The following is a 56606-nucleotide window of genomic DNA, read 5'->3' on the forward strand; positions in this document are numbered from 1 at the left end:
GGCGCGCGCGAGGCGGCGCTGTTCCAGATCCCCACGCCGCTGCATTTCGGGCTCGGCTTCTCGTGGTCGCTGTTCGTGCCGATGCTGGTGATCTACCTCGTCACCTCGCTCGAGGCGATCGGCGACGTCACCGCCACCAGCAAGGTATCGCGCGAGCCGGTGGAAGGGCCGCTGTGGATGCGCCGCATCAAGGGCGGGGTGCTCGTCAACGGTGCCAACTCGCTGCTGGCCGGCGTGTTCAATACGTTTCCGAGTTCGGTGTTCGCGCAGAACAACGGCGTGATCCAGCTCACCGGCATCGCGAGCCGGCACGTCGGGCTCTGGATCGCCGGCATGCTGGTGGTGCTCGGGCTGTTTCCGGTCGTGGCCGGCGTGCTGCAGGCGGTGCCCGAGCCCGTGCTCGGCGGCGCCGCGATGGTGATGTTCGGCGCGGTGGCCGCCTCGGGCATCAACATCCTGGCCGGCGTGAAGCTCGACCGCCGCGCGCTGCTGATCGTGGCCGTGTCGCTGGCGCTCGGGCTCGGCGTCTCGCAGGTGCCGGAGATCCTCACCCACCTGCCGAGCGCGCTGAAGAACGTGCTGGCCTCGGGCGTCGCCACCGGCGGGGTCTGCGCGCTCGTGATGAACTGGTTCCTGCCCGAGCAGGACTAGGCAGCGCCCGCCCGCCTGTCAGGTCAGGCAAGGCGGCGCGCCGGCCCTGCTTCGCCCGCAGGCCGGCCAGGGCCGGGCCCGTCGAGGGCAGCAACGCGTTCGAGACCGGCGCGAAAGGGACATGGGCCAAGTCGCGCTTCCGCGTCTCGCGCCCCCACCCGGCCGGGCGTACCGGCGCCGCGCGCCTGATCCGGCTCGGCCCGCATGAGCCGCACGTCGACGCGACGGTCGTCACCGGCTTATCCCACCCCAAATTTCCTCCTTGACCATATATCTTTCGATATATATCTTTCGATACATCTTAAGACATATCCCAAGGAGAGCACGATGCGTCGTTCCCATCATCAAGGCATCTTCGGCGCCGGCGGCACGCCCGGCCGCGAAGGCCGCCGCGAGCAGCACGGCGATGCCGGCCATCGCCAGCACCACGATCACCACGGCCGCGGTCCAGGCCATCATCCGGACCATCACGGCCTGTTCCGCCTCTGGGGCATGGCCGGCGGCCGGCGCGGCGGCGGCCGCCACGGCCACGGCTTCGGCGGCTTTCCCGAGGGCTTCGGCGGCCCCGGCGGCATGGGCGGCCCCGGCGGCTTCGACGATCCGCGCATGCCGCGCGGCCGCCAGTTCACCTCCGACGATCTGCAGCTGATGCTGCTCTCGCTGCTCGCCGAGCAGCCGAGCCACGGCTACGAGCTGATCAAGGCGCTCGACACGCGCTCGCAGGGCTTCTACGTGCCGAGTCCGGGCATGGTGTATCCGGCGCTCACCTACCTGGAGGAACTCGCCTACGTGACGGTGGAGGCGGAGGGCAACCGCAAGCGCTACGCGCTCGCCGAGGCCGGCCGCGCGCATCTGGACGCGCAGCGCGAACGCGTCGAGCTGCTGTTCGCGAAGCTGGCGCATCTCGGCCGCAAGATGGAGTTCATGCGCCGCGCGATCGCCAGCCAGACGGGGCAGGCGGACCAGGGCGGCGGTGACGCCGCCGAGACCCCGGAAGGCGGCTGGCTGCCCGAGTTCGTCGAGGCGCGCATGACGCTGCGGCAGGCGCTGTTCCGCAAGAGCGCGGCCGCGCCGGACGAACAGCGCCGCATCGCCGCCATCCTGCGCCGCGCGGCGGCCGAGATCGACGGCACCCCGCCGCAAGCCTGAGCCGGCCCATCGCGCCGTCCCGCCTCCCCTCGGAGATCCGATCGATGCAGACCCCCACCGAACGCGCGGTCACGCGCGTGCGTCACCCCCTCAAGCGCCGCGTGCTGACAGTCCGGCGCATCACCCCTGTCACGCCTCATCTGCTGCGCGTCACGCTCGGCGGCGGCGACCTCGACGATTTCGTCAGCGCCTCGTTCGACGACCACGTCAAGGTATTCTTCCCGGCGCCCGGCGAAGCCGCGCCGGCACTGCCGGAACTCGGCCCGAACGGCCTGCTGCTGCCCGACGGCGCGCCGAAGCCGATCATGCGTGATTTCACGCCGCGCCGGTACGACCGCGCCGCGCGCGAGCTGGACCTCGAGTTCGTGCTGCACCACCCGGGGCCGGCCTCGCAGTGGGCCGCACGGGCCGAGGTCGGCCAGACGCTCGCGATCGGCGGCCCGCGCGGATCGTTCGTGGTCCCGACCGATTTCGACTGGCATCTGCTGATCGGCGACGACAGCGCGCTGCCGGCAATCGCACGGCGCCTCGCGGAACTGCCGGCCGGCACGCGCGCGGCGGTCGTGATCGAGGTCGCGGACGAAACGGCCAAGCTCGACTTCGACACGGCGGCCGACCTCGATGCGATCTGGCGCTATCGCAGCGACCCGGCCGCGGCCGCCGGCGACGGCGCGCAACTGGTCGCCGCGCTGCGCGACCTGCCGCTGCCGGCCGGCGACGGCTACGTCTGGGCCGCCGGCGAAGCCGCCGCGATGCGCGCGGTGCGCCGGCATCTGTGCGAAGCGCGCGGCGTCCACAAGTCACGCATCCGCGCGTCGGCATACTGGAAGCGCGGCGCGACCGGCGTCCACGAGTCGCTCGACGACTGACACCGGGCCGCAGGCCGCGCAGCGTCGCCACCTGCTCGGTAAGCTTGTGAACGGGCGGCGCACGGCATTTGCATCGCCGCCGCGTGTGGTATATATCTCACTGAACGGCCCGCCGGAGCGCGACCAAATCGCGGCCGGCGGGCCGTCGGCATCGGCCGCCTCGCCTCGCGCAGCACCACGAAGCCAGCCGGCCGCGAACGACAGTGCAGCAGCCACGCGGTGTCCGCCGACGCGGACCCATGCTCATCGCCACGGCGCACGACCATGACCTCCGATAACAACACGCACGCAGCACTGGCCCGATCGCTCAGGATCGTCGGCTACGGCGCGCTCGCGGCGCTGGCGATCGCGCTGTTCGTGGCGATGTGCGCGATCCTGCGCGACAGCGCGCTCGACCGCGAAGCGACACATCAAGCGCCGACCGACACCCTCGAACTGCACGGCAGCACCGGCGCCTCGCCGGACGCGGCGCCCGAGGCCCCCACCGCGCGCGCGCCGGGCTGACGGGCAGCACGCCGCGCCCCGCACGCCTGGCACTGAAGGCCGTTCCGCCGGCGGGCCGGGCAGGCGCACGCGTCACGCGCATGGCGCCGGCGGCCGGCATGCTCAGCGGCCGCGCGGGCTGCCCGTCGCGAAGGTGCGCAGCGCCTCGCCGGCCCGCTCGATGCGCGCCACCAGCGCGCCGCCGTAGCGCTGCGCGAGCAGCGCGGCGGCGCTGCCCGTCAGCGCGCCGCCCAGCATGTCGAGCGGCCAGTGAATCCCCGCATACACGCGCGCCCAGGCCACCAGCAGCGCATCGATCGCGGTGGCCGCACCGAGCGCGCGCGTGGTGCGCGCAAGCCAGAGCCGCGCCGCGACACTCCAGACGAAGGCCATGTGATGGCTCGGAAACGCGCTGTCGGGCGCATGCGCGATCAGCTGCGTGCCGATGCCGAGCGCAAACGGGCGCGGCGCATACCAGCAGAGCGACATGAGCTGCGCGAGCAGCAGCGCGATGCCGGCGCTCACGGCGGCCGCGATCGCCGCGCGCCGCATCGCGCGCGTGCCGGTGAGCCAGAGCGCGGCCAGCAGTAAAGGCACCACGCCCACCAGCCAGTCGGCGGCGAACACGGCCAGATGCGCGACCACCGGCTGCGGATCGCGGCCGGCGTTGAGCGCGGAGAACATCGCGAGATCGAGGTTTGGCATGGGACAGGAACCGGCCCGCGCGGCATCGCGGGGAAACCGCGTCACGCGCGATCACAAGGAAAACGTAATACTGCGCCGCGCTTGAAAGCCGGTCGAAACCGCATGCTGCGGCGCGGCACTTCGACGAAGGCGCAGCGTCAAAGTTCACTATGCCGCGCAATAATAAATTCATACGGCACGCAAATCCGATCCCGTATCCTCTCACCTTGGCTGCCGAACCCGCTCATCCTGGCCCGCGCAGCAGCGCGGCGGCGGCGCGGGACGTGCCGGCACCGGCTCGGCGATCGAGCCGATTGCCGGCGGCGATGCACGAACATCGGGGCGTCGCCGCTACAAATTAAGCAATAAACTTTTCCGCGTGCGGCGCCGCACAATCGATCTGCAAGCGAATACGATTACGACACCCGCCATCCGCAGCGATCCACTAGGAGTCCGCATGAACCCGAGTCAAGTCCGGTCCCAAGCGTTCGCAATGCCGCTCACGAATCCCGCCTTCCCGATGGGCCCGTACCGCTTCATCGATCGTGAGTTCCTGATCATCACCTATCGCACCGATCTGGATCGGCTGCGGGAAGTCGTCCCCGAGCCGCTGAAGGTCACGCAGCCGCTCGTCCACTACGAGTTCATCCGCATGCCCGATTCCACGGGCTTCGGCGATTACACCGAGAGCGGCCAGGTGATTCCGGTGGAGTTCGACGGCAAGCCGGGCGGCTACACGCTCGCGATGTACCTGAACGATCACCCGCCGATCGCGGGCGGCCGCGAATTGTGGGGATTCCCGAAGAAGCTCGCGCAGCCGACGCTGGAAACCCACATCGACACGCTGCTCGGCACGCTCGACTACGGTCCGGTGCGCGTCGCGACGGGCACCATGGGCTACAAGCACAAGGAACTCGATCTCGTCGAGCAGCAGCAGCGCCTGGCCGGCGCGAACTATCTGCTGAAGATCATTCCGCACGTGGACGGCAGCCCGCGCATCTGCGAGCTGGTGCGCTACTACCTGCAGGACATCCGCATGAAGGGCGCCTGGACCGGCCCGGCCTCGCTGCATCTGGCGCCGCACGCGCTCGCGCCGGTGGCCGACCTGCCGGTGCTGGAGATCGTCGAGGCGCGCCACATCGTCGCCGACCTCACGCTCGGGCTCGGCGAAGTGGTCTACGATTACCTCGCGCAGTAAGCCCCTGCGGCTCCGCTTCTTTCAACCCTCATCCAATCATCAGACGGGAACAACGATCATGAGCAATCTGAATGGCAAGACCGCGGTCGTGACGGGCGCCGCGAGCGGCATCGGCAAGGAAATCGCACTGCAACTGGCCAGGGCGGGCGCGGCCGTGGTGATCGCCGACCTGAACCAGGACGGCGCGAACGCGGTGGCCGGGCAGATCACGCAGGCGGGCGGCAAGGCGCTCGGCGTGGCGATGGACGTCACCAACGAGGACGCGGTGAACGCGGGCATCGACAAGGCCGCGCAGACCTTCGGCACGATCGACATCCTGGTGTCGAACGCCGGCATCCAGATCGTCAATCCGATCGAGAACTACTCGTTCGCCGATTGGAAGAAGATGCAGGCGATCCACGTGGACGGCGCGTTCCTGACCACCAAGGCCGCGCTCAAGCACATGTACAAGGACGACCGCGGCGGCGTGGTGATCTACATGGGCTCGGTGCATTCGCACGAGGCATCGCCGCTGAAGTCGGCCTACGTGACGGCCAAGCACGGCCTGCTCGGGCTCGCGCGCGTGCTGGCCAAGGAAGGCGCGAAGCACAACGTGCGCTCGCACGTGGTCTGCCCGGGCTTCGTGCGCACGCCGCTCGTCGACAAGCAGATCCCCGAGCAGGCCAAGGAGCTCGGCATCAGCGAGGAGGACGTCATCAAGAAGGTGATGCTCGGCAATACCGTGGACGGCGTGTTCACGACGGTGGAGGACGTGGCGCAGACGGTGCTGTTCCTGTCGGCGTTCCCGAGCGCGGCGTTCACGGGCCAGTCGTTCGTCGTCAGCCACGGCTGGTTCATGCAATGAAGCCGGGCGCCCGCACCGAGGGGCCGGCCGGCGAGCCCGACCCGCAGCCGCAGGCCGGCGCGCCGCTGGCGCACACGCTGCCCTACGAGACGGTCGCGCTCGTGCTGCAGGGCGGCGGCGCGCTCGGCGCCTATCAGGCCGGCGTGTTCGAAGGGCTGCACGAGGCCGGCATCCCGCTGAACTGGATCGCCGGCATCTCGATCGGCGCGCTCAACACCGCGCTGATCGCCGGCAATCCGCCCGAGCGGCAGCTCGAGCGGCTGCGCGAGTTCTGGAACCGGATCTGCCAGCCGGCGTTCTTCCCGGCCTTGCCGGCCGCGCTCGAGTTCGCGCTGTTCAACAGCGTCGATTCGGTGCGCCAGGCGTTCACGGCCTCGCAGGCGGCCAGCGCGATCCTGCAGGGGCAGCGCGGCTTCTTCGTGCCGCGCTTCCCGCCGCCGCTGCCCGGCGTGCGCGACGATCCCAGGCGCGTCAGCTACTACGACACCTCGGCGCTGCGCGCCACGCTGCTCGAGCTCTGCGATTTCGACCGCATCAACTCGGACGAGATCCGCGTGTCGGTGGGCGCGGTCAACGTCGCCACCGGCAACTTCATCTACTTCGACAACACCCGCATGACGCTGCGCCCCGAGCACTTCATGGCCTCGGGCGCGCTGCCGCCGGCGTTCCCGCCGGTGGAGATCGACGGCGAGTTCTACTGGGACGGCGGGGTGGTGTCGAACACGCCGTTGATGGAAGTGCTGCGCGCCTCGCCGCGACGCGACACGCTGGCGTTCCAGGTGGACCTCTGGAACGCGCGCGGGCCGCTGCCGGGCACGCTCGCCGACGTCACCGAGCGTATGAAGGACGTGCAGTATTCGAGCCGCACGCGTTTCGTCACCGACACGCTGCAGCGCGAACAGCGCTTTCGCAACGTGCTGCGCCGCGTGCTCGAACTGGTGCCGGAGGAGCTGCGCAACAGCGATCCGTGGGCACAGCAGGCGGCCGTGCTGTCGACCGGCAAGCGCTACAACGTGCAGCATCTGATCTACCATCAGAAGACGTACGAGCACGACTACAAGGACTACCAGTTCGGGTTGTCGACGATGCGCGACCACTGGTCCGCGGGGCTCACCGACATTCGCAGGACGCTGGCCGTGCCGGATGCGCTGGCGTTGCCCGAGAACGACGCCGGGTTCGTCACGCACGACATCTACCGTCCCCGCTGAGGCTCGCGCTCACGCGGCCGGCGCGGCCCGCGCCGGCCGCGTTGTCGTTTTCTTCCGCGCTTTCGTCATGCCGATCCTGCTCGCTCTTTTCATGTTGGCCGCGCTCGCATGGGGCGCGATCGTGGCGTTTCGCGACGCCGCCGCGCAGTTCGGCGTCGGCATCGCGACCGCCCTCGCCGCCGCGGCCGCGGCGCTGCTGGCCGCCGCGCTGGCCGCCTGGGCCCGGCGCCGCCGCGAGATCGCGCCGAACACCCGGGAAGGCGGCTGGACGCATGGCATGCGCCACGGCTCGGCCGCACTGAAACTGTCCTCGACGCAGGGGCTGCTCTGGCTGTCGCGCGACGGCCGCGACGTGCATCTCACGCTCAGCGAAGTCGGTGCCTGCGAGGCGCGATGCGTGGATCGGCACTGGTGCCTGGTGGTCGGCTTTCGCGACGCGTCGCGCGCGGCATGGACGCTGCCGATGCCGGACCGGCGCGCCGCCCGGCGCTGGGCGCGCGTGGTGACGCTGGGGCGGGCGGGCAGGCTGTGAGACGACGGGCGCCCGCTCGCGCATCCGCCAGAAGAAAACCCCTCGCTGCGGGCAGACGAGGGGCTCAAGGAGTAGTCGCGAGCGACGAGCGCCGAAGGCGCTCGTCCGCCTGCCGCGAGCCGGCCGCTCGCAGCGCCGCGCTTACTGCGCGCCGAGCTGCTTGATCAGCGCGTCGAGCTGGGCCAGTTCGGCTTCGTCCAGGTCGGTGAGCGGGGCGCGCACCGGGCCGGCGTCGTGGCCGACCAGCTTCGCGCCGGCCTTCACGATGCTGACCGCGTAGCCGGCGCGGCGGTTGCGGATCTTCAGGTACGGCAGGAAGAAGTCGTCGATCAGCTTGCCGACCGTGGCGTGGTCGTCGGCCGCGATCGCGCGGTAGAAGTCCATCGCCGTCTTCGGGATGAAGTTGAACACCGCCGAGGAGTACACCGGCACGCCCAGCGCCTTGTAGGCCGCGGCATAGACTTCCGCGGTGGGCAGGCCGCCGAGGTAGGCGAAGCGCTCGCCCAGGCGGCGGCGGATGGTGACCATCGCCTCGATCTCGCCCACGCCGTCCTTGAAGCCGATCAGGTTCGGGCAGCGCTCGGCCAGCCGCTCGAGCATGTCGGCGTTGAGCTTGGAGTTGGCGCGGTTGTAGATGATCACGCCGATGTCGGGCACGGCCTTGCAGACTTCCTCGGCGTGCGCGGCGATGCCTTCCTGCGAGGCTTCGGTCAGGTAGTGCGGCATCAGCAGGATGCCGTTGGCGCCCAGGCGCTGGGCTTCCTTGGCGTACTCGATGGCCACGCGCGTGGGGCCGCCGGCACCGGCCAGGATCGGCACCTTGCCCTTGCAGGTTGCGGTGGCGGTGCGCACCACGTTCGAGTAGTCCTCACGCGTGAGCGAGAAGAATTCGCCGGTGCCGCCGGCCACGAACAGGGCCGAGGCGCCGTAGGGGGCGAGCCATTCGAGGCGTTCGACGTAGGTGCCCGGGCGGAAGTTGCCCTCGGCGTCGAAGTCGGTGACGGGGAAGGACAGCAGCCCTTCCGAAATGATCTGCTTGAGTTCCTGAGGCGTGGTCATGGCGTTGCCGGATGCGGAGTCGGTTGGATGAGGGGCGGTTTCGACCGCTTGCGGAGTTCGAGGCGGCGGCGGCCGGCGCGCTGATCAGCGCACGAGGCACGGACGCTTGTTGTCGAACTTCCAGTTCGGGATCAGGTACTGCATGGCGATGCCGTCGTCGCGCGCGCCCAGGCCGTGCTGCTCGTACAGCGCATGGGCGCGCTCCAGCGCATCCATGTCGGGCTCGATGCCGAGGCCCGGCTTGGCGGGCACCTTCACCTTGCCGCCGACGATCTGCAGCGGGTTCTGCGTCAGGAACTGGCCGTCCTGCCAGATCCAGTGGGTGTCGATCGCGGTGATCCTGCCCGGCGCGGCCGCGGCCACGTGGGTGAACATCGCCAGCGAGACGTCGAAGTGATTGTTCGAGTGCGAGCCCCAGGTCAGGCCCCAGTCGTTGCACATCTGCGCGACGCGCACCGAGCCCTGCATGGTCCAGAAGTGCGGATCGGCAAGCGGAATGTCCACCGATTGCAGCTGGATCGCGTGGCCCATCTGGCGCCAGTCGGTGGCGATCATGTTGGTGGCCGTCGGCAGGCCGGTGGCGCGGCGGAACTCGGCCATCACCTCGCGGCCCGAATAGCCGTTCTCGGCACCGCACGGGTCTTCCGCGTAGGCGAGCACGCCATGCATGTCGCGGCACAGGCGCACCGCCTCGGCCAGCGACCAGGCACCGTTCGGGTCGAGCGTCACGCGCGCGTTCGGGAACCGCTCGGCCAGCGCACGGGCCGCCTCGATCTCCGCGTCGCCGGCCAGCACGCCGCCCTTGAGCTTGAAGTCGTTGAAGCCGTAGCGCGCCTGCGCGGCCTCGGCCAGCCGCACCACCGCCTCCGGCGTCATCGCCTCCTCGGTGCGCAGCCGCTCCCAGTCGTCGCGGCCATCGGCACCGCTCGCGTAGGGCAGGTCGGTCCGGTTGCGGTCGCCGATGTAGAACAGGTAGCCGAGCATCTCCACCTCGTCGCGTTGCTGGCCTTCGCCGAGCAGCGCCGCGACCGGCACGTTCAGGTGCTGGCCGAGCAGGTCCAGCAGCGCCGCCTCGAGCGCGGTGACGGCATGGATCGTGGTGCGCAGGTCGAAGGTCTGCAGGCCGCGGCCGCCGGCGTCGCGATCGGCGAACTGCGAGCGCACGCGGTTCAGCACCGCCTGCAGGTTGCCGATCGACTGGCCCACCACGATCTCGCGCGCGTCGTCGATGGTCTTGCGAATCGCCTCGCCGCCCGGCACTTCGCCGATGCCGGTGTGGCCGCTGCTGTCGCGCAGGATCACGATGTTGCGCGTGAAGAACGGGCCATGCGCGCCGCTCAGGTTCATCAGCATGCTGTCGCGGCCGGCCACCGGCACGACGCGCAGCTCGTTCACGACGGGGGTGGCGTTCGCCTGGACGGAGTTCGAGGTCATGTGCATTACCTGGAAAAGGCGCTGCGATCAGCGCCGGGGTGAAGGAAAACGGCAGCGCCACGCGGGCGCCGCCCGGCCGGGGCGGGCGTTCCACGCGGCCGGCCCGACGGCGCGCCGGCTTTCCGGCGCCGTGCGCGGCCGGATCAAGCTCGCGCACCCGCTGACGGATTCGGGCTGCCCTCGTTGTGATACGTTGTCTGATGACATTGTAGTCTGATGACCGGAGCCTCGGTTAGCCGCGTTAACCCTGTAACAGTGTCACCCTTTCCCATCGGTCATCCCAAGCCGTGATCGCGGCGCGCGGGCGGCGCGTCATGTCAAATACTAGGACGTCTGACAACAAGGACGCATCGGCGAATCCGCCCAGCTTGGCATTCCCGCGCGCCGTCTGTCGTCAGATAAGCCGGTGCAAAGGCTCGCCGCCGCGCGACAGACCGGCAACGCCCGGTATTTCTCCGTGATTTCCCGATATTTCGCCCGCAAACGCGCGCGAATGTCGTCATTCGAAACGTTTGCGGCTATGATGCCGCGTGCCGGGACATCGGATGACATCGCCGAGCCTCCCGCCGCCCAGCCCTCCGATTCCGCCCACCACCACCATCCATGAGCAGCCTGTCCGAGAAGGTCGTCGCGTCCCTGTCCGAAGAAATCCGCCGCGGCACGCTGCGCCCCGGCGACCGGCTGCCCACCGAGGTCGCGATGATGAAGCAGCTGTCGGTCAGCCGCTCGGTGATCCGCGAGGCGATCTCGCGCCTGCAGGCCGCGCGCATCGTCGAGACGCGGCATGGCGTGGGCACCTTCGTGCTCGCGCCGCGCAACGATGCGACGATGCAGTTGCCCACCGCCGACCTGTCGAACATGCTCGACGCGATGGCGGTGCTCGAATTCCGCATGGACGTGGAGGCCGCGTCGGCGGCGCTGGCCGCGAAACGGCGCACCGAGTCGAACCTGCGGCAGATGCAGGCCGCGCTCGAGCGCTTCGAGGCCGAACTCGGGCGTGGCAGCACCGATACGCTCGCGCACGACATCGAATTCCATCAGCAGATCGCCCAGGCGAGCGGCAACCGCTATTTCGTCGACGTGCTGAGCCAGCTCGGCCATTCGGCCAGCCCGCGCACCCGGCTCGGCAGCGCCGAGCTGGCCGAACTCGACCAGATCGACCGGCTGCGCCACGTGCTCGACGAGCACCGCTGGATCTATCGCGCGATCGAACGCCAGGACTCGGACGACGCGCGCGCGGCCATGCGCGTGCATCTCTCGAAGAGCCGCGAACGCCTGCAGCAGGCGCACGACACGAGCCATCCGCCCGCCTGAGCAAGCGCGGCCGCGAACCGGGGCAGCCGGGCAGCCGCCCCTCGCCGCCGCGCCCAGCCGTGCGTTTCACGCGCGGGCGGGTCTCCCGAAAACACTCACCTATCGCGCATCGATGCCCATTTGGGTGCATGCGCAACGGTGAGCCGACTCACCGGATGCACGGCACGCATGCTTGGCGCACGCTCCGGCCAGGACCCGCAATCGCCCACCGGACGGGCTTCCCCGGGATTTCGCGTAATGCGTCGCGGGCCAGCCGCGCACCCAGGGGTGAGTTCGCCGTCATGGCGCGGCGCACGTCACGCGGGCGTGTCGCGCAAGCTCCCGAAAACCTTCACCTTTGCGGACCGCGCCCGCCCAAGGCCGCCGCTCACTTGGTGGCGCCGGGCCACTGCGCGAACGCCTGCGCGAGGAAATCGACGCAGACGCGCACCTTCGCCGAGGCGGCGAGCCGCGCCGGATAGACGGCCCAGACGTTGGCGGGCTGCATGACGTCAGGCAGCACCCGCTTGAGCGCGCCGCTCGCGAGCAGCGGCCCCGCCTCCCAGATCGAGCGCAGCACGATCCCGCGCCCGGCCAGCGCCCATTGCACGGCCACCTCGCCGTGGTTCGTCGAGAGCGCGCCGCCCACCTTCACCGAAGTCGTCTCACCGCGCTGCGTGAGCCGCCAGACGCCGAACGGGTGATCGCGCTCCTTGATCGCGAGGCACTGGTGCGCGGCGAGGTCCGCGATCTGGCGCGGCGTGCCATGCGCCGCGAGATAGTCGGGCGAGGCACACAGCACGCGATGGTTCGCCGCGAGCCGCCGGGCAATCAGGTGCTCGGCGATCTCGTCGCCGATCCGCACGTCGAGATCGAAGCCCTCGCCGGCCACGTCGACCAGCCGGTCGAACAGATCGAGCCGCACGTCGATCTGCGCATAGCGCGCATTGAAGTCGAGCAGCGCCGGCGCGAGCACGTGGCGCCCGAAGCCGAAGCTGCTCGAGATCCGCAGCGTGCCGCGCGGCACCGTGCGCGTGGTCGAGACGTCCTCGACCAGATGATCGACGTCGTCGAGGATCTTCTCGGCCCACGCCACCACGCGCTCGCCGGAATCGGTCACGGCCACGCGGCGCGTCGAGCGATGCAGCAGCCGCGCGCCGAGCTGGGCCTCCAGCAGCGCCACGCGCTTGCTGACGTAGGCGGGCGAGACGCCGAGCCGCTCGGCCGCCGCGCTGAAGCTCGTCAGGCGCACCACCACGCTGAACACGCGCAGATCGTCCAGATTCGGGGCTTTATTCACGATTCGTGGAAAGTCGTTTAACCGGATGCCAATTCTAATCCTGTACGGAATCAATACACTAGGCGAATGCGGTGCGTGCCGGGGTCTGTCGGCGCGCACCTTGGATCACGACGACGAGGAGGCTCGGGCGATGAGCGAGAAGATCTACAGGATTGCGGTGATTCCCGGCGACGGCATCGGCCGCGAGGTGATGCCGGAAGGCATGCGGGTGCTCGATGCGGTCACGCGGCGCTTCGGCATCCGCTTCGAGGCGACGCCGATCGACTGGGCCAGCTGCGATTACTACGCGCAGCACGGCCAGATGATGCCGGAGGATTGGAAAACGCAGCTTTCGGGAATGGACGCATTGCTGTTCGGGGCGGTCGGCTGGCCCGACACGGTGCCCGATCACATCTCGCTGTGGGGCTCGCTGCTGAAGTTCCGCCGCGAGTTCGACCAGTATGTGAACCTGCGGCCGGCGCGGCTGTTCGAGGGCGTGCCGAGCCCGCTCGCGAACCGCAAGGCCGGCGACATCGATTTCATGATCGTGCGCGAGAACACCGAGGGCGAATATTCATCGGTGGGCGGCGCAATGTTCGAGGGCACCGAGCGCGAGTTCGTGGTGCAGCAGGCGGTGTTCACGCGCACCGGCACCGAGCGCGTGATGAAGTTCGCGTTCGAGCTCGCGCAGCGCCGCGCGAAGCAGCTGACCGTCGCGACCAAGAGCAACGGCATCGCGATCAGCATGCCGTGGTGGGACGCGCGCGCGGCGGAAATGGCGGCCCGCTATCCCGAGGTGAAGTGGGACAAGCAGCACATCGACATCCTGTGCGCGCGCTTCGTGCTGAACCCGGACCGCTTCGACGTGGTGGTGGCCTCGAACCTGTTCGGCGACATCCTCTCCGATCTCGGGCCGGCCTGCACCGGCACCATCGGCATCGCGCCGTCGGCGAACCTGAACCCGGACCGGCGGTTCCCGTCGCTGTTCGAGCCCGTGCATGGCTCGGCGCCCGACATCGCGGGGCGCCACATCGCGAACCCGATCGCGATGATCTGGTCGGCCGCGATGATGGTCGACTTCCTCGGCCACGGCGGCGGCGTCGAACGCGAGGCGCACGACGCGATCCTCGCCGCGATCGAACATGTGTTGAAGCACGGCCCGCGCACGGGCGACCTGGGCGGCCAGGCCGGCACGCAGGAAGTGGGCGAGGCAGTGGTCGCGCAGCTGCTCGGCTGAGCGGACGCGTAGGGCGCGCTGCCGAAACACGAACGGTGCGGCCGCGGCGGGCGCCGGCCGCACCGTTTGCCGGCTCCCGAAAAGACTCACCTCAGCGCGCGTTCGGCTCCCGTATCGGCTCACCCTCGGGCCGCGCGGCCGAGCCGCGAGCGGCATGCCGCGCCGCGGGCCTTACAGCCCGAGGGCCGACAGGCCGGGGTGGTCGTCGGGACGGCGGCCGAGCGGCCACTTGAACAGCCGATCCTGCTCGCGGATCGGCAGGTCGTTGATGCTCGCGTGGCGGTGCGCCATCAGGCCGTTCTCGTCGAACTCCCAGTTCTCGTTGCCATACGAGCGGAACCAGTTGCCGGCGTCGTCGTGCCATTCATAGGCGAAGCGCACGGCGATGCGGTTGCCGTCGAACGCCCACAGCTCCTTGATCAGGCGATAGTCCAACTCGCGCGCCCACTTGCGCGTGAGCAGGCCGACGATCGCCTCGCGGCCGGTCACGAACTCGGCACGGTTGCGCCACTTGCTGTCGCGCGTGTAGGCGAGCGACACGCGCTGCGGATCGCGGGTGTTCCAGCCGTCTTCGGCGGCACGCACCTTCTGGATGGCGGTGTCGCGCGAAAACGGCGGCACCGGCGGGCGGACTTCACTGATTTCGGTCATCGTATTCTCCAGGCTTCATCAGGATCGCAAAACATTTCCGCGCGGCGCCGCCATCATGCGGCGCGCGCCTCGAACGCGGCCAGCAGCGCCTCGCCGGCCTCGCGCGCATCGCGAGCGGCCGAGGGGTCGCCGCTCACGAGGGCCACCGCGATCGCGCCGTCCATCAGCACCAGCCACTGGCGCGCGAGCCGCGCGGCGTCGGGCTGCGACGCGCCGCAGGCCTGCGCGAACGCCTCGCTCTGCGCGCGCGCGAAGTCGAGCAGCCGCGCCTTGTGATAGCGCGCCACGCCGCGAATCGGATCGCCCGCATCGCCGATCTCGCCGGCCGCGTTGATGAACGCGCAGCCATGGAAGCCGGGCTGCTCGAACCAACCATGCAGCACGTCGAACATCGCCAGCAGGCGGGCACGCGGCGTGCGCCCGCGCTCGAGCGTGCCGTCGACGAACCAGGCCATCCAGCGTTCGTCGCGCCGCGCGAGCGCGGCGGCCACCAGCGCTTCCTTCGATTCGAAATGCGTGTAGAAGCTCTTGCGCGCAGCGCCCGAGCGCTTGACGATCGCATCGACGCCGGTCGCGTGGATGCCGCCCGCGTAGAAGAGCGCCTCGGCCGCCTCGAGCAGCCGCTCGCGCGCGCCGCCGGCCTGCGGGTCGGGCGCCTCGCCGGCGCGCGGCGGGGATTGGGTCGGATGGTTCATGCCGCACAAGGTAGAACGATCGTTCTCCCTTGTCAAGGGTGCGTCGGCGAAACCCGCCGAATCTTGCCGCTGACGGCCCGGCGCGCCCGGCCCGGATGCGCTATCGTGCGCGGACCGGGACAGGAGAGACGGACATGATCAGACAGTTGCGCACGCGTTGGCGCGTGCTGGCGGGCGGCTTCGGCTTGGCGCTCGTGGCCGGCTGCACGCCGGTGGCGGTACTGACGCACCACGTGAGCACGGCCACCGACGCCGTGCCGGCCGGCCGCTACACGCTGGACCCGCATCACTGGAGCGTCGGCTTCGACGTCTCGCACCTGGGCTATTCGCGCTTCACGATGCGCTTCGACCGCGCCAGCGCCGTGCTCGACTGGCGCGCGGGCGGGCCGGCCGTGAGCCGCGTCAGCGCGACGATCGAGGCGGCCAGCATCGACACCAACGTGCCCGTGCTCGACAGGATGATCGCGGGCGGCGACGCGCTCGACGCCTCGCACTACCCGTCGATCCGCTTCGACAGCACCGGCTGGACGCCGACCGGCGAGCACACCGGCAAGCTGACCGGCGATCTGACGATTCGCGGCACGACGCGGCCGGTCACGCTGGCCGTCACGTTCAACGGCTACGGCCGCAATCCGCTGACGAAGCAGCCGACCGTCGGCTTCTCGGCGCACGGCACGTTCAGCCGCTCCGCGTTCGGCATTCCCACCTGGTATCCGGCCGTCGGCGACGAGGTGCGCGTGCGGATCGAGGCCGAGTTCGAGATGGCGCCGCCGGGCTCGGCCGAAGGCGCCGAAAGCCCCGCCCGATAAGGCCGGCGGAACCCTCGCGCGCGGTGCCGGGCGGCCTGCGCGGGGCGGTGTTTACGAGACTTTTTCTTGATCGGCGCGACCGCGCGTTCCTACACTTCGGGCAACCGAATCAGGTTCAGGGAACACCATGTCGACGCCGCGTCTCGCCTCCGCCCCGATCACCGCCTACCTGCCGCGGCAGCACGATCGCATCGTGCTGCGGCGCTTCGATCCGGCAAGCGATGCCTACGACACGCTGACCGAGCTGTTGCACCGCGCGTTCGCGCGGCTCGGCGCGCTGGGGCTCAACTGCCCCTGCGTCGACCAGCCGGCCGCCGCCACGCGCCAGCGCGCGCTGGCCGGCACCTGCTTCGTGGCGACCTGCCACGGCCATCTGGTCGCCACCATGACGCTGCACGAGCGCGACGGCACCGCCTCGAACGACCTTTATCGCTGCCGCGACGTCGCGAGCCTGCGGCAGTTCGGCGTCGATCCGATCTGGCAGGGGCGCGGCGTGGGCCGCGCGCTGGTGGCCTACGCGCTGCGCTGGGCCGCCTCGCGCGGCTATGCGCGGCTCGCGCTCGACACGCCGCAGCCGGCCGCCCATCTGCTCGCGTTCTACCAGGGACTCGGCTTCGAGATCACCGACGTGGTGCGCTTCGCCGGGCGCGGCTACGACAGCGCGATCCTGTGCCGGCCGACCCATGGTCCCATCGCGCTGGCCGCATCGGCGCCGCGCCTCGTCACGCTGGCCTCGTGCGGGCGCCGGCGATAAAGGCCGCGACGGCGGCAGCGCGCCGGCTCGGCGCCTCGATGAAAAATGCCGGCGGCAGGGCTCAGGCGGCGGCCGGCACGGTGCTCCAGTCGAGGATCACCTTGCCGCTCTCGCCCGAGAGCATCGACGCGAACGCCTGCTGGTAGTCGGCCACCGCGTAGCGGTGGGTGAGGATCGGCGAGAGGTCGAGGCCGCTTTGCAGCATCGCCACCATCTTGTACCAGGTCTCGAACATCTCGCGGCCGTAAATGCCCTTGATCTCGAGCCCCTTGAAGATCACCTGGTTCCAGTCGATCGCGGTCTGCGCGGGCGGAATGCCGAGCAGCGCCACTTTGCCGCCGTGGTTCATCGCATCGAGCAGGCTCGTAAACGCGCTCGGCACGCCCGACATCTCCAGGCCCACGTCGAAGCCTTCCGTCATGTGCAGCGCGTGCATCACCTCGCGCAGCGACTCGCGCGAGACGTTCACGGCGCGGGTGGCGCCCATCTTGCGCGCGAGTTCGAGCCGGTAGTCGTTGACGTCGGTGATCACCACGTTGCGCGCGCCCACGTGCCGCGCGATCGCCACGGCCATGATGCCGATCGGCCCGGCGCCCGTGATCAGCACGTCCTCGCCGACCAGGTTGAACGACAGCGCGGTGTGCGTGGCATTGCCGAACGGATCGAAGATCGCGGCCAGATCGTCGGAGATCTCGGGCGGGATCTTGAACGCGTTGAAGGCCGGAATCGCCAGGTATTCGGCGAACGCGCCCTCGCGGTTCACGCCCACCCCCACCGTGTTGCGGCACAGGTGCCGCCGCCCGGCGCGGCAGTTGCGGCAGAAGCCGCAGGTGATGTGGCCTTCGCCCGACACGCGATCGCCGATCGCGAAGCCGCGCACCTCCTGCCCCATCTCGACGATCTCGCCGACGTATTCGTGGCCGACGTGCATCGGCACCGGGATCGTCTTCTGCGCCCAGTCGTCCCACTTCCAGATGTGGATGTCGGTGCCGCAGATCGCCGTGCGGCGGATCCGGATCAGCACGTCGTTGTGGCCGACCTCGGGCATCTTCACGTCGGTCAGCGTGAGGCCGGGGCCTCGTTCGAGCTTTGCCAGCGCCTTCATCGTGCCTTCTCCTCAGATCACGCCGAGCGACTTGCCCACGCGCACGAAGGCGTCCACGGCCCGGTCGATCTGCTCGGGCGTGTGCGCCGCGCTCATCTGCGTGCGGATCCGCGCGCGCCCGCGCGGCACCACCGGGAACGAGAAGCCGATCACGTAGACGCCCTCGGCCAGCAGCGCGTCGGCCATGCGCGTGGCCACCTGCGCGTCGCCGAGCATCACCGGGATGATCGGATGCTCGCCCGGCACCAGCGTGAAGCCGGCCGCGCTCATCTTCGCGCGAAACCGCGCGCCGTTCTCGCGCACCTGCGCGCGCAGCCGCGCGCCCTCGTCGCTCGCGAGCAGTTCGAGCACGGCGAGCGAGGCTTCGGCGATGCTCGGCGCGAGCGTGTTCGAGAACAGGTACGGGCGCGAACGCTGGCGCAGCAGCTCGACGATCTCCCTGCGCGCGGCCACATAGCCGCCCGAGGCGCCGCCGAGCGCCTTGCCGAGCGTGCCGGTGACGATGTCGACGCGGTCGGCCACGCCGCAATACTCGGGCGTGCCGCGGCCGTGCTCGCCGATGAAGCCGACCGCGTGCGAATCGTCGACCATCACCAGCGCGCCGTAGCGCTCGGCCAGCTCGCAGATGCCCTTCAGGTCGGCGATGATGCCGTCCATCGAGAACACGCCGTCGGTGGCCACCAGCTTGAAGCGCGCGCCGGCCGCGTCGGCCTCCTGCAGCTTCGCCTCCAGGTCCCGCAGGTCGTTGTTCTTGTAACGAAACCGTTTGGCTTTCGACAGCCGCACGCCGTCGATGATGCTGGCGTGGTTCAGCTCGTCGCTGATGATCGCGTCCTCCTCGCCGAGCAGCGTCTCGAACAGGCCGCCGTTCGCGTCGAAGCAGCTCGAATAGAGGATCGTGTCGTCGGTGCCGAGGAATGCCGAGATCGCCGCCTCGAGCCGCTTGTGGACCGTCTGCGTGCCGCAGATGAAGCGCACCGACGCCATGCCGAAGCCGTCGCGCTCGAGGCCCGCGCGCGCGGCCGCGACGAGCCGCGCGTCGTTGGCGAGGCCGAGGTAGTTGTTGGCGCAGAAATTGAGCACGCCGGCGCCGTCGGCCAGCGTCACGGCCGCCGCCTGCGGGCTGGCGATCTCGCGCTCGGTCTTGTAGAAACCGTCGGCGCGGATCTGGTCGAGGGTCCCGCGCACGTGGGCGAGGAAGGCATCACGCATCTGTTCGCTCCTGGGAGGGCAATCGGCGCGCGGTGCCCTCGCTCGTGGCGGCCGCCGCACGGCCTGCTACTGTTATAGTCGCCCGTCGGGTTTAACGTATTTTTCCTGTATTTCGAACACAAGTTCGAGATATCGAACGACTCTAAGCGAACGGACCATAAATGGCAAGCTCTTCCGCCACGCGCCGCGGCGCGCCCGCGCCGGTCACGGATGCCGCCACGCCGCCGCGCGTGGGCGAGACGATCCAGCGGCTGCGCAACGAGCGCAAGCTGACGCTCGACGACCTGTCGCGCGCGGCCGGCGTCTCGAAATCGATGCTCTCCGAGATCGAGCGCGACAAGGCCAATCCGACCATCGCGGTGGCGTGGCGGCTGACCAACGCGCTCGGCATCAGCCTCGACGAGCTGTTCGCGCCGCCGAAATCGCCCGAGACGATCCGCGTGGACGGTCTGCACGACATCCCGACGCTGGCCGGCCACGACGGACAGTACCAGCTGCGCGTGTGGGGCCCGATCGAGCTGGCCGGCCGCTTCGAGTGGTATGAGCTGACGCTGCCGGCCGGCGGGGCGCTGGTCTCGAACGCGCACGAGCCGGGCACGCGCGAGCATCTGACGGTGCTGGCCGGCGCTGTCGAGATCGAGGCCGGCGCCGTCTCGCGCCGCCTCAAGACCGGCGAGACCGCGCGCTATGCGGCCGATGCGCCGCACGCGATCCGCAACGCCGGGCGCGGCGAGGCGAAGGCGCTGCTGGTCGTGATCCACCGCTGATCCGTCGCCGATTCCGCGCCGGGCGCCGAGATTCCGCGCCAGTCCTGTCGAATCCGCCAGTTGCGCAATCCACTGTATATTTGTACAGTACAAGCCTCACGAGGAGCCCGCTATGACCGAACAGGACCTGGCCGCGCTCAGCTTCAAGGCTGCGGCGCAAGACATGGAGAAAATCGTCCGCCATATCGCCACGCGCTATATCCGTCAGCAGGTGCCGCTGACCTGGCGCCTGCTGCAGGCGATCGAGGCCGAGGCGCTGGCCGACCTCGGCTTCGCGGCACGGCACGATCCGTTCGTCCGCCGCCTGTTCGAGCGGCCGGAGGATTTCCACTTTCCCGAAACCGACGATCCGATCGACGTCGCGCAGTCGAATGCGCTGCCGGCCGTGCTCTCGTATGCCGTGTCGGCCTTCGAGGCCGCCTCGCGGCAGCCCGCGCTCGGGCCGGCGCAGCCCGTCGCCAGCAAGCGGCCGCGGCGCGTGCGGATCTGGGGCGGCTGACGCCGGGCGAATGCCGGCCAGGCGGCCGGGGGCTCAGGCCGGCCGTCGGACGCGCCAAGGCCATCGCCTGGCCAGGGCCGGCTGCATGCCCTACGCTCAAACAAGCAACTAACGGATTAATTGACATGTCCCTCCCAAGCGCCGGCGCCCCCGGAACGCCAGAGGCCGCCGAACCCGACCTGTTCGACGGCACCGAGGCCGACTGGGTTGCCCAACCGAACGCGTCGTTCGACGCGTGGCTCGCCACCCAGGCGTTTCGCCGTTCGTCGGCCGACGTCTATCGCGCCCAATGGGGCGCGTTCCTGGCCTGGCTCGCCGAACGGCAGCAGACGCTCGCAACCGTCGACACCCAGTCGATCGCGAATTTCGTCGGCGAGCTGCCGATCCGGAAAACGCAGCGCGTGCGCTATCTGCGGCTGATCGAGCGCGTCCTCGATCACGTCCGCCGCAACGAGTTCGGCTCGACCAATCCGGCGCGCTTCATTGCTCAGGATGGCGAAGCAAGCTGGCGCCGCGCGCGTGACAACGAGCCCACCAGCTTTCTCTCGCCGTCCGAGCGCGCGGCCCTGCTCGCCTACCTGTTCTCACCCTTGCCGTCGGTCGGCGCATCGCAATGGAAAGAGCGCCGCGATCGGGCGCTGGTAGCCGCCTTCCTCGGCGGCGGATTGAAGACGGGCGAAGCGCGAGTGCTTACCATTAGTTGCGTGAAACCGGGCGAGCCCGCCGTGCGGATTCCGTCCAACCATCCCGACTTCGAACGCGAAACGCATCTGGCCTCGTTCGCGATCGCCTTGTTCGACGCGTGGCTGGCCGAGCGGCGCCGCTGCGAGATTCCCGGCGATCTGGTATTCCCGTCCTCGCTCGCGGGCCGGCCGATGCACAAGGCGACCATGCTACGCGCGGTCGATGCGATCATCGAAGCGGCCGATATCACCGCGTCTCGCGTCGAGCGCGCGAGCCCGCAGACCCTGCGCAACACGTTTGCTGCGGAATTGTTCGAGAACGGCGTCGCGCCCGAGCGCGTCGGCCACTGGCTCGGCTTCATGCAGGCCGTATCCGCGAACCGCCTGCATCGCGCGTGGCGAAGCTGGCGCGACAACCTGGAAAAAGCCGCCGCCAGCCACGGCGAAACGGCGGCGTCATCGGCCCCGCAGCCCGGCCTGGTCTGAGCGCGTGAGTTTTTCGCTCCCGCAGGTCCTCACCTTTTCCCTCCCGTTTCCCCTCACCTTTCGCGCAACCCGCCACGGCGCCGGTCAGCCGGCGCCGCCGGCTCGGCCGAACTGTGCGACGGCTTCGAGCCGCGAGGCACAGGCCCCGGACGCATGCTCGCATTCGGGGCACTGCAGTTCGTAGCCATCGGCCGTATGCGATAGCTCCGGCTCGCCCTCGTCGCATTTCGGACAGCGCGCCGGCAGCACGACGTGGGCATCGAGCGCGGTGCCGATCGCCTCGAACGCCGACGCATCGAGCTGGCCCGCGTTCGCGAGCCGCTGCAGCAGCGCGGCCATTTCCGGTGGAATGCCCTGTGCCGCGCGCAGCGTCTCGATCTCGCGGCTTGCCGCGGCCAATTCGTCACCCTGGCTGCGCAATTGCTCGTCGAGCCGGTCAGCGCGCGCCTTCGCCGCGCTGAGCTGCTGCAGGAACTCGAACTCCTTGCGGTTCACGTCGCGAAGGCCCGCTTGGTAGGTGCCGGCCATGCTTCTCAGCGAATCGAGCTCGACCAGCATCGGCTTGACGCGACGCTCGGCCTCGGCGATCGCATCCTTGATCTGCTGTGCATAGTGCTCGGTGTTCTGGCGTGCCTCCAGGTGCAGCGCGTCGATCCGCTCGCGCAACGAGGTGTTTTGCTGCTGCTCGGCCTCGAGCCGCCGCGTCAACAGTTCGTTTTCGCTCTCGAGCCGCCGCGTCAGGGCCTGCAGCGATTCGTGGTGCGCGCTGCCCTGCATCGAGGCGGTCGCCAGCTGGATTTCGGCTTCGGTGAGTTTCGCCTGCAGTTGTTCCGCACGGTTCTCGCTGCGGGCGAGCGCGGCTTCGAGCGTCTCTTGCCGGATGCCGGCATCGCGGACCTGCTGCACGGCGGCCGCCACCTGCTCGTCGGCCAGTTGCCGCTCGGCGTCGAGCGCGGCCCGCGCCTCCTTCAGTGCCTCCTCATAGAGCGCGCCGAGCATCTCGCCCGCCTTCTCCTCGAGCGCCTTGGGCAGATGGCCGCCGTCGAGCTTGACCTTCGAGGCAGAGCGAATGCGCTCCCAGAAGAAGTCGATGTCCTTCGGGATGTCGCCGGCGCTGCCGGTCTGGGTCAACTCGCGAACATTGGCGGCCGACGGCCGGATGCCGAGATCGAAGAACAGGCGTTTGCAGGCGTGCAGCGAGAGATCCTGCCGACGCGCGCCGGTGGCGCGCATCGCGTCCAGTTCATCGCGAATGGTTTGGCGAAGCTTGTCGTCGAGTGTCATGAGGCGATTGGCATAAGCGCGGAACGTACCAATCATAACGAAATACGTATCACGCGATACATATTTATCGAGTGTGCCGGGAAATGCCTGCTGACCTCGCCCAGCAGGGGGTCATCGTCCCCGGTAGCGCGTCGGTTTGCGGAATTCCGTGAAACAAAACGAACTATCCGTGCTAAGCCTTTGATTTTGTTTGTGAAGCCTTAGGCCTTCAAAAATTTAGGGATGTTTCACAGGCAGGGGGGTGAGAGAGGCGATGTTTCAGGAAACTCGCGGGGCGCCTGTAGAGAGTAATAAAAGTAAACACCCTTGAACCCTTGTTAAAAACGTTAACGCCACCGCACAGCCTTGCTGGACAAGGGATTGCGGCCGGCAAGGTGAAGCTTTGCGGGAACCATGGTGACCTTTTGCGGGACGCGAAGTGAAGGGGTTCGGGGGGCAGCGTGAGCCGTTGCGGGAAAGATCGTGAGCGGATTCAGGATCACAGTCTTGCGCAGTCGGCGCGAAAGGTGAAGTTTTTCGGGAGTGCGGCGCCGGCTGCCCCCGCATGGTGCCTGAATCGTCCCGCCCGGTGGCGTTTGTCGAGAGGTGAGGATTTGCGGGATCGTCCTTGGCGGCTGTTTTGAAGCCGAATTTGCCTAAGGATTGGGCATAGGTGAGTATTCTCGGGACTCGGGGCGGGGCTGACGTGAGCCTTTACGGGAAAAAATACCGTTTTTCCCCGCGTCACGGCCTCTGTCAGCTCTAAGGTGAGGCTTTTCGGGAGCCGTTGCCTGCAAATTCAGCGCCAGGCCGGCGATCGGTGAGGATTTCCGGGATTGGCGAAAACACGTCCGAAAACGCCCAAAGGTGAGGTTTTTCAGGAGCGCCGCACAGCCCAAAAAATGCAAAAGGTGAGGCTTTTCGGGAGCAGTGGGCGTCCACTTACCCGCAAACCCCCGCCGGGAACGGATGCCAGGGTGCGTTTTTTCGGGCAGATTTCATCACAGGTGAGAATTTTCAGGACCGGCGCGGCGGGGTTCGCGTTTCAGCGGTTCGCCAAGGGTGAGCAGTTACGGGATCTCGGTCTGCTTGTCGAGCGATCGCGGGAATGTCGCTAAGCTCATGAAATCATTGCGTTTTAATTTGCTTCCGGTGCTAAGGTGAGCGTTTTCGGGAGGCTGAGAAACGCAATCGGCCTCCTGCCAGGAAAGTCAAAGGTGAGATTTTTCGGGATGCCTCGGGCCGTGAGGCCCCGTATGTCGGTGCTTTTCGTTCACATGGCCGTTTCACCCGTTTCGCTCAAAGGTGAGGTTTTTCAGGAGGCGAGGCGCGGTTCAGGGAAAATGCCGACGCGCCGCCCTGCCTCCTGCTGTGGACAACTGCATTTGTCGCGTGTAATGGCAGGCCCACCGGGCTTGTCGGATAAGAGGCGGCTGTGGATATCTTTGTGGACGGCGTCCGCGTTGACGAGGCCGCAGCGCGGCAATCGAGGCTGCCCTTCGTCGATGCCGGCAAGGCGCGCGGCGCGGCGTGCCCACTTGATGGGGATCGGCGACCCGACGCGCTGCGTGCCGGCTTGGGTGAGGATGCCGCGGCGCAAACCCGCACCTGGGCGTTTTCAGGCGGCGGACGGGCCTCGGGCGGTATGTCGGCTTGCCGGGGCCGCAGCGGGGCATCTGGCGGCCGCCAGGGCGCCAGGCGACGCGAGGCGTTCCTGAGCAGGCGATGCGCGACCGAGGCGGTGTAACGCAGCGCGGGCGGCCCGAGTCCGAGGTGGTGAGGCACGCGCCCTGACCGATCGAACCGCGGGCGCGCGCGGCTATCTCGGAGCCGCATGGCGGGCTCGAGGCGAGTGCGCCACCGTCGTGGTCCGGGCGGCGCCGAGCGGGCCGCAGGGCGGTGTGTCTGGGTGCGAGCCGGGCGCGTTTGCGTCGCACCGGCCGCGTCGCGGGTGCGGCCGTGGAGCCCGGGGCCGCTGGGCTGAGCTGCTGCGGGCCCGCGCGCCGGCGCGGCGGACGGAGCAGGCGCCGGGAGCCGCCGGCGCGCGTCGATCACGGCCGCTCCGCGTCGGCCGGCGGTGCGGCGGCGCCTCTCCGATCGGACCGCCAGATTGGCGGCGCGCAGCCTAGGGTGATGCCGGTGTCGCCGGTGTCGCCGGATCGCGACAAAAATTTTTAAGGTGAGCCGATACGGGAGCCGACTCGACGCATCGGGATCGGTGCGGATATCATGCGTGCCCGCGTCACCCGCGTCGGCCAAGGTGAGGCGCGTATCGTCCGAATTTCCACCGGTGAGCTTTTCCGGGAAAATGCATGGGGTGAGGCGGTACGAATCGTCCCGCTTCACCGCCTACGGTGAGGTCTCGCTTATAGACGCCCATCACCACAGCCGCTATTCTTCCGGGAACCTTTCCCTCTCCGACCCGACGCATGGCCACCAAGCGCGCGAAGAAAACCGATGTCGATGTGGTGAACGCCAGCTCCGCCGAACTGCGAAAGGCGGTCGAGGCGATCGCCATCCAGCCGAAGAGCGGCAAGATCACGCTGCTGACCCGCAAGCTCTTCAACGTTCTGCTCGCCGTGGCGCAGCAGGCCGACGATTCCGGCGACACGTATCGTGCGCTGCTGTCCGACATCGTCGCAAACTCCGCCTTTGATTCGAACGACACCGCGCTCGTCAAGGAACACCTGCGGCGCATGGTGTCGGTGCAGGTGGAATGGAGCACCGGCACGTCGAGCCAGAAGCCGGGCCGCAAGTGGGGCATCTCGACGCTGATCGCCGACGCGGAAATTCTCGAGGATCCGGCCACGCGCCGCGTCTGGGTCGAATTCTCATTCGCGCCGAAGATCAAGAAGAAGCTGCTGGACCCGGTGCAGTACGCGCGCCTGAGCCTGCAGTTCCAGAGCCAGCTGCGCAGCAGCGCAGGCCTCGCCCTCTATGAGATCTGCGTGCGCTACCTGACGAACCCGAGCCATCTGACGATGCGCGAGCCGTGGGAATGGTGGCGCCCGATCCTGTCGGGAACCCCCGACACCGAGGCCGGCGACGAGGCCAAGCGCGAGTACAAGTACTTCAAGCGCGATTATCTGCGCCCGGCAATCGCCGAGGTCAACGCCGTCACGAACATCTTCGTCGAATTGATCGAACACCGTGAAGGGCGCCGCGTGGCCGAGATCCAGTTCCGCGTGTCCGAGCGCAAGCAGCCGATGCTCGCGCTCGACGAGCATCCGAACGTGTTCGACAGCACGCTCGTGGACCGGATGGTGAAGATCGGCATCCCGCTGAAGGAAGCGCAGACGCTCTATGCCGATAGCGAGGAAAACCGGATTCGCGCGGCACTGCAGATGACCGAGCAGCGCATGCGCAGCACGACGCTGCCGCCGGTGCGCAGCGCGGCGGCACTGTTCAAGGATGCGTTGAAGAAGGGGTACGCGCCGCCCGTGGCCGAGCCTGCCGATGCGCTGCCGGGCGGCACCGCGGGCAAGCTGGCCGCGGTGGCGTCGGCAACCGGCGTGGCCGACGATCCGAAGGCGCGCCTGCGCGGCGAGTACGACGCGTACCGCCGCAAGGAGGCGAAGGCCTTGTATGAGGAACAGGGCGAGGCCGAGCGCGAACTCGCGCGCACGTCGTTCGAGAGCGACGTGCTGCCGGCGCTCGGCTCGCATTTGCGTGACGACTGGCGCCGGCGCGGCCTCGACTCGAAACTCGTCGAAACCGCGTTTTTCGACTGGCTGGCGCTGAAAACTTGGGGCGAGCCGACCGACGGTGATCTGCTCGCATTCACGCTGAATCAGTCGCGCGCGGCTTGAGCAGGCAGGCGGTCGCGCGCGCGCGGCCTTGTCGCTTACGCCCGGAATTTTTTGAAAAGCCGAATCTGTATTGAACAGGTTCGGCTTTTTTGTTTTGGCCGGGCAGGCGGAACGGACGGGCGGCGAAGCGCGGTCATCCGTGTCTCAGGCGTGCGGCGGACGGGATTTTCCACCGGCCGCTTCAATGCGCCGGGCCGGTTTGCTGGGTTGCCGGGCGCGCGGGGCGGAACGCTCGGCGCGAAGGAGCGTGAAACGGCGCGGCTGCGGGGGATTCGGCCGGGCGGGCCAGACAGCCGGCGTGCGCGTCGCACCGTTTGCCGGTATTGCCGGCAAACGGGCCTGAACGACTGGCGGCGTCAGTTCAGCAGCATCTTCTCGAGTTGCTGCAGGATTTCATCGCGCTTTTCACGCGTCAGGCCACGCAGCCGGAGCTCGAGCCGGTCCTCGCCATACGACTTCAGATCACCGACCGTCGAGCCGTTCATCTTGATCTCGTGACGTTGCGCATAGCGCTGGCGGCCCGCCGGCTTCGCGTTCTCCTGCGTGCTCGCCCTGCCCTTCACGATGTCGGCGACCTGGCGCGTGCTCAGGTCGTCGGACAGGATCTTGTTGATCAGCCGCAGTGTGGCCTCGGTCCCGCGCGCCGCGTGATAGCGGCCGACCTGGTAGGCCATGTTAGAGCCGAAACGATCGGTGCGCGTGACCATCTCCTGCATCACCGCTTCAGGCAGCTTGCCGATCGACAGCGCGACGGCGATCGTCGATTCATCGATGCCAAGATGCTCGGCCAGTTCCTTCTGACTCTGGAAATACTTTTCTTCCAGGAACCGGCGCCAGACGACGGCATTGTCGAAGACCGTCTGTGAATCGCGCTGGACATTCAGATCGTAGCCAAGCTTGTAGCTCTCGATGCCGATCGGGATGTCGACCACGATCGCCTTCACCGATTCCTTGTTCGCTTCCTTGAGCGCGCGCACGCGCCGGCCGCCGTCGCTGACGAAGAAGGTGCCGGGGTTCTCGTAGTCGGGGATCACGTGGATCGCCTGCTGCTGCCCCTGCTTCGCTAGGTTGACGGCAAGCTCGGCGATCGACGACTTCAGATAAAAGTGCCGCGGATTGAACGGGCTGGCCTTGATGGCCTTCAGCGGGAGCTCGATGATCTGGCCGGGCTGATACCGGTTGGCGATGCGCCATGCATGATATTGCGCCGATTCGTCGGTTGGCTCGGCCGGCGGCGTCTGCACGATCGTGACGGGGATGTCCTTCTTCGACGATTTTGCCGGCGCCGGCGCGTCCGGCTTCACAAGGCCGTCGATGGCGTTCAGCCGGTCGAGCGCCGTGCGCTTTTCGCTCGTCGTCGTATCGGGGCGCGCCTGGAAGCCTTTGGCGAATTGGGAGGGTTTCATTCAGGGTCCTTTATGCGCATAAAGTCAGGGCAGCATGGCGACGATCTCGTCGGCGCACGCGCGTATTTCCGCAGCGGCGAGCCTTGCGCCACGATCGTTCATCTGCAGCACGGTCTGGCCAAGCGCCATCGCCTGCTTGTAGGCCTCGCGCGTGGGGATCTGCGTCTTCAGCAACGGGAAGCCCAGTTCCTCGATCGCACGCTTCAATTCCCGTGTCAGCATGCGCTTCTCTTCGGTCTTGTTCAGCAGGAATACGGCGCGCAGGTCCTCGTTCATCACCTGGGCCTGCTGGATCAGCTTGACGAGGCCGACGCTCGACCAGTAATCGGCCGGGGATGACGAGGTGGGCACCACTGCCACGGTGGCGGCCAGCAGCACGACGCCGGAAACCTTCTCGGTGATCGAGGGCGGGCAGTCGACGACGATGATGTCGTAGTCGTTGATGAACTTCTTGATCTCGCGATGAATTTGGCCACCGGCTTCGGCAAGGTTCACGACGGGAAACGGAATGCCGTTCTCGGCATCGCCCGACGCGCTGGACCAATGGACGAGCGTGTTTTGCCCGTCGGCATCGACGACGAGGACGCGCTTTCCTTTCTCATGGAATGCCGCGCCGAGGTGCATGGCGATAGTGCTTTTTCCGACGCCACCCTTCTGTTGCGTGACCGCAATGATTTCGGCTGCCAATTTTCACTCCTGTTTTGATCGTCGAAATTTTACCCGATGAATTTCTTATTTCAATGGATATGTGATGAATCGGCGGAAAACTGGCCATCTGGCCGATGGGTTTATGCGCATAAAGCGGGCTGCCTGCTATGCCGAGAAGACGAGACGACGAGCATTGGCATGCGCGGCAGCGACAGCCGGCGGCCGGGTCCGTGGCGTGTGGTGGGGCACATGGGGATGAAGCTGCCTGGACGTGGGCGTGAACGCAGCCGGAAAGGGAGGTGGCCCCGCTCCCGAGCAAGCGCGGAGGGCGAGCTTCATGCGATGCGGCGTTCGCTGGTTTATGCGCATAAACCGTCGCCTCCGCGCCACGGTCGATTCACAACGGCGTTTCGCTTTCCGGTGATCGCCCCGCTCACTGCGGCCGGCTGCGCGGACACGTGGCGCGATTCGTCGTGCATACGAGCCCCTGCTGCTTTGGCGGCCGAATGGCCTCCCGTGAGCCGTTCCCTTCGACGCCTGTATCCAGTCGGCCTGCAGGCACCTCGCACCTGCCCGGCTTCCGGCTGGACGAGACGCGATCGCTACCGCTCCCCTCCCGTCGCTACAATAGCGGGCCTGTACCCACCCAACCTGCCTCCGCATGATCACGATCTATCACAACCCCCGTTGCTCGAAATCCCGTGAAACACTGGCATTGCTCGACACGCTGAACACCAGCGGCGAGCCGGTAGAGGTCGTCGAATACCTGAAGGCGGCGTTGACGGTCGCCGAGCTGAAGGCGCTTCATCGTCAGCTGGATCGGCCCTTGCTCGAGATGGTTCGCGATAACGAAGCCCCATTCCAGGAACTGGGCCTCGACCGTGCCGACCTCGATGACGAAGCGCTCTACCAGGCGATCGCCGACCATCCTGTCCTGCTGCAACGCCCGATCGTCGTCCGCGGCGGCAAGGCGGTGATTGGCCGGCCGCCGGAGGCGGTCCGGGTGCTGTTCGCCCCCACCATGTAACGCTTATTTTTCTAGAAAGAAAAATAAGAAACCGATGGCATCGCCCGCCGTCGCCAGCGCTGCGCCCCACTCCGCCGCCGGCGCTGCCGGAACACGCTGCCGAAACACGCTCTCTTTGCCGCGTTCCGTCCCCAGGCGGGTGCGCTATGCTGTCCCCGCGTGTGGCGTTCCGTCGAAGCGGTGCCAGCCCCATTTCGAGTTATCCCGCCGGCCCGCGCGATTGCAAAGTTATCCACAGTTTCTGTGGAAAACCTTGTGGAAAGTCTGCCCGGATCGCCCGTTTGGCAGGACATGTCCTGGCCTGCCCGCAAATGGGCCGTTACCGTTCGTTCGCGAACGAATGCGGCCTGATTCCCAATCGAGCGGAAGGAGAGTGTGATGACATACCGCATTGCTGTCGTTGTCGGCAGTCTGCGACGCGAGTCGTTCAACCGTGCCCTGGCCAAGGCCGTGATGTCGCTGGCACCCGAAGATTTCGCGTTCGAGTTCGCCGAGATCGGCGCGCTCCCGCTGTACAGCCAGGACTACGATTCGGCCTTCCCCGCCGAGGCGAACGCCTTCAAGCAGCAAATCGAGGCGGCGCAGGGCCTGCTGTTCGTCACGCCCGAATACAACCGCTCGGTGCCGGGCGTGCTGAAAAACGCGCTGGACTGGGCCTCGCGTCCATGGGGCAGCAATTCGTGGAGCGGCAAGCCGGGTGCCATGATCGGCACCTCGGTGGGCGCCATGGGCACCGCGCTGGCGCAGCAGCATCTGCGCAACGTGCTGGCCTATCTCGACGTCGTGACGCTCGCGCAGCCGGAAGTCTTCATCAAACACGATGAAAGCCGCATCGACGCGAACGGCAAGATCGTCAGCGACGACACGCGCAAGTTCCTGCAGTCGTTCGTCGATCGCTACGCGGACTGGGTGCGCCGCCACGCGTCGGCCGCGGCCTGAGCGTCCACGCTCACCAAGCCATCGGGGCGCCGTCGGTGGCGCGCGCCGCACCTGACGTTCCGGCGTGCCGGTGGCGTCCGGCCCGATCTCAGCTTCGCGTGGCCCGGCGCGCGTCACGCCCCTCGCGGATCGCCTGCAGTATCTCGTCGAGCAGGCCGATGTCGAACGGCTTCGATAGCACGCGCGCGTTGACGCGCCGCGTGCGGTCGAGCTCCTCCGCGTAACCGGTGACGAGAATCACCGGCAGCGGCGCGCCGGGGCGGGACTCGATGATCTCGGCCAGATCGATGCCGTTGAGCTTGCCCGGCATGTGGATGTCGGAGATCACGAGGTCGTAGGGGCGCATCTCGTCGTCGGGCGCGACGGGGGCGTTCAGCAGCGCGAGCGCGTCGTCGGCGTTGGCCGCGTAGGTGACGCGATGGCCGAGCAGCGCGAGCAGCGCCTCGGTGCCGGCGGCCACGTCGCCGTTGTCCTCCACCAGCAGGATGCGCAGCCCTTCGTGCCGTGCCTGCGTGGCCGGCGCCTTGCTGCGCGGCGCGGCGGGCGGCGCCGGCGCCGGGTCGCCCGCCTTCGCGCGCGGCAGATAGAGCCGCACCGTGGTGCCCCGCCCTTGCTCGCTGTCGATCGTCGCGATGCCGCCCGAGCGCTCGCAGAACGCGAACACCTGCGGCAGTCCGAGGCCCGTGCCCATCCCCTTCGGCTTGGTGGTGAAGAGCGGCTCGAACGCATGGGCGAGCACCTCCGGCGGCATGCCGCTGCCGGTGTCCGACAGCGCGATGCAGACGTAGTCGCCCGTCAGCGGAAAGCCGTCCTCGTGGCGGAACGTGAGGTTCTGCGCGGCGATCGTGAAGCGCCCGCCGGTCGGCATCGCGTCGCGCGCGTTCACCGACAGGTTGATCACGGCCAGCTCGAGTTCGGCGAGGTCGACGCGGATCGGCCAGATGTCGGGCGGCATCTCGATGACGAGCGAGGACTTCGAACTCAGCGAAGTCTTCAGCAGCTCGCGGCACGACGAGCCGAGCCATTGCGGCACGTCGATCGTCTCGCTGCGCAGCGGCTGCTTGCGCGCCACGCCGAGCAGCTGGCGCGTGAGCGACTGGCCGTTCTTCAGCGCGCGCTCGACGGCGGTCAGCTCGGTGTCGAGCTGGTCGGCGCCGCGCCGGCGGACGATCTGGATATTGCTCGAGATGATCATCAGCAGGTTGTTGAAGTCGTGCGCGACGCTGCCCACCAGGTTGCCGAGCGCTTCCATCTTGCGCGACTGCCGGTACGCCGATTCGATCGAGCGGCGCATCGAGGCCTCGGCCTGCCAGCGGTCCCAGGCTTGCTCCTCCACGCGCAGCCGTTTCAGCGACAGCCAGATCACGCACCAGAGCGCGAGCGACGGCGCGAACATCGACACGAACAGCACGCTCAGGTGTTCGTACCAGGCCTGCCAGATCGCGGACGCGCGGTACGCGCAGGTGACGTACACCGGATAGGCGCCGACCTGCCGATACGCGACGATTTCGGTCATGCCGTCATGCTGGACGCGCGAGATGCCGGCGTGCGAATTCGCGTCGCGCGCGTTGACGAACGGCGCGACGCGCTCGTCGAGCTTCTCGTCGCCGCTGTCGGGCGGCGGCGGGTACGCGGCGAGCACGGCACCGTCGCTGCGCGTGAGCGCCATCGTCATCGGCGAGCCTTCGCCGCCCAGCAGCTCGCGGTAAAACGCGTTGAAGTACGAGGATTTCAGCGCGATCGACACCATGCCGGCGAAGCTGCCGTCGCTGTGCCGGCGCGCGACACCGGTGTTGAACACCAGGCTCGGCGTGGCCGAGCGCAGCGGGCCGCGCATCGGCCGCGAGATATGCTCGATCACCTTGCCGTCGCGGATGCCGATGAAGTCGTCGCGGTTCGCGATCGAGGCATAGGGCGCCGGGTAATAGAGGCTGTTGGCGAGCAGCATTCCGCTCGCGCCGAAGATCGATACCGCGGCCACCTGCGGATAGCCGCCGCCGATGGTGTTCAGGGCGTCGTGGATGTCGGCCTCCGCGTTGCGCACCGCCTGGTCGTCGAGATCGTGGACCAGGTCGACGATGCGCGCGTCGAGCGATTCGGTCAGGTCGAACACCTTCAGCGCGTGCTCCTCGGCCACGCGCACGGTGCGCATCGTCACGTCGCGCGCGGTGGCCTCGCGCGCGCGCAGGTCGTTGTAGGCCATCACGGCGACGTAGATGCAGGGCAGCACGATCGCGGCGGCGAGCAACACGATCAGCGTGATCCGGCGGACCGCGAAGTCGTGTTCGGGCGCGCCCGAGGCGAACGACGCGTCGTCGTCCTGCCAGTCCGCGGCGGCGGACGAGGCGCGTGAAGCGTCAGGCCGGTCAGACTTCATGGTGAAGATGCGAGACTGCGTGTGGTGGCGGTATTGCTCGATCGCCATCATAAACGACTCGGGCAGCGTCGCTTCCGGCCCGTTTGCGCATCGCTGGCGCCTCGTCCGTGCCGCGCCGGCGCATCGGCGGCGGCGCGTTCGCCGAGCGCGCCGCGCTCGCATCGCGCGTGCCGGCCGCGCGCCCGGAGCATGGGGTCATGCGCGCTTCATGTGGCGCTCGTCGACGGCCCGCCGTGGGCGCGCGCGATCGCGACCAGCTGGTCGGCGAGCGCTTCCGGCTGCGACAGGTAGGGCGAATGGCTGCTGGCCAGCCGGTGCACGTGGGTGGGCTGCTGCGGCGCGAAGGCGTTGGCCTCGGCGATGAAGCGCTGCTGCAGCGCGGGCAGCAGCACACGGTCGCTCTCGCACATCACGTAGTGCCGCTCGATCGATCCCCAGCGCTGCGGCGTGGTCGCGATCGGCGCGGAGAACGGCGCGGGCGGCAGGTCCGACGACATCAGGCGGGTCGCGGCGCGGAACGTCGCGTCGTCGACGTCCTCGAACAGCGCCTGCCTCAGCATCGCCAGATAGCCGGCGTCGCGGCTGGCGGGATTGATGCGCAGCGCGCCGATGGCGCGCGGGCTCGCGCACATCAGCGCGGCCAGCGCCTCGCCGTGATTCTCCGGCGCGCGCAGGTAATCGAGGCCGGCCATGCCGGAGGCCGGCATGAACGCGGCCACGTAGACGAGCTTCGCGATCCGCTCCGGCGCGCGCTCGGCCGCCGCCGTGATCGCCAGGCCGCCCATGCTGTGGCCCACCAGCACGACGCGCTCGTGGCCGAAGGCGCGCGCCTCGTCGATCGTGCGCAGCACGCTGTCGGTGTAGTCGTCGAGCGTCGTCGCCGGCACCGGCGACGGCTCGCTGCCCATGGCCGCGCCGTCCGCTGCACCGAACGCCGCCGGATAGCGGGCGTCGAGCCCGTGCGCGGGCAGGTCGCGCGCGAGACTCGGATGGCCGCGCGTGGCCAGCGCCGCGCCGAGCCGCTGATAGGCCCACGCGCCGTGCCAGGCCCCGTGCACGAGCACGAACGGCAGGCGCGTGGCCGTGGCGTGGTGGGGATGGGCTGGCGCTTCGGTCTCGGAACGGGCCACGGTGTCTCTCCTGATTGGATAGTGGGCGGAACTCGCCGCTGCGGGCGGCAGGTCCGGTGCCCCGATGGTGCCAGAGCGCGTCGGATCCCGGCAATTCCGGGCAATCCCATGGAGTGTGAGTCCCCACTATCAAGCAATGCAGGATGAGGTGGCGCTACCCTGCCGTGTCGCGCGTTCCACGGGCGCGCGAGCACGCGGGCCGCAGCAGGCCGCATGGAACGGCAGGCGGCGCAGCCATCTCGCCGCGGCTGTGCGTCCCGCCGCCGCCGGGGCGGCGTGACGGGTTCGGCGTGACGGAACTGTTACCGGCGCGCCACAGCAGATCGTCTTGCCTATTCCATTCAGCCGGCTTCCCGCGCTAATTTCCGATATTCGCCCCTCATGATCGCGCCTCATGAATTCCGACTATCTGTTCTATCGCCGTCCAGCGACGCCCGGCCCCTACTCGCTCGACGACCTTGGCGAGGTCGCGCCGTCGATCGCGCCGGGCCACGAGATTCGCGATGCCATCGACCGCGTGATCAGCGATCTCGCCTGGCGCGAATCGGAGGACGTGCCCGGTGCCTGGTTCGGTGAGGGCGTCGCCAGCTTTCATCTCACTGTCGAGAGCGACGGCCATGTCACGAGCTTCATGGGCTCGCGTCTGGAACGCCGCCAGGTGCTGCAGCTGGCGCGCGCCTTGGGCCTGATTGCGCTGGATCTGCAACGCGACGTGGTGTTCGCGTAAGTTGCCGGTTCCGTGGGGCCGGACGGCGGCAGTCGCCGGCAAACATTGCTATACTTCGGCCCATTTCCGGCCATCCACCGGCCAATCAAGCCTGTCTGCGCGCATCGTTCGCGCATCTCGCACGCAATTCCATCCCCCGCCGGGCATGGCTACTTCCATCGCCCGCGAGGGCGTCTTAGCGGAGCTCGTCTTGACCGTTTCCCATTCTGTCGTGGACGAAACCCAAATCGATGCCGCTGCCGCTACCTCGGGCAGCTCGTTCTATCACGCGATGCGGATCCTGCCGGCTCCGCAGCGCGAGGCCATGTTCCAGGTGTATGCGTTCTGCCGCGCCGTCGACGACATCGCCGACGATGGCGGCACGCGCGAGGAACGCGCGGCGGGGCTCGACCGCTGGCGCGCCGACATCGACGCCTGCTTCGCCGGCCAGCCGCGCGCCTCGCTCGTGCCGCTCACGCGGGAAATCCGTCGGTTCGGCCTGAAGCGCGAGGATTTCCACGCCATGATCGACGGCATGGCGATGGATGCGGCCGAGGATATCTGCGCACCCGACGAAGCCACGCTCGATCTGTATTGCGATCGCGTCGCGAGTTCGGCCGGGCGGCTGTCGGTGAGAATTTTCGGGATGCAGGAGGCGCCCGGCATCGAGCTGGCGCACCATCTCGGCCGCGCGCTGCAGCTGACCAACATCCTGCGCGACATCGACGAGGACGCCGACATCCACCGCTGCTACCTGCCGCGCGAGCTGCTCGAGCGCGAAGGCATCGCGCTCGGCGATCCGCGCGCGATCGCGCGGCACCCGGCGCTGCCGCGTGTGTGCGCGACGCTGGCCGAGCGCGCGCTGGCGCATTTCGCGCAGGCCGACCGCGTGATGGACGGCGCGCCGCGCGCCCAGGTCCGCGCCCCGCGCATCATGTCGGGCGCCTATCGCTGCATCCTCGAGGCGGCGCTGGCCCGAGGCTTCGCGGCACCGCGCCAGCCGCTGCGCAAGCCGCGCCTGCGCATGCTGCTGATCGCGCTGCGCTACGCGTTTTTCTGATTCGATGTCGGCCATCGACCGGGCGATCGGCGGATCGCCCGCCGCGCCGTTGGGTTTGCCGGCCCGACCGCGCTCAGGCGTGGTACTTGAATGTGAGTGCACGCTTTTGCTGGATGCCTTGTCACTCGTGTATGTCGATGCATATAACGAGGCGGGGCTCCGATCTGCCGGCCGGGGTTCGCGCGGATTCGTCCGTGGCGGGCCGCCGGCATTCGAAACCGAAACGCCCGGCCGCGCCTGCTCGCGGGCCGGGTCCGCCGTGCGCGGGCACCGGGTCCGCCGCCCTGCCCGCGTCGATCGACGGGGCGTGCCGCCGAGCGGTACCGCACGCGCCGCATGACAAGAGAGGGACCGATGAACGATCTCACCAATTCGAGCGCGCCGGGCGCGAGGCCAGACGACGCGACGCCGTCCGCTGCCGGACCCACGCCCGCAGAGGCGGCGGGCGGCGCCGTCGCACCGTCGCGCGCCGTGCAGCCCGCCGATACCCAAACGGCAGCGACCGGCGCCGCCGGTGCGGCCGCGGCGGTTGGCGCGACGCCCGCCGAACTCGCCGCCACTGCGCCGGCATCGTCCGGCACGCCGGCCGGCGCCTCTGCCGCACCGGCACCATCCGGCACGCCGTCGGTCGACGCGCCCGCCGAGCTCGCCTCCGCCGCACCGGCTCCGTCCGGCGCCACGCCTGCCGCCACTGCCACCGCAGCCACCGCGCCGGCGCCGGCCCGCGCGGCATCGATCGATGCCCCCGCCCTCGCCGCCGCCGATCTCGATGCGGCCATCACGCGCGCCACCGACGCGCTGCTCGCCGCCCAGCAAGCCGACGGCCACTGGATCTACGAGCTGGAGGCCGATTCGACGATTCCCGCCGAATACGTGCTGCTGGTCCATTACCTCGGCGAGACGCCCAACCTCGAGCTCGAACGCAAGATCGCGCGCTACCTGCGCCGCGTGCAGCTGCCCGGCGGCGGCTGGCCGCTGTTCACCGACGGCGCGCCCGACGTCAGCGCGAGCGTGAAGGCCTACTTCGCGCTGAAGATGATCGGCGACGACGCGAACGCCGAGCACATGGTGCGCGCCCGCAATGCGATCCACGCGATGGGCGGCGCCGAGATGTCGAACGTGTTTACGCGCATCCAGCTCGCGCTGTTCGGCGTGGTGCCGTGGTTCGCGGTGCCGATGATGCCGGTCGAGATCATGCTGCTGCCGCAGTGGTTCCCGTTCCACCTTTCGAAGGTGTCGTACTGGGCGCGCACCGTGACCGTGCCGCTGCTGGTGCTCAGCGCGAAGCGCCCGCTCGCCAGGAATCCGCGCGGCGTGCGGGTCGACGAGCTGTTCGTCGCCCCGCCCGTGAACGCCGGCCTGCTGCCGCGCGCGGGACACCAGAGCCCGGCCTGGTTCGCCTGCTTTCGCCTGCTCGACGGCCTGCTGCGCCTGACCGACGGGCTGTTCCCGCGCTACACGCGCGAGCGCGCGATCCGCCAGGCCTTGCAGTTCGTCGACGAGCGCCTGAACGGCGAGGACGGCCTCGGCGCGATCTATCCGGCGATGGCGAACTCGGTGATGATGTACGCCGCGCTCGGCTATCCCGAGGATCATCCGAACCGCGCGACCGCGCGCCGCGCGATCGAGAAGCTGCTGGTGATCCATGACGACGAGGCCTATTGCCAGCCGTGCCTGTCGCCCGTCTGGGACACCTCGCTCGCGGCCCACGCCCTGCTCGAGACCGGCGAGCCGCGCGCCGAAGCCGCCGCGATCCGCGGCCTGGACTGGCTGCGCCCGCTGCAGATCCTCGACGTGCGCGGCGACTGGATCTCGCGCCGCCCCGACGTGCGGCCCGGCGGCTGGGCGTTCCAGTACGCGAACCCGCACTACCCCGACGTCGACGATACGGCCGTGGTCACGCTCGCGATGGATCGCGTGGCCAAGCTCGCGCAGACCGATGCCTACCGCGACGCGATCGCGCGTGCGCGCGAGTGGGTGGTGGGCATGCAGAGCAGCGACGGCGGCTGGGGCGCGTTCGAGCCCGAGAACACCCACCAGTACCTGAACAGCATCCCGTTCTCCGATCACGGCGCGCTGCTCGATCCGCCCACCGCCGACGTGTCGGGCCGCTGCCTGTCGATGCTCGCGCAGCTCGGCGAGACTGCCGCCAACAGCGCGCCCGCCCGCCGCGCGCTCGACTACCTGCTGGCCGAGCAGGGGGCCGACGGCAGCTGGTACGGCCGCTGGGGCATGAACTACATCTACGGCACCTGGAGCGCGCTCGGCGCGCTGAACGCGGCCGGCCTGCCGTTCGACGATCCGCGCGTGAAGCGCGCCGCGCAGTGGCTGCTGTCGATCCAGAACCCGGACGGCGGCTGGGGCGAGGACGGCGACAGCTACAAGCTCGACTATCGCGGCTACGAGCGCGCCGCCAGCACCGCGTCGCAGACGGCCTGGGCGCTGCTCGGCCTGATGGCGGCCGGCGAGGTCGAGCATCCCGCCGTGGCGCGCGGCATCGCCTGGCTCGCGGCCCAACAGCGCGAGCACGGCCTCTGGGACGAGGCGCGCTTCACCGCCACGGGTTTCCCGCGCGTGTTCTATCTGCGCTACCACGGCTATCGCAAGTTCTTCCCGCTGTGGGCGCTCGCGCGCTACCGCAATCTGCGACGCACCGGCACCCGGCGCGTGACGGTGGGCATGTAGATGCGGGTGGCCACCTCCACCCCGCGCGCGCCCGTGATCGCCGTCAGCGGCATGGCGTTCGAGGCGAGGATCGCGGCCGGCGACGGTGTCGAAACCGTGTTCGCCGCGCGCGCGGACCGGCTCGAACGCGCGCTGTCGCAAGCCATGGCGCGCGGCTGCGCCGGCATCGTCAGCTTCGGCACGGCGGGCGGGCTCGCGCCCGATCTCGCGCCGGGCACGCTGATCGTCGCCGATGCGATCGACGGCCCGTTCGGCGAGGTCGCGACCGACGCGGCCTGGCATCGCCGGCTGCTCGCCGCCCTGCGCGGCACGCCGCTCGCCGCGAGCGTGCGGCGCGGGCGGCTCGCGGCGGTCGGCGCGCCGGTGATCGACGCGCGGCACAAGGCCGTGCTGCACGCGCGCCACGGCGCGCTCGCGGTCGACATGGAATCGCACATCGCGGCGGCCTTCGCGGCGGCGCGCGGCGTGCCGTTCGCCGTCTGCCGCGCGATCGTCGATCCGTCGTGGCGCACCCTGCCGCCGGCCGCCACGGCCGGGCTGCGCGACGACGGCAGCACCGCGATCATGCCGATCCTGCGCGAACTCGCGAAGCAGCCGTCGCAGCTCGGCGCGCTGCTGAAGCTGGCCGGCGACGCGCGCGCCGCGAAGGCGACGCTGATCCAGGCGCGCCGCGCGTTCGAGCGCGAGGGCGCCTGGCGCGGCCTGTGAGCCGTCGCTCCCGCGGCCCCTGAGGCCTCGGGCCCGCGGCGCCCTTGCCCGGGCGGCGGCGCGCGGCGGCCGGCAGCACTGCCGCCCGGCTCGCGACGCCGCAGCGATTCCGGGCGATGCCCGTCGATTCGTCGATTGCTCTCGACTTCCTCCTGACCGCGCTGCGCCTGCGCGCGAATTCCGTCACGGCCGCAATGACAACAAATGTTGTTTTGAATATAATTAGAGAATCAAATGTTGTGATACGGAATGTCCGATGAAAGCACTGCAACCCGTCGTCGTTGCCGGTTCCGCGCACGAGATCGGGTGCCGGCTCGGTGAGCTCGCGCGCCCCGTGATGGCCGCATACACGGCGCAAAGCGGCGCCTGGCAGGCGGTGATGGCGCGCCGCGGCGACCCGTTGCTGGCCGCGCTGCGGCGCGAGGCCGAGGCCGCGTTTCCCGAGTTCGTCGCGGAGCTCGACGGCATGGCCGCCGGCCTCGGCCTGGACGCCGCCGACCTGTTCGCCTGGAACTGCCGCGGCGAACTGCTGAACCACCGCGGCGACGGCTGCACCACGGTGGCCGCCAGCACGCCGCAGCTGCAGCGCATCGTGCACAACGAGGACGGCGATCCGTTCCTGCTCGATCGCTGCCTGCTGGTGGACGTGCGGCCCGAGCGCGGCCCCGGCTTCCTGAGCTTCTACTATCCGGGTTCGCTGCCGGGCCACACGTTCGCCGTCAATCGCGCGGGCCTGGTGCAGACCATCAACAACCTGCGGATCACGGCACCGGCGCCGGGCGTGCCGCGCATGGTGCTCGCGCGCGCGGTGCTCGCGGCGGCCTCGCTCGACGCGGCGCTGGCGATCCTGCGCGAGCGGCCGCGCGCGAGCGGCTTCCATCACATGCTCGGCTGCGCCGGCGCGGCGCGCGTGCTCAGCGTCGAGGCGAGCGTGGCGCGCACCTCGGTGCTGACGGTCGAGGGCGTGTTCGGCCACGCCAACCACCTCGTGCATCGGGGGCCATGCGCCGATGCCGATGCGCAGATCGTGACGGCGTCCTCGCGCGACAGGCAGGCCCGGCTCGCCACGCTGCTGCCCGCGCTCGGCGAGCCCGGCATCGATGCGCTCACGGGCGTGCTGGCCGATCGCGGCGGCCCCGGCCTGCCGATCTTTCGCGACGATCCGGACGATCCCGACGTCGAGAACACGCTCGCCACCGCCTCGTTCGACATCGATGCGCATGGCGTCGATTTCGTGGTCCGGCGCGCCGGACAGCACGGCTTCGCGATGCGCATCGCGCGCCTGCCGTGATCGCCGCGCGCCGCACGAAGCGCGCGCCTCGCATCGAGGCGCCCTCTCTTCCCGCACCAGGAGCCAAGCCATGACCACGGTATTTCACCGCGCCCCGCGCGCGCGCCTGCCCGTTGCGGTGGCGGGCGACGGCATCGAGCTGATCGACGCCGACGGCAAACGCTATCTCGACGCCTGCGGCGGCGCGGCCGTCTCGTGCCTCGGCCACGGCAACGCGCGCGTGATCGCGGCGATCGAGCGGCAGGCGCGGCAGCTGGCCTACGCCCACACCTCGTTCTTCACCACCCCGGTGGCCGAGGAGCTGGCCGACCGGCTCGTCGCGGCGGCGCCGGACGGGCTCGGCCACGTCTATTTCGTGTCGGGCGGCTCGGAGGCGATCGAGGCCGCGCTGAAGCTCGCGCGCCAGTACTTCGTCGAACTCGGCGAGCCGGCGCGGCGGCACATCATCGCGCGCCGGCAGAGCTACCACGGCAACACGCTCGGCGCGCTCGCGATCGGCGGCAACGCATGGCGGCGCGAGCCGTTCCTGCCGCTGCTGATCGAGACGCATCATGTGGGCGCCTGCTATGCGTATCGCGAGCAGCGCGCTCACGAGAGCGAGGCCGCGTTCGCGCAGCGCCTCGCCGACGAGCTCGAAGCGAAGATCCTCGAACTCGGCCCGCAGACGGTGGCCGCCTTCGTGGCGGAGACGGTGGTGGGCGCGACGGCCGGCGCGGTGCCGCCGGTGCGCGAATATTTCCGCAAGATCCGCGCGGTCTGCGACCGCTACGGCGTGCTGCTGATCCTCGACGAAATCATGTCGGGGATGGGCCGCACCGGCTACCTGTTCGCCTGCGAGGAAGATGGCGTCGCGCCCGACATCGTGACGATCGCGAAGGGGCTGGGCGCCGGCTATCAGCCGATCGGCGCGATGCTGGCGAGCGATCGCGTCTACGACGCGATCGTCGGCGGCACCGGCTTTTTCCAGCACGGCCACACCTACCTCGGCCACGCGATCGCCTGCGCGGCCGCGCTGGAGGTGCAGCGCGTGATCGCCGAGGAGCGCCTGCTCGACAACGTGCGGGCGCGCGGCGAACAGTTGCGTGCGCAACTACGCGAGCGCTTCGCCGGCCATCCGGCCGTCGGCGACGTGCGCGGGCGCGGCCTGTTCGTCGGCGTCGAGTTCGTCGCCGATCGCGAGAGCAAGGCGACGTTCGCGCCGTCGCATCGCCTGCACGCGGCGCTGCGGCGCGAGGCGATGGCGCGCGGGCTGATGATCTATCCGATGGGCGGCACGATCGACGGACGGCGCGGCGACCACGTGCTGCTCGCGCCGCCGTTCATCTGCACGGCCGCGCAGATCGAGACGATCGTCGAGCGTCTGGCGCTGTCGCTCGACGCCGCGCTTGCCTCGAGCGGCGCATGGCCGGCCGCCTGATGCCCATGCCGCGCGCCGCCGGCGAACGGCGCGCGGCGGCGCACGATACTGGTCCCGCGCCCCGCCGCCCGGCTTCGCGAAGCCGGCGGCGCGCGCGATAATCGAGGCGGCTCGGCGGCCCCGGCTCCCGGCCGTTTGCCGCCGGCCCGCCCGCTTCCCGAACCCGGACTCACGACATGACCTCCCGCCTTCCCCCCTTCGATCGCAGCACCGCCACCGAGGCCCAGCGCGCGGTGCTCGACGAGATCCTCAGCGGCCCGCGCGGCAATCTCGACGGCCCGTTCCTCGGCTGGATCCACAGCCCGGCGCTGGCGCAGCATGCGCAGCGGCTCGGCGCGTTCTGCCGCTACGAGACCGGGCTGCCGCTGCGGCTGTCCGAACTCGCGATCTTGGCCACCGCCGCGCGCTGGCGTTCTCAGGCCGAATGGCACATCCACCATCCGATCGCGCTGCAGGCCGGCGTGCCGGCGGCGCTGGCCGAAGCGATCCGCCGCGGCGAGGCGCCGGTGTTCGACGGCGGCGCCGACAGCGACGACGCGCTGGTCTATCGCTTCGCGACCGAACTCTACGAAACGCGGCGCGTGTCCGACGCCACCTTCGAGGCGGCCCGCGCGCGTTTCGGCCTTCCGGTCGTGATCAATCTGGTCGGTCTGCTCGGCTATTACGCGCTGGTCGCGATGACGCTGAACGTGTTCGGGATGCGCGCGAACGGCCAGCAGACGCTGCCGTTCGCGGAGTGAGGCGGCCCCGGCGGATGCCGCGCCGCGCCGCGGCCGGACTCAGTGAGCGGCCGAGGCGCTGGCCGGGGCCGCCGGCATGACGGCGGCACCCGCGCCCGAGGCGGCACCCGCGGCCGAGGCGCCCGAGGCGGCGGCGGGCGCCGTGTCCTGCCCCGGGTCCGAGTAGTTCGGCAGCCCCTGCGGCTCGCTGCCCGCGCCGCTCGCGCCCCCCGCCTGCGCGCCGGGATCGTCGTAGTTCGGCAGCCCGCCCGGCAGCGTGCCGGCGGCGCTCGCCGCGCCGCCGCCTGCGCCGATGATCGCGCCGTGATACGTGGCCGAGCGCCGCTGCTGCGTGTAGGCGTCGCGCACGAACGAGTACTTGTCGAGCGCGGCCTGCTGCAAGAGGTCCGAGGCGCCGAGCAGGTCGGCCCGCGCGCTGATGAACTGCGCGATGTACATCGGGTTGCGCACGGCCGGCTCGATATAGTTGAGCAGGTTGAAGCGCACGTCCACCGCGCGGCCCACGCCGTCGCGGAACGAGCTCGGGCCGAACACCGGCAGCACCAGGTACGGGCCGGCCGGCACGCCCCAGCGCGCGAGCGTGAGCCCGAAGTCCTGATGATGCTTCGGCAGGCCGGCGGCCGACGCCACGTCGAACAGCCCCGCCACGCCGAACACCGAGTTGATCACGACGCGCATCACGTCCTCGGTGGCGTCGGTCACGCGCAGCTGCAGCAGGTTGTTGGCGAAGTTACTGAGGTCGCCGAGGTTGGAGAAAAAGCTGCTGATGGCGGTGCGCACCGGCGTGGGGGTCACCTTCTGGTAGCCGCGCGCGATCGGCACGGCGATATGGGTGTCCACCGTGTCGTTGAAAGTAAAGATGGCGCGGTTCATCGGCTCGAGCGGGTCGCCGGCGGTCTTGTTGGGGCCGGTCGCGCAACCGCCGAGCAGCAGGGCGCCGGCGCTCAGGGCGCCGGCCATGATTCGCTGTTTATTCATTGATTTCCGGGGATTGGGGCGCGCGTGGCACGCGCGGTTTGCCCATCAGCACGGGCTGGAACACTACGGCACCGATCAGCGTACAGGACAGGGCCAGCGCGAGTAGCTTGCCCATGCTCGCGGTACCCGGGTGGTGCGACAGCCACAGGCTGCCGAACGCGGTGGCGGTGGTCGCGGCGCTGAACAGCACCGCATGCGTGAGGCTCGATTGCAGCAGGCCGGTCTGGCCGGCGCGCCACGCCATCACGAAATACACCTTGAACGCCACGCCCACGCCGAGCATCAGCGGCAGCGCGATGATGTTCGCGAAGTTCAGCGACATGCCGAACACCACGCACAGCTCGAGCGTGACGATGCCCGACACCAGCAGCGGAATCAGCGTGCGCAGTACGTCGCCGAAGCGGCGCAGCGTGATCCAGAGCAGCACCGTGATGGCCAGGATCGACAGCCCGGCCGCCTGCAGGAACGCGCGGATGATGGTGTTCGCCGAATGCAGGATCGAGATCGGCCCGCCGATGGTGGCCGGCTCGGCGCGCTTCACGGCCTGCGCGAAGTGGCGCAGCATCACGTCGTCGCCGGAATCGACGCCGGGCGGCACCTTGGGCGAGATCTGCACGAGCGCGCGGCCGTCCGGCGCCACCCAGTCGCGCACCATCTGCGGCGGCAGGTTCGCGCGCGTGACCTCGTAGGGCTGCAGCAGCGCGGCGAGCTGGCCGAGCGCGATCTTCAGCGTGGCCGAGAACGCGTTCTCGGCGCGATCGCGCGTGGCCACGTCGGCCGCGGCAAGCTTGGCCAGCGACTGCGAGAGATGCTTCGCCTCGTCGGCACCCGGCCCCGGGTGGTCCTCCGCGGCGTAGCCGAGCAGTGCCGAGGCGCGCTTGAGCGCCGCCACGCGCTGCGCATCGCTGGCGGGCGGCGCGGCGGGCTGGGTCAGCGCGGGCAGCAGGGCGTCGGCGGCCGTCTTGATGATGGCGAGCTTCTGCGGCTGGTCGGCCGGCAGGAACGACGACAGCGTGGTGGTGCGGCCCACCTCGGGCAGCTTCGCGAGCCGCGCGGCGGCCGCGTCCGCGGCGGCCAGCGACGGCGCGAGCATGCGCACGTCGTTGACCGAGGCCTCGGGCGAATCCTTCAGCGCGATCAGCGTGGCCATCGATTCGCTGTGCGGATCCTTCAGGTGCAGCGGGTTGAAGTCGAAGTGCAGCCGCGTGAGCAGCGGCAGCGCGCCGATCACCACCACCAGCGTGCCGATCAGGATCGGCTTGCGGTGGCGGTCCAGGTAGTCGTCCACCGGTGCGAGGCGCGGGAAGCCCGGCGCCTTGGTCTCGCCGGGCGGGTGCAGCAGCTTGAGCAGCGCGGGCAGCAGCGTCATGGTGGTGAGCAGCGCGACGAACATGCCCACCCCCGCGATCAGGCCCAGCTCCGACACGCCGCGGTAGGCGGTGGGCAGGAACGAGAAGAAGCTCGCCGCCACCGCCGCGGTGGCGAGCGACAGCGGCACGCCCATCGAGTGCGCGGCGCCCAGCAGCGCATGGTCCAGATCCGGGTCGCGGTAGCGTTCCTCGCGGTACTTCACGCCGTACTGGATCGCGAAATCGACGCCGAGTCCGACGAACAGCACCATGAACGCGACCGAGATCATGTTCAGCGAGCCGACCATCGCGAGGCCGAGCGCGGCCGTCACGATCAGGCCGACCACCAGCGTGACGAGCACCGCGCCGATCATCCGCTTGGAGCGCAGCGCGAGCCACAGGATCACGAGCACCACCACGATCGTGCCGATGCCGTTGATGGCCGCGCCGTCCTCCACCGAGGCGAATTCCTCGTCGGCGAGCGGCTGCTCGCCGGTCAGGCGCACCACCGCGCCGAAGCGCTTGTCGAGGCCGAGCGAGGCGGCGGTGGCGCGGATCGTCTGCTCGGTCTGCTCGCCCGCCTTCAGCGCGCCGTAGTTGATCTGGGGCTCGACGGTCACGAACGCGAACGCGGGCTGCTTCGCGGCGTCGCCGTCCACCAGCGCGCGCCACGAGAACGCGGCCGGGCGGCCGGCCAGCACCTCGTCGACGGTGGCCGCCGCGCGGCCGAGCAGCGTCTTCATGCCGGGCAGCGTGACCTGGCCCGTCAGCAGCGGCTGACCGAGCGTGGTCGACAGCGTGGTGGCGAGGCCCGTCACGCTCGGGTCCTTCGCCAGCGTATTGACGAGCGGGCGCGCGCTGGTCAGCTTCGAGACGGTGCTGGCGAGTTCGGCCGGCGACAGGAACAGCAGCGCGTCATGTTCGAACAGCGGCCCGCCGGCCGGCAGCGAGACCTGGCCGATGCGGCCGGCGCGCGTGTCGCGGTCGAGCGCCGCGGCGAGCGCGTCGGCCGCCGCCGAGGCGAATTCGGGCGCCGGCGCCTCCACCACCGCGAGGATCGTCTGGCTGCGCTGCGGGAACGCCTGGTCGATCGCGTCGCCGAGCGCGGCCCATTGCGGCTCGTTGTCGAGCAGCTTGCTGACGTCGGTGTTGATCCTGAAGTGCTGGACGGCATAGACGCCGCCGAGCGCGGCGATCACGAGCGACAGGACGACGACCAGCAGCGGGCGCCGCACGGACCAGGCAACGAGTCGGACGAATAGGGTTCTCAACATGGGCAGGCTGGCGTGGCCCGCGATCGGGCAAAGTGGCCAAGTATACCGGCGCGGCGGTTTCCGGGGCGGCAACCCGCCGCGCGGGTCGCGGCCCGGCCGGGCCTCCTTGAAACGGTGTCAAATCATGCGAATCGCGGCCTGCGGCGCGGCATTCAGGATGCCGGCCGTCGGTGACGAAGCGGCGCGCGCGCCGCTTCGGTAACCGCGCCGTAACAAGCGTAGCAAGCCGGGCTGCCGCGGCGCGGGCGCCGGCCGGCGCGGCTATACTGTCCCGACCCGGTGCCGGCTGGCGCCGGCTTCTTTTTTTCGAGAGTCCGAACTACGCATGAAACGCCATCTGATTGCATTCGTCGCCGCAGCGGCCGTCTCCGTGTCGGCCTTCGCGCAGAGCGCGCCCGTGGATGTCGTCCGCTCCGCGGTGGAAGGTACCGTCAACGCGATGAAGTCGGATCCCGCCGCGCGCGGCGGTGACATGAACAAGATCACGCAGATTGTCGAGACGCGATTTTTGCCCGTCACCAACTTCGAGCGCACCACGCGCATCGCGGTGGGCAGTGCCTGGGGCCAGGCCTCGCCGGCCCAGCAGCAGGAGCTCTACAAGCAATTTCGGCTCCTGATGACGCGCACCTACGCGGCCTCACTCGCGCAGCTGGGCGGGCAGGATGCGAAGTTTACGTTCAAGGCCAGCGGCGAGAACGCCAGTGACGCGCTGGTGCGCTCCACCGTGACCACGCCGGGCGACACGCAATCGGTGGGCTACCGGCTCGACAAGGAAGGCGGCGGCTGGAAGATCTACGACATCGACATGTCGGGCGCGTGGCTGATCCAGGTCTATCAAGGGCAGTTCAAGGCGCAGCTCGCCCAGGGCGGCATCGACGGCCTGATCCAGTTCCTGCAGAAGCACAACGCGCGCGTGAACTGAGGGCGCGGCACCGTACCGCCGCCGCGGCCGAAAAACGGCCCGCCGGCGGCGCGCGCGAGCCGCGGTTCGGGAATGCGCCTTGCTCGCGCGGGCTTGCGTGATGGCCGGCGCGGCGGCCCTCGATGAGCGCGCAGGCCCGGTCGCGCGCCAGCGCGGCCGTCGATGCGTACAGGGAAGGATCGGGTGCCGCAGGCCGGGTGCCGGCGGGCCGCCTCCCCGGCGCAGCCGCATGGCCTCAGCGCCGCCGGTGCTCGACCGCGAACTTGATCAGCTCGGCCTGCCCCTCGATGCCGAGCTTGCGCTTCAGGTTGAGCCGGTGGGTCTCGACGGTGCGCACCGACAGCCCGTTGTGCAGCGCGATCTGCTTGCTCGAGAGCCCCTCGGCGAGCGCATCGAGGATGTCGCGCTCGCGCGGCGTGAGCCGCTCGAGCGGCCCCGCCCCGGCGCTCGCCTGGATCATCCGCGCCGCCAGCCCCTCGCTGAAGAAGGTCTGGCCGGCCAGCACCGCGACGATGCCGCGAATGATCTCGCTGGCGGGCGAATCCTTCAGCAGGTAGCCGCTCGCGCCGGCGCGCACGGCCTGCGTCACGTATTCGACGTTGTCGTGCATCGACAGCATCACCACCCGGATCGCGGGAAAACGTTCGTGGAACGCGGCGGCGAGCGCGATGCCGTTCATGCCCTGCATGCCGACGTCCATCAGCGCGAGGTCGGGCTCGAGCGTCCCGGCGAGCGCGAGCGCGTCGGCGGCGTTGCCGGCCTCGCCCGCCACCACGAAGCCGGGCACCGCCTCGAGGCGCATCTTGAGGCCGTCGCGCACCAGCGGGTGGTCGTCCACCAGCAGCAGGCGGGCGCACGGTCCGGGCTGGGCCGGCTGTCGGGGCGGCGGACTGGCGCCGGGAGAGGCAAGGGTCATCGTCGGGCTCCTGTCTGGGTGGCGGGCAGCGGCACGCGCACGGAAACGACGGTATGGCCTGGCTGCGAGCGGATCGCCAGCGTGCCGCCGATCGCGTCGATCCGTTCGCGCATGTTGCGCAGGCCCACGCCGCCGTGCGGATCGGCCTGAATGCGCTCGACGTCGAAGCCGCAGCCGTTGTCGGCGACGGCCAGCGCCACCGAGTGCGCGGCGATCTCCAGCGAGACCGCGCCGCGCGTGGCCTGCGCATGGCGGACCAGGTTGGTCAGGGCTTCCTGCGCGATCCGGAACAGCGCGGTGTTGACGGCGGCCGGCAGCGGCCGCGAGCCCGAGTGCACGATCTGCGTGTAGCCGAGCTCCACGCCGGTCTCGCTGCCCAGCTCGCGGACCAGCTGGTCGAGCGCGGCGGCCAGCCCGAGATCGTCGAGCATCGCGGGGCGCAGCGCATGCGAGATGCGGCGCACCTCGCGCAGCACGTCGCCGAGCCGCGCGACGCTCTTGGCGAGCACGCCCTCGGCGGCCGCGTCGCGAGCCGGGCTGCGCTCGAAGCGCTCGAGTGCCGATTCGAGCATCAATTTCACCGATACCATCATCTGGCTGATGCCGTCGTGCAGCTCGCGCGACAGGCGCGCGCGCTCGTCTTCCTGCGATTCCACCACGCGCTGCGCGAGCGCCTTCAGGCGCGCATCGGCGTGCCGCGATTCGCTGACGTTGAGCACCAGCGCGCAGAGCGCGATCGCCGCGGCGCCGGCCAGTGCGATCGCAGCGAGGCCCTTCATGGTGCTGTCGATTTCGGCCGAGGCGCGCGCGTCGATGCGCGCGAGCGCGCGATCGACGTCGTCGAGGTAGATGCCGGTGCCGAGCATCCAGCCCCAGCGGTCGAGCCCGACCACGTAGCCGAGCTTCGGCTCGACCTTGCCGGTGGTGGGCCGTTGCCACAGATAGCGGACGTAGCCCTGGCCGTGCGAGGCGGCGGCGAGCAGATGCTGCATGGTGGGCGCGCCCTGCGGGTCGCGCATCGCCCAGAAGTTGCGGCCCACGCGCTCCGGCTCGCGCGGGTGCATCAGTGAGTCGCCCTGCATGTCGTAGACGAAGAAATAGCCGTCGGGGCCGAAGTCCATCTTGCGCAGGATCTCGAGCGCCTGGGCGCGGCGCGCGTCGTTGCCGGGCGCGCCGTCGCGCGAGGCTTCGTAGAGCGGCGCGATGGCGCTGGTGGCGAGTTCGACGTAATGCTTGAGCTCGAGCTCCTTGCTCGACAGGTAGGCGGCCTCGATCGTCTCGTGCTGCGCGCGCGCCAGTGCGGTGGCCTGCTGACGCACGCCGAAGCCGATGCCCGCGATCGCAGCCAGGAACGGCACGATCGCGAGCAGGAATATCTTCGCCTTGAGTTTCATGGTCGATCGACGCAAACACGCGGCGGCGCACCCGCCGCGCGACGCGCGCCGGAGCGCCAGGGTCCGCTATTGTCGGCGATTTCCGGCCGCCGCGACGCACCGCGTGTCAGCCCGGCCGTCGGTGCGACAGGCTGGCGAGCGGGCCGCGTGCCGGTCTGCCGCGGCGCGGCGTGCTGCGGCCCCGTCACGGCGCGGTCGCGGCCCTGCCGCCGTCCGGTCCGGCCGCGACGCGCGCGGCGAGCCGCGCCGGTCATAAGCGATTTCCCAATCGCCCGGCGGGTGAGTAAGATGGGCCATTTTCTGGAGGGAGTATCCGCAATGCTGACCGCCGTGCTGGAAGACGATGCCGACCAACGCGACCTGATCATGTTGTGGCTCGAACATGGCGGGCATCGCGTACACGGTTTTGCGACGGGCGCCGCGTTTACCGAGGCGCTGAAGAACGAGCGATTCCAGTTGCTCGTGATCGACTGGATGCTGCCCGACACCACGGGCGACGCGATGATCCAGTGGGTGCGCGACCACCTGGGCTGGAACGTGCCCGTGATCGTGCTGACCGCGCGCGACGACGAGCAGACGGTGCTGACCGCGCTGCGCGCCGGCGCCGACGACTATCTGGTGAAGCCGGCCCGCGCGGCCGAAATGCTGGCGCGGATCGCGGCGGTGGCGCGCCGCTACGGGATCGGCGGCAAGGCGCCGCTCACGCTCGGCGCCTACGAGATCGACATCCAGCGCGTGCGGATCGCCGTGAACGGCAGCTCGGTCGACCTCACGCAGAAGGAGTTCGACCTGGCCGTCTACATGTTCCAGAGCCCGGGCCAGCTGCTGTCGCGCGACCACCTGCTGAACCGCGTCTGGGGCGTGCATGCCGACGTCGACACGCGCACCGTCGACACGCACGTGAGCCGGCTGCGCAAGAAGCTGCAGCTGGACGGTTCCAACGGCTGGAAGGTCATCCCGATCTACGGCTACGGCTACCGCTGCGTGCGGCTCGACTCGCCCGAGTAAGGCGCGAGGGGCGGCCCGGCGCGGCGGCATGCAGCGGTGCGCGCGGCCGGAGCGGGCCTGGCGCTCAGCGCCACGGGCCCGGCGGCGATTCGCGGCCGCCGTCGGTGGCGCGCCAGGCATCGCCCAGCTGGGCCCGGCGCGCGAACGCATCGCGATGGCCGTTCGCCGCCTCGCGCTCGCCGGCCTCGGCCGGCTGCAGCGCGTCGCCGCAGCGATAACTCCAGCCCGCCAGCGTGAGCCAGGCCGTCTCGATGCGGCTCGCGAGCCAGGCGCTGGTGGAGCCCTGATGCTTGTGCAGGTACAGCAGGCGGCTGCGGATCTGCCAGCGCTCGCGCCGGGCCGCGTCGCGGGCGGCCTGGCCGATCCCGCCGCCCATCTGCGCCATGCCGCCGCTCACGCAGCGCGCGCGCACGTCCGGCCAGTACATCACCTCGAAGCCCGCCGCGCCGGCGCGCCGGCACAGGTCGATATCCTCGCAGTACATGAAAAAGCGCGTGTCGAAGCCGTTCAGATAGCGGAACACGTCGTGGCGCACCATCGCGAAGGCATCGGACACCCAGTCGACCGTGCGCGGCCGCCGGCGCGGCTGCAGGTCGGGATCGAGCTGCGCGCGCCGCGTGGCCGCGGCGCGCCCGAAAGGGCCGCGCCAGGCGAACGCGTCGCCCAGCGCGCTCGGGAACCGGTGCGAGCTGGGCATGTCGTTGCCGGCCGCGTCCACCAGCCGGCCGCCGGCGATGCCTACCTGCGGATTGACGAGCATGCGCGCGGCGGCGCGCGCGATCATCGCGGGCTGCGCGTGCGTGTCCGGATGCATCAGCAGCAGCAGGGCGCCGTAGGCTTCCTGCGCCGCGAGGTTGCAGGCCGCCGCGTAGCCGATGTTCACCGGCAGACGGATCAGCCGCGCCCACGGGTAGCTGGCCGCGACCAGATCGGGCGTGCCGTCGGTGGACGCGTTGTCGACCACGATCACCTGCCAGTCGCGGTAGCGCGCCGCCACGCTCAGCAGCGCGAGCTGGCGGTCGATCTGCTCGGCGCAGTCGTGCGCGACGATCAGGATCGAGAGCGCGCGCCGGGCCAGCGCGTGCTCGTGCGGCGACGGGCGCCGCGTGGCGCCCGCGCCGAGCCCGTCGTCGTGGCCGCCGCTCACGACGGACCCGGCCGATCGCGCCTGTCCCGCCTCGTCATCGGACTTCCCCGGGTAGATGGCGAGGTGCGCGTCGCGGACGAGTGGCGGCCGCATGACGGCGGCGGTAAGCGAGTTGGCCATAAAGAATCGGCAGTTGTTGCAGCTGCGCATGCAGCGCGTAGAGCGTGGCGAGGCGCCAATCGCCGGCACTCGGCCGGGCGCGCCAGGCCGAGTGCAGCAGTGCCGCGCCGAGCAGCGCGGCGAGGCCCCAGACGGCGGCCGGCGCGAGCGCGAGCGTCACGGCCAGCAGCAGCGCCGCGACGCCGAGCGCGCTGCCGAAGGCGCGGTTGCGTTGCGGCGCGTAGCCGTGCGGGAACGCGGCGCGGCCCCCGCAGCATGCGTCGGCGGCCGCGTAGGCCTGGCCGATCTGCACCGCGCGGCGCCAGTAGTCGCGAAAGCCCGTGAGCACGTCGTCGTGGCGCGTCATCGGGATCGCCGGCTCGTCCACCCACCAGCGGCGCGCGATGAGACGCCGGCACAGGTCGGCCGCCTCGCCGTCGGCGAGGTTTGCGTCGAAGCCGCCGACCTCCTCGAGCGCGGCGCGGCGAAACAGCGCGTCGCCGACGCGGTCGAGCGCGTCGCCCGACGGCATCAGCCCGTCCAGATCCACCACGGCCGCATAGGGCGACTGATGCGGCAGCGCCTGGCGGCACTGGCCGCGCACGGCCGCGCAGCCGGCCGCGTCGAGCCGGGCCAGCGCGCGCTTCGGGAACGCGCGATCGAGCTGCGTGTCGGCACCGAGGAACAGCACGGTGTCGGCGCCGCTCGCGCGCCAGCCGGCGTTGCGCAGCGCGGCGCGCGTGACGGCCGGGCCGGCGGGCGCGCCGGGCTCGACCGCCACGACGCGCGCGCCGTGATGGGCGGCGCGCATCGCGTCGGCGCCGTGCGGGTGGTCGGTCGCGTACAGCAGCTCGACCGGCAGCGCCTGCCAGTCGGCCGCCCGCACGCTGCGCAGGCAGCGCGACAGCGTGCCGTCCCGATCAGGCCCCGTGACGACCACGGTGACTTGATGCGGGTTCAAAATTCGTCCTCCATCGGCGCGCGGAACGCGCTGCCGACCCAGCAGGGCACGAACGCGCGGCGCAGCGGCACGACGGTGGACTGCATGCGCCATGCGCGGGCCCGGCGAAGCTGACGCGCGCGTCCCGACGGCGGACGGGCCGCAGCCTGCCGGCCGCGCGAACGGCGGCTGCAGCGTTGTTGTGCGTCCAAAGAGATTGCGATCATCGCGTCGGCCCTCCTGCGTGGATGGACTCCATTGCAACGCGAATCGGCGCGGGAATCGTGACAGAACTGCAAACGCCGCCGCCGTCGCGGGGCCGTTCCGGGGGGCTTGCCGAAGGTGTGAGGAATGGCAGGGCCGCCGCGGGTTTCGGCCGCACGAGCAGGCCGGGCGGCCGGTGTACCGGTTCCAGGCGGCCCGCGCAACGCCCCTCACGCGAGCGCGCAAACGACCCCGGCAGGCGGGCGCCGGCGCGGGCCGTCCGAATGCCCGGCGGCCGGCCACGCCGGCCCGGTTCAGCGCCGGCCTGCGGTCAGGCCGAGCGGCTGGCCGCGCGGCTCAGCCGGCCAGCAGGCGGCGCCGCTTCACGAGCACGACGCTGTTGATGCCGTTCAGGTGGTCGTGGCTGACCTCGTCGCAGCTCTCGCGGATGATGAACAGGCCGAAGCCGCCCTCCGATTCGCCCGAGAAGTCCGGCGCAAGCTCGGGCGGCGGCGTGAACGGCCGCCCGTCGTAGACGAATTCGAACATCGCGAAGCCGGTGCCGGCGGTGCCGACCACCTCGATCGGCCCGTCGCCGGGCCGTGAGTCGTGCCGCACGATGTTGCTCGCGAGTTCGACCGCGGCCAGCGCCAGCGCGGCCGCGGCGTCGTCGTCGAGCCCCGCCGCCGCATGCGTGGTGACGAAGGTGCGCAGCAGCTGCAGCTGCGAGAGCGTGCGCGGCATGTCGAGCCGCGCGCGGCGCGCGTTCGGGCCGGCGTCGGGCAGCTGCAGCACCAGCATCGTCATGTCGTCGGGGATCCGGGCGCTGTTGGTGAACGCCTCGACGGCGGCGCGCATGCCGCGCACGATCGTGCCGGGGCGGCGGTGCGAGGGCAGCAGCGCGCGCAGCGTCGCCGCCAGGCGGTCGAGCCCGAAGCGCTCGCCGGCGCGATCGACGGCGTCGGTCAGGCCGTCCGAGTAGAGCGCGAGCGTGTCGCCGGGGCCGAGCCGCACGGTGTCCTCGAACACCTCGGCCTCCTCGATCACGCCGAGCGGCGGATGCTGGTTGCGCAGGAACACGGGCGGCGCGTTGCCGCGAAACAGCATGGTTTCCTCGTGCCCGCAGCCGACCCAGGTGGCGGTGCCGCTCACGCGGTCGATGCGCAGGTAGCAGAGCGTGACGAAGCTGTCGAGCGCCTGCAGCCGGGCATGCATCGCGCGCTGCGCGTGCGCCACGATGCGCGCCGGCGAAGGCCGCTGCGGGGTGCCTGGCACGCCGCCATGCGCGACCAGCTCGGCGATCGAGCGCGAGAACTGCATTTTCAGCGCGGCGCCCAGCAGCGCGGCCGGCACGCCCTTGCCCATCGCGTCGCCCACCAGCAGGTCGAAGCAGCCGTCGTCGAATTCGAACAGGTCAAAGAAGTCGCCGTTGATGCCGCGCGAGGCGACATTGAAGCTCGCAATCAGGCAGTCGTGCACGGCCGGCGGCAGATCGCCGATCAGCAGGCCGCGCTGGATGCCGGCACCGAGTTCGAGCTCGGCGCGATGCGCGTCCTTCAGCGCGCGCTCGCCGGCCACCTGCAGGCTGATGTCGGTCTGGATCAGGAACGCGTGCTTGGTGTCATGCGGCGTGTTCATGATCGGCACCAGCGTGGAGGCGGTCCAGAACAGCGAGCCGTCGCGGCGCCGGTGGACCAGCTGGCCGCTCCAGGGCGCGCCCTCGCGGATCAGCGCCGGCAGCCCGTCCACCGCGAGCCCGCCCGAGGCATCGTCGGGGCGCAGCATCCGGTACGACTGGCCGACCAGCTCGTCGCTCTGGTAGCCGCTGACCGAGGCGAGCATGGTGTTGGCATAGAGGATCGTGCCGTCCGGCGCGAGGATGCTGACGATCGCGTGCTCGTCGAGCGCGCTCTTCAGGCCGCGCAGGTCCGATGACGAGTCGCGGTATTTCGCCAGCAGCTGCGCGCGTTCGTGCGCGGCACGCTTGGCCTCGGAGAGGTCGCGCACGGTGCAGAAGTAGTACAGCTCGCCGTCCACGTCCACCGGCGCGACCGAAATCTCGGCCGGGAACACGCGGCCGTTGGCGCGCCGCGCGTTCAGCTCGAGCCGGCGGCGCGGCGCGGCGAGCCGGTCGTCGTCGCCGGGCGCGCGCCCGGCGCGCATCAGCTCGTGGATCTCGTCGGGCAGCAGTGCCTCGCCGGGCTGGCCGATCAGGTTCTCCGCGCGGTAGCCGAAGATGCGCTCGGCCTCGCGGTTGAACTCGACCACGTGGCCCAGCGCGTCGAGCGTGACCATGCCGTCCATTGCGCTCGTCAGTACCGCGGTGTTGCGCGCCTCGCTGCTGGCGATCTCGCGCATCAGCTGGCCGAGCGCGGCGATCGTCAGCGCGTTCTGGCGCAGGCTGCGCGCGGCCGCGGCGCAAAACACGCCCCACAGCACCAGCACCATGCCGGTGCCGAACGCCACCCAGCGCGCGATCACGGTCCAGCTCGCGAGCGCGTCGGCGTCGGGGGTGGCCACGATGGTCACGAACGGCCAGCGGCGCGCGGTGCGCCAGGCGCCCACGCTGGCCGTGTCGCCGAACTCGAGCGCGTCGAAGGTGCCGGCCTCGCCGTGCGGCAGCAGCTTGCGGAACAGCGGATGCGAGGCGTAGGTGTCCATCGCGGCGAGCGGCGCGCCGGTGGCCACGATCGGCGTGCCGTCGAGCGACACCAGCGCGGCCGAACGCGGCGCGTCGTCCAGCAGCATCTGGAAGGTGGTCTTCAGATAGTCGGGGTTGAGCGCGACCACGATCCGGATCACGTCGCCGTTGGGCGTCAGCGCCGCGCGCGCGAGCGGCAGGAAGCGCAGCGGCAGCGCGCGGGCGCCACTGGGGCGCGTGCCGCGCGCGAGCGCCGAATCGGCGAGGTCGCGCCCGGCGAGCGGATGGCCGATCGCGAGATCGCCGTCGGTGGCCGGCGCGCGCGGGCCGGGCAGCTGGCTCAGGTCGAGGCGGGTGCCGACGTTGGCGTCGTTCGAGCTCGCGAACACCAGCCCGGTGCTGTCGACCAGCGACAGGCTGCGCACCACCGGCGTGCCGGCGATGAAGCGCGCGAGCAGCGTGTTGGCGGACTCGGCGTGGCGCAGGTCGCTGGTCTGCAGCATGTTGTCGATCGCGCGCGCGATCGAGTTCGCGGTGCTGAGCGCCCGCACGCTTTCGTCGTCGATGGCGCGCGCCAGCATCACGGCGCTGGTGCGCTCGTCGTCGAGCGCGCCGCGGTGCTCCCACCATGCGAACGAGCCGGCCGCGCCGATCAGCAGCGCGCCGATGAAGGCCCCGCCGACCAGCACCGAGCGGCTGTTCAGCCAGGCGGGAAGCTGTGCGGTGTGATGCCCGATGATCGCTTCGATTCGTTTCACTGGAGCAGCGTGACCTCGGTCAGGTGGTGACGGCGTGCCGCCGCGGCGAGCCGGCCGTCGCGCTGGATGCGCGCGACGAACGCGTCGACGGTGGCAAGCCACGCATCGTCGCCGGGACGGACCGCATACGCGTAAGGCATCGGATGAAACGGCTTCGGCGGCGCGACGACGCGCGCCCAATCGGCATTC

General features: G+C 70.0%; 48 protein-coding genes and 2 pseudogenes (2 of these 50 only partly in view). 27 read left to right on the top strand and 23 right to left on the bottom strand.

Going from position 1 to position 56606, the window contains the following annotated elements; genetic code table 11:
• The 4 genes from KS03_RS02855 to KS03_RS02870 all read left to right on the top strand — a co-directional run.
• A protein-coding gene (locus KS03_RS02855) for a nucleobase:cation symporter-2 family protein (RefSeq protein WP_012732922.1) crosses the window boundary here: on the top strand, nt 1-651 show its 3' end. Its footprint begins 720 nt before the window's first position; the window shows 651 of its 1371 coding nt (coding positions 721-1371); its start codon lies off the left edge, out of view; its stop codon occupies nt 649-651.
• A 492-nt stretch (nt 652-1143) separates the two neighbouring features.
• Entirely contained in the window at nt 1144-1800 is a 657-nt protein-coding gene (locus tag KS03_RS02860; protein WP_169511633.1) for a PadR family transcriptional regulator, read from the top strand.
• A 44-nt stretch (nt 1801-1844) separates the two neighbouring features.
• On the top strand, nt 1845-2669 hold the full coding sequence (locus KS03_RS02865; RefSeq protein WP_012732920.1) for a siderophore-interacting protein: 825 nt from the start codon (nt 1845-1847) through the stop codon (nt 2667-2669).
• 264 nt (nt 2670-2933) lie between these two features.
• A complete protein-coding gene (locus KS03_RS02870; protein WP_012732919.1) occupies nt 2934-3173 on the top strand; it encodes a hypothetical protein in 240 nt (79 codons plus the stop codon).
• Between the two features lie 102 nt (nt 3174-3275).
• Here KS03_RS02870 and KS03_RS02875 read toward each other — a convergent pair whose 3' ends face one another.
• Entirely contained in the window at nt 3276-3857 is a 582-nt protein-coding gene (locus tag KS03_RS02875) for an undecaprenyl-diphosphatase (RefSeq protein WP_012732918.1), read from the bottom strand.
• 436 nt (nt 3858-4293) lie between these two features.
• On the opposite strand from KS03_RS02875, the gene KS03_RS02880 reads away from it, so the two are divergent.
• From KS03_RS02880 to KS03_RS02895, 4 genes are all read left to right on the top strand, one after another.
• Nucleotides 4294-5034 carry an acetoacetate decarboxylase gene (locus tag KS03_RS02880; protein ID WP_012732917.1) on the top strand — a complete coding sequence of 247 codons (741 nt, stop codon included), beginning with the start codon at nt 4294-4296 and terminating at the stop codon, nt 5032-5034.
• A 58-nt stretch (nt 5035-5092) separates the two neighbouring features.
• Nucleotides 5093-5878, top strand: coding sequence for a 3-hydroxybutyrate dehydrogenase (locus tag KS03_RS02885; RefSeq protein ID WP_012732916.1), 786 nt, complete (start codon nt 5093-5095; stop codon nt 5876-5878).
• Nucleotides 5875-7086 carry a patatin-like phospholipase family protein gene (locus tag KS03_RS02890; RefSeq protein ID WP_012732915.1) on the top strand — a complete coding sequence of 404 codons (1212 nt, stop codon included), beginning with the start codon at nt 5875-5877 and terminating at the stop codon, nt 7084-7086. Before KS03_RS02885 ends, KS03_RS02890 begins: the two co-directional genes overlap by 4 nt.
• A 67-nt stretch (nt 7087-7153) precedes the next feature.
• Entirely contained in the window at nt 7154-7618 is a 465-nt protein-coding gene (locus tag KS03_RS02895) for a hypothetical protein (RefSeq protein WP_012732914.1), read from the top strand.
• A gap of 141 nt (nt 7619-7759) precedes the next feature.
• Here the strand turns inward: KS03_RS02895 and kdgD are convergent, their stop codons facing one another.
• A complete protein-coding gene (kdgD, locus tag KS03_RS02900) occupies nt 7760-8677 on the bottom strand; it encodes a 5-dehydro-4-deoxyglucarate dehydratase (protein WP_012732913.1) in 918 nt (305 codons plus the stop codon).
• Between the two features lie 84 nt (nt 8678-8761).
• A complete protein-coding gene (gene gudD / locus KS03_RS02905) occupies nt 8762-10111 on the bottom strand; it encodes a glucarate dehydratase (RefSeq protein ID WP_012732912.1) in 1350 nt (449 codons plus the stop codon).
• A 603-nt stretch (nt 10112-10714) separates the two neighbouring features.
• Between gudD and KS03_RS02910 the strand changes: the two genes are divergently transcribed.
• Nucleotides 10715-11425: a FadR/GntR family transcriptional regulator gene (locus KS03_RS02910; RefSeq protein WP_012732911.1), complete on the top strand. Its 711-nt coding sequence runs from the start codon at nt 10715-10717 to the stop codon at nt 11423-11425.
• 367 nt (nt 11426-11792) lie between these two features.
• Here the strand turns inward: KS03_RS02910 and KS03_RS02915 are convergent, their stop codons facing one another.
• Complete coding sequence (locus KS03_RS02915; protein WP_012732910.1) at nt 11793-12704, bottom strand: LysR substrate-binding domain-containing protein; 912 nt, start codon at nt 12702-12704, stop codon at nt 11793-11795.
• Nucleotides 12705-12834: 130 nt separating this feature from the next.
• Here KS03_RS02915 and KS03_RS02920 point away from each other — a divergent pair, with 130 nt between their 5' ends.
• Nucleotides 12835-13920, top strand: a complete 1086-nt coding sequence (locus KS03_RS02920; RefSeq protein WP_017432688.1) for a tartrate dehydrogenase — start codon at nt 12835-12837, stop codon at nt 13918-13920.
• A 171-nt stretch (nt 13921-14091) separates the two neighbouring features.
• Here the strand turns inward: KS03_RS02920 and KS03_RS02925 are convergent, their stop codons facing one another.
• Nucleotides 14092-14571: a nuclear transport factor 2 family protein gene (locus KS03_RS02925; protein ID WP_012732908.1), complete on the bottom strand. Its 480-nt coding sequence runs from the start codon at nt 14569-14571 to the stop codon at nt 14092-14094.
• A gap of 53 nt (nt 14572-14624) precedes the next feature.
• Nucleotides 14625-15266, bottom strand: a complete 642-nt coding sequence (locus tag KS03_RS02930) for a TetR/AcrR family transcriptional regulator (protein WP_045678722.1) — start codon at nt 15264-15266, stop codon at nt 14625-14627.
• A 134-nt stretch (nt 15267-15400) separates the two neighbouring features.
• Between KS03_RS02930 and KS03_RS02935 the strand changes: the two genes are divergently transcribed.
• A complete protein-coding gene (locus KS03_RS02935; protein ID WP_012732906.1) occupies nt 15401-16075 on the top strand; it encodes a YceI family protein in 675 nt (224 codons plus the stop codon).
• A 127-nt stretch (nt 16076-16202) separates the two neighbouring features.
• Nucleotides 16203-16829, top strand: a complete 627-nt coding sequence (locus KS03_RS02940; protein WP_012732905.1) for a GNAT family N-acetyltransferase — start codon at nt 16203-16205, stop codon at nt 16827-16829.
• Between the two features lie 61 nt (nt 16830-16890).
• Here KS03_RS02940 and tdh read toward each other — a convergent pair whose 3' ends face one another.
• Both tdh and KS03_RS02950 read right to left on the bottom strand, forming a co-directional pair.
• Entirely contained in the window at nt 16891-17934 is a 1044-nt protein-coding gene (gene tdh / locus KS03_RS02945; RefSeq protein WP_012732904.1) for an L-threonine 3-dehydrogenase, read from the bottom strand.
• Nucleotides 17935-17946: 12 nt separating this feature from the next.
• Nucleotides 17947-19146, bottom strand: a complete 1200-nt coding sequence (locus KS03_RS02950; protein ID WP_012732903.1) for a glycine C-acetyltransferase — start codon at nt 19144-19146, stop codon at nt 17947-17949.
• A gap of 161 nt (nt 19147-19307) precedes the next feature.
• Here KS03_RS02950 and KS03_RS02955 point away from each other — a divergent pair, with 161 nt between their 5' ends.
• The 3 genes from KS03_RS02955 to KS03_RS02965 all read left to right on the top strand — a co-directional run bounded on the left by KS03_RS02955 (nt 19308) and on the right by KS03_RS02965 (nt 21581).
• The gene (locus KS03_RS02955) at nt 19308-19913 is read left to right on the top strand and encodes a helix-turn-helix domain-containing protein (RefSeq protein ID WP_012732902.1); all 606 of its coding nucleotides are present in this window, start codon (nt 19308-19310) and stop codon (nt 19911-19913) included.
• Between the two features lie 112 nt (nt 19914-20025).
• Nucleotides 20026-20412, top strand: a complete 387-nt coding sequence (locus tag KS03_RS02960; RefSeq protein WP_012732901.1) for a DUF2471 family protein — start codon at nt 20026-20028, stop codon at nt 20410-20412.
• Nucleotides 20413-20537: 125 nt separating this feature from the next.
• Nucleotides 20538-21581 carry a tyrosine-type recombinase/integrase gene (locus tag KS03_RS02965; RefSeq protein WP_012732900.1) on the top strand — a complete coding sequence of 348 codons (1044 nt, stop codon included), beginning with the start codon at nt 20538-20540 and terminating at the stop codon, nt 21579-21581.
• An 84-nt stretch (nt 21582-21665) separates the two neighbouring features.
• On the opposite strand, the gene KS03_RS02970 is transcribed toward KS03_RS02965, so the two are convergent.
• Nucleotides 21666-22865: a DNA-binding protein gene (locus KS03_RS02970; RefSeq protein ID WP_012732899.1), complete on the bottom strand. Its 1200-nt coding sequence runs from the start codon at nt 22863-22865 to the stop codon at nt 21666-21668.
• 1294 nt (nt 22866-24159) lie between these two features.
• Complete coding sequence (locus tag KS03_RS30880) at nt 24160-24444, bottom strand: hypothetical protein (RefSeq protein WP_127913873.1); 285 nt, start codon at nt 24442-24444, stop codon at nt 24160-24162.
• Nucleotides 24445-25273: 829 nt separating this feature from the next.
• On the opposite strand from KS03_RS30880, the gene KS03_RS02975 reads away from it, so the two are divergent.
• Nucleotides 25274-26653, top strand: a complete 1380-nt coding sequence (locus KS03_RS02975) for a replication initiation protein (RefSeq protein WP_012732898.1) — start codon at nt 25274-25276, stop codon at nt 26651-26653.
• 356 nt (nt 26654-27009) lie between these two features.
• Here the strand turns inward: KS03_RS02975 and KS03_RS02980 are convergent, their stop codons facing one another.
• Nucleotides 27010-28059 (bottom strand): ParB/RepB/Spo0J family partition protein, encoded by a 1050-nt coding sequence (locus KS03_RS02980; RefSeq protein WP_012732897.1) that lies wholly within the window; start codon nt 28057-28059, stop codon nt 27010-27012.
• A 24-nt stretch (nt 28060-28083) separates the two neighbouring features.
• Complete coding sequence (gene parA / locus KS03_RS02985; RefSeq protein WP_012732896.1) at nt 28084-28746, bottom strand: ParA family partition ATPase; 663 nt, start codon at nt 28744-28746, stop codon at nt 28084-28086.
• Nucleotides 28747-29368: 622 nt separating this feature from the next.
• Between parA and arsC the strand changes: the two genes are divergently transcribed.
• Together arsC and KS03_RS02995 are read left to right on the top strand one after the other, a co-directional pair.
• Nucleotides 29369-29734: an arsenate reductase (glutaredoxin) gene (gene arsC / locus KS03_RS02990; RefSeq protein WP_035979475.1), complete on the top strand. Its 366-nt coding sequence runs from the start codon at nt 29369-29371 to the stop codon at nt 29732-29734.
• 378 nt (nt 29735-30112) lie between these two features.
• A complete protein-coding gene (locus tag KS03_RS02995) occupies nt 30113-30673 on the top strand; it encodes an NADPH-dependent FMN reductase (RefSeq protein ID WP_015878250.1) in 561 nt (186 codons plus the stop codon).
• Nucleotides 30674-30761: 88 nt separating this feature from the next.
• Here KS03_RS02995 and KS03_RS33295 read toward each other — a convergent pair.
• The 3 genes and pseudogenes from KS03_RS33295 to KS03_RS03005 all read right to left on the bottom strand — a co-directional run.
• Nucleotides 30762-32225: pseudogene (locus tag KS03_RS33295) on the bottom strand (ATP-binding protein); the annotation flags it as partial.
• 69 nt (nt 32226-32294) lie between these two features.
• Nucleotides 32295-33050, bottom strand: a pseudogene (locus KS03_RS33300) (PDC sensor domain-containing protein); the annotation flags it as partial.
• 206 nt (nt 33051-33256) lie between these two features.
• The gene (locus tag KS03_RS03005) at nt 33257-34180 is read right to left on the bottom strand and encodes an alpha/beta fold hydrolase (RefSeq protein WP_015878248.1); all 924 of its coding nucleotides are present in this window, start codon (nt 34178-34180) and stop codon (nt 33257-33259) included.
• A gap of 394 nt (nt 34181-34574) precedes the next feature.
• Between KS03_RS03005 and KS03_RS03010 the strand changes: the two genes are divergently transcribed.
• The 7 genes from KS03_RS03010 to KS03_RS03040 all read left to right on the top strand — a co-directional run bounded on the left by KS03_RS03010 (nt 34575) and on the right by KS03_RS03040 (nt 42787).
• A complete protein-coding gene (locus KS03_RS03010) occupies nt 34575-34907 on the top strand; it encodes a hypothetical protein (RefSeq protein ID WP_015878247.1) in 333 nt (110 codons plus the stop codon).
• A 190-nt stretch (nt 34908-35097) separates the two neighbouring features.
• Nucleotides 35098-35946, top strand: coding sequence for a presqualene diphosphate synthase HpnD (hpnD, locus tag KS03_RS03015; RefSeq protein WP_015878246.1), 849 nt, complete (start codon nt 35098-35100; stop codon nt 35944-35946).
• Between the two features lie 354 nt (nt 35947-36300).
• On the top strand, nt 36301-38631 hold the full coding sequence (shc, locus tag KS03_RS03020; protein ID WP_015878245.1) for a squalene--hopene cyclase: 2331 nt from the start codon (nt 36301-36303) through the stop codon (nt 38629-38631).
• Nucleotides 38632-39339, top strand: a complete 708-nt coding sequence (locus KS03_RS03025) for a phosphorylase (protein ID WP_015878244.1) — start codon at nt 38632-38634, stop codon at nt 39337-39339.
• Between the two features lie 256 nt (nt 39340-39595).
• On the top strand, nt 39596-40630 hold the full coding sequence (locus tag KS03_RS03030) for a C45 family autoproteolytic acyltransferase/hydrolase (protein WP_015878243.1): 1035 nt from the start codon (nt 39596-39598) through the stop codon (nt 40628-40630).
• 70 nt (nt 40631-40700) lie between these two features.
• Nucleotides 40701-42047 carry an aspartate aminotransferase family protein gene (locus tag KS03_RS03035; RefSeq protein WP_015878242.1) on the top strand — a complete coding sequence of 449 codons (1347 nt, stop codon included), beginning with the start codon at nt 40701-40703 and terminating at the stop codon, nt 42045-42047.
• A 176-nt stretch (nt 42048-42223) separates the two neighbouring features.
• Complete coding sequence (locus KS03_RS03040; RefSeq protein ID WP_015878241.1) at nt 42224-42787, top strand: carboxymuconolactone decarboxylase family protein; 564 nt, start codon at nt 42224-42226, stop codon at nt 42785-42787.
• Nucleotides 42788-42826: 39 nt separating this feature from the next.
• On the opposite strand, the gene KS03_RS03045 is transcribed toward KS03_RS03040, so the two are convergent.
• Nucleotides 42827-43765 carry an MlaA family lipoprotein gene (locus KS03_RS03045; protein WP_015878240.1) on the bottom strand — a complete coding sequence of 313 codons (939 nt, stop codon included), beginning with the start codon at nt 43763-43765 and terminating at the stop codon, nt 42827-42829.
• Complete coding sequence (hpnN, locus tag KS03_RS03050) at nt 43758-46388, bottom strand: hopanoid transporter HpnN (RefSeq protein WP_015878239.1); 2631 nt, start codon at nt 46386-46388, stop codon at nt 43758-43760. Before hpnN ends, KS03_RS03045 begins: the two co-directional genes overlap by 8 nt.
• A 325-nt stretch (nt 46389-46713) precedes the next feature.
• Here hpnN and KS03_RS03055 point away from each other — a divergent pair, with 325 nt between their 5' ends.
• Entirely contained in the window at nt 46714-47310 is a 597-nt protein-coding gene (locus KS03_RS03055) for an MlaC/ttg2D family ABC transporter substrate-binding protein (RefSeq protein WP_015878238.1), read from the top strand.
• Between the two features lie 235 nt (nt 47311-47545).
• On the opposite strand, the gene KS03_RS03060 is transcribed toward KS03_RS03055, so the two are convergent.
• A complete protein-coding gene (locus KS03_RS03060; protein WP_017924340.1) occupies nt 47546-48226 on the bottom strand; it encodes a response regulator in 681 nt (226 codons plus the stop codon).
• Nucleotides 48223-49620, bottom strand: a complete 1398-nt coding sequence (locus KS03_RS03065) for a cache domain-containing protein (protein WP_015878236.1) — start codon at nt 49618-49620, stop codon at nt 48223-48225. Before KS03_RS03065 ends, KS03_RS03060 begins: the two co-directional genes overlap by 4 nt.
• 318 nt (nt 49621-49938) lie before the next feature.
• Here KS03_RS03065 and KS03_RS03070 point away from each other — a divergent pair, with 318 nt between their 5' ends.
• Nucleotides 49939-50628, top strand: coding sequence for a response regulator transcription factor (locus KS03_RS03070; RefSeq protein ID WP_015878235.1), 690 nt, complete (start codon nt 49939-49941; stop codon nt 50626-50628).
• Between the two features lie 64 nt (nt 50629-50692).
• Here KS03_RS03070 and KS03_RS03075 read toward each other — a convergent pair whose 3' ends face one another.
• The 4 genes from KS03_RS03075 to KS03_RS03090 form a co-directional block, all read right to left on the bottom strand.
• Complete coding sequence (locus KS03_RS03075; protein WP_102952630.1) at nt 50693-51868, bottom strand: glycosyltransferase family 2 protein; 1176 nt, start codon at nt 51866-51868, stop codon at nt 50693-50695.
• The gene (locus KS03_RS03080; RefSeq protein ID WP_015878233.1) at nt 51810-52835 is read right to left on the bottom strand and encodes a glycosyltransferase family 2 protein; all 1026 of its coding nucleotides are present in this window, start codon (nt 52833-52835) and stop codon (nt 51810-51812) included. Before KS03_RS03080 ends, KS03_RS03075 begins: the two co-directional genes overlap by 59 nt.
• 540 nt (nt 52836-53375) lie before the next feature.
• Entirely contained in the window at nt 53376-56417 is a 3042-nt protein-coding gene (locus KS03_RS03085; RefSeq protein ID WP_015878232.1) for a SpoIIE family protein phosphatase, read from the bottom strand.
• Nucleotides 56414-56606 carry the final stretch of an ABC transporter substrate-binding protein gene (locus KS03_RS03090; protein WP_015878231.1) on the bottom strand. It continues 689 nt past the right edge of the window, so only the last 193 of its 882 coding nucleotides appear in the window; the start codon falls outside the window, past its right edge; its stop codon occupies nt 56414-56416. Before KS03_RS03090 ends, KS03_RS03085 begins: the two co-directional genes overlap by 4 nt.

It is taken from the genome of Burkholderia glumae LMG 2196 = ATCC 33617, from assembly GCF_000960995.1.
Taxonomy (GTDB): Bacteria; Pseudomonadota; Gammaproteobacteria; order Burkholderiales; family Burkholderiaceae; genus Burkholderia; species Burkholderia glumae.

Bases quoted from the DNA above. Each gene is read 5' to 3' on its own strand.
- KS03_RS02935 (WP_012732906.1), top strand. From the start codon at position 15,401: ATGATCAGACAGTTGCGCACGCGTTGGCGCGTGCTGGCGGGCGGCTTC.
- KS03_RS02895 (WP_012732914.1), top strand. From the start codon at position 7,154: ATGCCGATCCTGCTCGCTCTTTTCATGTTGGCCGCGCTCGCATGGGGC.
- kdgD (WP_012732913.1), bottom strand. From the start codon at position 8,677: ATGACCACGCCTCAGGAACTCAAGCAGATCATTTCGGAAGGGCTGCTG.
- KS03_RS02860 (WP_169511633.1), top strand. From the start codon at position 1,144: ATGGCCGGCGGCCGGCGCGGCGGCGGCCGCCACGGCCACGGCTTCGGC.
- KS03_RS02875 (WP_012732918.1), bottom strand. From the start codon at position 3,857: ATGCCAAACCTCGATCTCGCGATGTTCTCCGCGCTCAACGCCGGCCGC.
- KS03_RS02925 (WP_012732908.1), bottom strand. From the start codon at position 14,571: ATGACCGAAATCAGTGAAGTCCGCCCGCCGGTGCCGCCGTTTTCGCGC.
- arsC (WP_035979475.1), top strand. From the start codon at position 29,369: ATGATCACGATCTATCACAACCCCCGTTGCTCGAAATCCCGTGAAACA.
- KS03_RS02880 (WP_012732917.1), top strand. From the start codon at position 4,294: ATGAACCCGAGTCAAGTCCGGTCCCAAGCGTTCGCAATGCCGCTCACG.
- KS03_RS02970 (WP_012732899.1), bottom strand. From the start codon at position 22,865: ATGACACTCGACGACAAGCTTCGCCAAACCATTCGCGATGAACTGGAC.
- hpnN (WP_015878239.1), bottom strand. From the start codon at position 46,388: ATGTTGAGAACCCTATTCGTCCGACTCGTTGCCTGGTCCGTGCGGCGC.
- KS03_RS03075 (WP_102952630.1), bottom strand. From the start codon at position 51,868: ATGCGGCCGCCACTCGTCCGCGACGCGCACCTCGCCATCTACCCGGGG.
- KS03_RS03055 (WP_015878238.1), top strand. From the start codon at position 46,714: ATGAAACGCCATCTGATTGCATTCGTCGCCGCAGCGGCCGTCTCCGTG.
- KS03_RS03060 (WP_017924340.1), bottom strand. From the start codon at position 48,226: ATGACCCTTGCCTCTCCCGGCGCCAGTCCGCCGCCCCGACAGCCGGCC.
- KS03_RS02885 (WP_012732916.1), top strand. From the start codon at position 5,093: ATGAGCAATCTGAATGGCAAGACCGCGGTCGTGACGGGCGCCGCGAGC.
- KS03_RS02960 (WP_012732901.1), top strand. From the start codon at position 20,026: ATGACCGAACAGGACCTGGCCGCGCTCAGCTTCAAGGCTGCGGCGCAA.
- KS03_RS02975 (WP_012732898.1), top strand. From the start codon at position 25,274: ATGGCCACCAAGCGCGCGAAGAAAACCGATGTCGATGTGGTGAACGCC.
- KS03_RS02920 (WP_017432688.1), top strand. From the start codon at position 12,835: ATGAGCGAGAAGATCTACAGGATTGCGGTGATTCCCGGCGACGGCATC.
- shc (WP_015878245.1), top strand. From the start codon at position 36,301: ATGAACGATCTCACCAATTCGAGCGCGCCGGGCGCGAGGCCAGACGAC.
- gudD (WP_012732912.1), bottom strand. From the start codon at position 10,111: ATGACCTCGAACTCCGTCCAGGCGAACGCCACCCCCGTCGTGAACGAG.
- KS03_RS02870 (WP_012732919.1), top strand. From the start codon at position 2,934: ATGACCTCCGATAACAACACGCACGCAGCACTGGCCCGATCGCTCAGG.
- KS03_RS02930 (WP_045678722.1), bottom strand. From the start codon at position 15,266: ATGAACCATCCGACCCAATCCCCGCCGCGCGCCGGCGAGGCGCCCGAC.
- KS03_RS02940 (WP_012732905.1), top strand. From the start codon at position 16,203: ATGTCGACGCCGCGTCTCGCCTCCGCCCCGATCACCGCCTACCTGCCG.
- KS03_RS02995 (WP_015878250.1), top strand. From the start codon at position 30,113: ATGACATACCGCATTGCTGTCGTTGTCGGCAGTCTGCGACGCGAGTCG.
- KS03_RS03010 (WP_015878247.1), top strand. From the start codon at position 34,575: ATGAATTCCGACTATCTGTTCTATCGCCGTCCAGCGACGCCCGGCCCC.
- KS03_RS03040 (WP_015878241.1), top strand. From the start codon at position 42,224: ATGACCTCCCGCCTTCCCCCCTTCGATCGCAGCACCGCCACCGAGGCC.
- tdh (WP_012732904.1), bottom strand. From the start codon at position 17,934: ATGAAGGCGCTGGCAAAGCTCGAACGAGGCCCCGGCCTCACGCTGACC.
- KS03_RS03065 (WP_015878236.1), bottom strand. From the start codon at position 49,620: ATGAAACTCAAGGCGAAGATATTCCTGCTCGCGATCGTGCCGTTCCTG.
- KS03_RS02890 (WP_012732915.1), top strand. From the start codon at position 5,875: ATGAAGCCGGGCGCCCGCACCGAGGGGCCGGCCGGCGAGCCCGACCCG.
- KS03_RS02950 (WP_012732903.1), bottom strand. From the start codon at position 19,146: ATGCGTGATGCCTTCCTCGCCCACGTGCGCGGGACCCTCGACCAGATC.
- KS03_RS03070 (WP_015878235.1), top strand. From the start codon at position 49,939: ATGCTGACCGCCGTGCTGGAAGACGATGCCGACCAACGCGACCTGATC.
- KS03_RS03035 (WP_015878242.1), top strand. From the start codon at position 40,701: ATGACCACGGTATTTCACCGCGCCCCGCGCGCGCGCCTGCCCGTTGCG.
- KS03_RS03030 (WP_015878243.1), top strand. From the start codon at position 39,596: ATGAAAGCACTGCAACCCGTCGTCGTTGCCGGTTCCGCGCACGAGATC.
- KS03_RS02980 (WP_012732897.1), bottom strand. From the start codon at position 28,059: ATGAAACCCTCCCAATTCGCCAAAGGCTTCCAGGCGCGCCCCGATACG.
- KS03_RS02910 (WP_012732911.1), top strand. From the start codon at position 10,715: ATGAGCAGCCTGTCCGAGAAGGTCGTCGCGTCCCTGTCCGAAGAAATC.
- KS03_RS02865 (WP_012732920.1), top strand. From the start codon at position 1,845: ATGCAGACCCCCACCGAACGCGCGGTCACGCGCGTGCGTCACCCCCTC.
- KS03_RS03045 (WP_015878240.1), bottom strand. From the start codon at position 43,765: ATGAATAAACAGCGAATCATGGCCGGCGCCCTGAGCGCCGGCGCCCTG.
- KS03_RS02955 (WP_012732902.1), top strand. From the start codon at position 19,308: ATGGCAAGCTCTTCCGCCACGCGCCGCGGCGCGCCCGCGCCGGTCACG.
- KS03_RS03025 (WP_015878244.1), top strand. From the start codon at position 38,632: ATGCGGGTGGCCACCTCCACCCCGCGCGCGCCCGTGATCGCCGTCAGC.
- KS03_RS02965 (WP_012732900.1), top strand. From the start codon at position 20,538: ATGTCCCTCCCAAGCGCCGGCGCCCCCGGAACGCCAGAGGCCGCCGAA.